At 63.7% G+C, this 41,274-nt stretch carries 37 protein-coding genes and 3 tRNA genes; 14 read left to right on the top strand and 26 right to left on the bottom strand.

Translation table 11 applies throughout. From position 1 onward, the window contains the following. On the top strand, positions 1-345 hold a 345-nt coding region (locus ABJ196_RS11140; RefSeq protein ID WP_347307117.1), incomplete at its 5' end, for an HNH endonuclease signature motif containing protein. Here the strand turns inward: ABJ196_RS11140 and ABJ196_RS11135 are convergent. From ABJ196_RS11135 to ABJ196_RS11100, 8 genes are read right to left on the bottom strand one after another with little or no spacing between them, the layout of a single operon-like run. Next, positions 342-1,082 carry a sulfite exporter TauE/SafE family protein gene (locus ABJ196_RS11135; protein WP_257036942.1) on the bottom strand — a complete coding sequence of 247 codons (741 nt, stop codon included), beginning with the start codon at positions 1,080-1,082 and terminating at the stop codon, positions 342-344. The genes ABJ196_RS11140 and ABJ196_RS11135 overlap by 4 nt on opposite strands. Beyond that, positions 1,082-1,555 (bottom strand): pantetheine-phosphate adenylyltransferase, encoded by a 474-nt coding sequence (coaD, locus tag ABJ196_RS11130; RefSeq protein ID WP_347307116.1) that lies wholly within the window; start codon positions 1,553-1,555, stop codon positions 1,082-1,084. The genes ABJ196_RS11135 and coaD overlap by 1 nt, the downstream gene beginning before the upstream one ends. Continuing rightward, positions 1,548-2,129 carry a 16S rRNA (guanine(966)-N(2))-methyltransferase RsmD gene (gene rsmD / locus ABJ196_RS11125; RefSeq protein ID WP_347307115.1) on the bottom strand — a complete coding sequence of 194 codons (582 nt, stop codon included), beginning with the start codon at positions 2,127-2,129 and terminating at the stop codon, positions 1,548-1,550. The genes coaD and rsmD overlap by 8 nt, the downstream gene beginning before the upstream one ends. After that, on the bottom strand, positions 2,126-2,353 hold the full coding sequence (locus ABJ196_RS11120) for an acetyl-CoA carboxylase biotin carboxyl carrier protein subunit (RefSeq protein WP_347307114.1): 228 nt from the start codon (positions 2,351-2,353) through the stop codon (positions 2,126-2,128). The genes rsmD and ABJ196_RS11120 overlap by 4 nt, the downstream gene beginning before the upstream one ends. Positions 2,354-2,380: 27 nt before the next feature. Continuing rightward, a complete protein-coding gene (locus tag ABJ196_RS11115; RefSeq protein ID WP_347307113.1) occupies positions 2,381-4,453 on the bottom strand; it encodes an ATP-dependent DNA helicase RecG in 2,073 nt (690 codons plus the stop codon). A 4-nt stretch (positions 4,454-4,457) separates the two neighbouring features. After that, a complete protein-coding gene (locus tag ABJ196_RS11110; RefSeq protein ID WP_347307112.1) occupies positions 4,458-5,795 on the bottom strand; it encodes a DAK2 domain-containing protein in 1,338 nt (445 codons plus the stop codon). 11 nt (positions 5,796-5,806) lie between these two features. Continuing rightward, the gene (locus ABJ196_RS11105) at positions 5,807-6,409 is read right to left on the bottom strand and encodes a uracil-DNA glycosylase (RefSeq protein WP_347307111.1); all 603 of its coding nucleotides are present in this window, start codon (positions 6,407-6,409) and stop codon (positions 5,807-5,809) included. Beyond that, a complete protein-coding gene (locus ABJ196_RS11100) occupies positions 6,409-7,392 on the bottom strand; it encodes a thiamine-phosphate kinase (protein ID WP_347307110.1) in 984 nt (327 codons plus the stop codon). Before ABJ196_RS11100 ends, ABJ196_RS11105 begins: the two co-directional genes overlap by 1 nt. A 5-nt stretch (positions 7,393-7,397) precedes the next feature. Here ABJ196_RS11100 and ABJ196_RS11095 point away from each other — a divergent pair, with 5 nt between their 5' ends. Further along, positions 7,398-8,303: a DUF3515 domain-containing protein gene (locus tag ABJ196_RS11095; protein ID WP_347307109.1), complete on the top strand. Its 906-nt coding sequence runs from the start codon at positions 7,398-7,400 to the stop codon at positions 8,301-8,303. On the opposite strand, the gene ABJ196_RS11090 is transcribed toward ABJ196_RS11095, so the two are convergent. The 6 genes from ABJ196_RS11090 to ABJ196_RS11065 form a co-directional block, all read right to left on the bottom strand. Next, on the bottom strand, positions 8,300-8,893 hold the full coding sequence (locus tag ABJ196_RS11090) for a response regulator transcription factor (protein WP_347307108.1): 594 nt from the start codon (positions 8,891-8,893) through the stop codon (positions 8,300-8,302). The two genes, ABJ196_RS11095 and ABJ196_RS11090, sit on opposite strands and share 4 nt — an antisense overlap. After that, positions 8,886-9,989 carry a histidine kinase gene (locus ABJ196_RS11085; RefSeq protein WP_347307106.1) on the bottom strand — a complete coding sequence of 368 codons (1,104 nt, stop codon included), beginning with the start codon at positions 9,987-9,989 and terminating at the stop codon, positions 8,886-8,888. Before ABJ196_RS11085 ends, ABJ196_RS11090 begins: the two co-directional genes overlap by 8 nt. 11 nt (positions 9,990-10,000) lie before the next feature. Continuing rightward, entirely contained in the window at positions 10,001-10,759 is a 759-nt protein-coding gene (locus ABJ196_RS11080; RefSeq protein WP_347307104.1) for an ABC transporter permease, read from the bottom strand. Further along, positions 10,760-11,641: an ABC transporter ATP-binding protein gene (locus ABJ196_RS11075; RefSeq protein ID WP_347307102.1), complete on the bottom strand. Its 882-nt coding sequence runs from the start codon at positions 11,639-11,641 to the stop codon at positions 10,760-10,762. Between the two features lie 72 nt (positions 11,642-11,713). After that, the gene (locus ABJ196_RS11070) at positions 11,714-12,793 is read right to left on the bottom strand and encodes a D-alanine--D-alanine ligase family protein (protein WP_257071118.1); all 1,080 of its coding nucleotides are present in this window, start codon (positions 12,791-12,793) and stop codon (positions 11,714-11,716) included. 11 nt (positions 12,794-12,804) lie between these two features. After that, the gene (locus tag ABJ196_RS11065) at positions 12,805-13,803 is read right to left on the bottom strand and encodes an NAD(P)H-dependent glycerol-3-phosphate dehydrogenase (RefSeq protein WP_347307099.1); all 999 of its coding nucleotides are present in this window, start codon (positions 13,801-13,803) and stop codon (positions 12,805-12,807) included. A 145-nt stretch (positions 13,804-13,948) separates the two neighbouring features. On the opposite strand from ABJ196_RS11065, the gene ABJ196_RS11060 reads away from it, so the two are divergent. Continuing rightward, positions 13,949-14,947, top strand: a complete 999-nt coding sequence (locus tag ABJ196_RS11060) for an NUDIX hydrolase (protein ID WP_347307097.1) — start codon at positions 13,949-13,951, stop codon at positions 14,945-14,947. Here ABJ196_RS11060 and ABJ196_RS11055 read toward each other — a convergent pair. The 3 genes from ABJ196_RS11055 to leuC form a co-directional block, all read right to left on the bottom strand. Beyond that, the gene (locus ABJ196_RS11055) at positions 14,904-15,782 is read right to left on the bottom strand and encodes a hypothetical protein (protein WP_347307095.1); all 879 of its coding nucleotides are present in this window, start codon (positions 15,780-15,782) and stop codon (positions 14,904-14,906) included. The genes ABJ196_RS11060 and ABJ196_RS11055 overlap by 44 nt on opposite strands. A 128-nt stretch (positions 15,783-15,910) precedes the next feature. Beyond that, on the bottom strand, positions 15,911-16,495 hold the full coding sequence (gene leuD, locus ABJ196_RS11050) for a 3-isopropylmalate dehydratase small subunit (RefSeq protein ID WP_347307093.1): 585 nt from the start codon (positions 16,493-16,495) through the stop codon (positions 15,911-15,913). Positions 16,496-16,509: 14 nt separating this feature from the next. Continuing rightward, a complete protein-coding gene (gene leuC / locus ABJ196_RS11045; protein WP_347307091.1) occupies positions 16,510-17,940 on the bottom strand; it encodes a 3-isopropylmalate dehydratase large subunit in 1,431 nt (476 codons plus the stop codon). 50 nt (positions 17,941-17,990) lie between these two features. On the opposite strand from leuC, the gene ABJ196_RS11040 reads away from it, so the two are divergent. Beyond that, a complete protein-coding gene (locus tag ABJ196_RS11040) occupies positions 17,991-18,674 on the top strand; it encodes an IclR family transcriptional regulator (protein ID WP_141629026.1) in 684 nt (227 codons plus the stop codon). A gap of 6 nt (positions 18,675-18,680) precedes the next feature. On the opposite strand, the gene ABJ196_RS11035 is transcribed toward ABJ196_RS11040, so the two are convergent. Together ABJ196_RS11035 and ABJ196_RS11030 are read right to left on the bottom strand one after the other, a co-directional pair. Further along, positions 18,681-19,253: an HD domain-containing protein gene (locus tag ABJ196_RS11035; RefSeq protein ID WP_347307089.1), complete on the bottom strand. Its 573-nt coding sequence runs from the start codon at positions 19,251-19,253 to the stop codon at positions 18,681-18,683. A gap of 10 nt (positions 19,254-19,263) precedes the next feature. After that, positions 19,264-20,088 (bottom strand): hypothetical protein, encoded by an 825-nt coding sequence (locus ABJ196_RS11030; protein ID WP_347307087.1) that lies wholly within the window; start codon positions 20,086-20,088, stop codon positions 19,264-19,266. 207 nt (positions 20,089-20,295) lie between these two features. Between ABJ196_RS11030 and ABJ196_RS11025 the strand changes: the two genes are divergently transcribed. From ABJ196_RS11025 to ABJ196_RS11015, 3 genes are all read left to right on the top strand, one after another. Beyond that, on the top strand, positions 20,296-20,589 hold the full coding sequence (locus ABJ196_RS11025; protein WP_347307085.1) for a hypothetical protein: 294 nt from the start codon (positions 20,296-20,298) through the stop codon (positions 20,587-20,589). 579 nt (positions 20,590-21,168) lie between these two features. Beyond that, the gene (locus tag ABJ196_RS11020; RefSeq protein WP_347307083.1) at positions 21,169-23,652 is read left to right on the top strand and encodes a YhgE/Pip domain-containing protein; all 2,484 of its coding nucleotides are present in this window, start codon (positions 21,169-21,171) and stop codon (positions 23,650-23,652) included. Then, positions 23,645-25,774: a YhgE/Pip domain-containing protein gene (locus ABJ196_RS11015; protein ID WP_347307081.1), complete on the top strand. Its 2,130-nt coding sequence runs from the start codon at positions 23,645-23,647 to the stop codon at positions 25,772-25,774. The genes ABJ196_RS11020 and ABJ196_RS11015 overlap by 8 nt, the downstream gene beginning before the upstream one ends. On the opposite strand, the gene ABJ196_RS11010 is transcribed toward ABJ196_RS11015, so the two are convergent. From ABJ196_RS11010 to ABJ196_RS11000, 3 genes are all read right to left on the bottom strand, one after another. Then, positions 25,771-26,367: a GNAT family N-acetyltransferase gene (locus tag ABJ196_RS11010; protein ID WP_347307079.1), complete on the bottom strand. Its 597-nt coding sequence runs from the start codon at positions 26,365-26,367 to the stop codon at positions 25,771-25,773. The two genes, ABJ196_RS11015 and ABJ196_RS11010, sit on opposite strands and share 4 nt — an antisense overlap. A gap of 82 nt (positions 26,368-26,449) precedes the next feature. Beyond that, positions 26,450-26,522: transfer RNA gene (locus tag ABJ196_RS11005), tRNA-Glu, on the bottom strand. 1,497 nt (positions 26,523-28,019) lie between these two features. Continuing rightward, positions 28,020-28,310 (bottom strand): hypothetical protein, encoded by a 291-nt coding sequence (locus ABJ196_RS11000; protein WP_347307077.1) that lies wholly within the window; start codon positions 28,308-28,310, stop codon positions 28,020-28,022. A 265-nt stretch (positions 28,311-28,575) separates the two neighbouring features. Here ABJ196_RS11000 and ABJ196_RS10995 point away from each other — a divergent pair, with 265 nt between their 5' ends. From ABJ196_RS10995 to ABJ196_RS10985, 3 genes are all read left to right on the top strand, one after another. Beyond that, the gene (locus ABJ196_RS10995) at positions 28,576-30,504 is read left to right on the top strand and encodes a beta-glucoside-specific PTS transporter subunit IIABC (RefSeq protein ID WP_347307075.1); all 1,929 of its coding nucleotides are present in this window, start codon (positions 28,576-28,578) and stop codon (positions 30,502-30,504) included. A gap of 68 nt (positions 30,505-30,572) precedes the next feature. Continuing rightward, on the top strand, positions 30,573-31,973 hold the full coding sequence (locus tag ABJ196_RS10990) for a family 1 glycosylhydrolase (RefSeq protein ID WP_347307073.1): 1,401 nt from the start codon (positions 30,573-30,575) through the stop codon (positions 31,971-31,973). A 39-nt stretch (positions 31,974-32,012) separates the two neighbouring features. Then, entirely contained in the window at positions 32,013-32,849 is an 837-nt protein-coding gene (locus tag ABJ196_RS10985; RefSeq protein WP_347307071.1) for a PRD domain-containing protein, read from the top strand. A gap of 55 nt (positions 32,850-32,904) precedes the next feature. Here the strand turns inward: ABJ196_RS10985 and ABJ196_RS10980 are convergent. After that, positions 32,905-32,977 (bottom strand) — tRNA-Glu (locus ABJ196_RS10980). Between the two features lie 40 nt (positions 32,978-33,017). Continuing rightward, positions 33,018-33,089: transfer RNA gene (locus ABJ196_RS10975), tRNA-Gln, on the bottom strand. A gap of 208 nt (positions 33,090-33,297) precedes the next feature. On the opposite strand from ABJ196_RS10975, the gene ABJ196_RS10970 reads away from it, so the two are divergent. Beyond that, positions 33,298-33,777 (top strand): TetR/AcrR family transcriptional regulator, encoded by a 480-nt coding sequence (locus ABJ196_RS10970; protein WP_347307069.1) that lies wholly within the window; start codon positions 33,298-33,300, stop codon positions 33,775-33,777. A gap of 51 nt (positions 33,778-33,828) precedes the next feature. Here the strand turns inward: ABJ196_RS10970 and gltX are convergent, their stop codons facing one another. After that, entirely contained in the window at positions 33,829-35,334 is a 1,506-nt protein-coding gene (gltX, locus tag ABJ196_RS10965) for a glutamate--tRNA ligase (protein WP_347307067.1), read from the bottom strand. Positions 35,335-35,505: 171 nt separating this feature from the next. Here gltX and ABJ196_RS10960 point away from each other — a divergent pair, with 171 nt between their 5' ends. Both ABJ196_RS10960 and ABJ196_RS10955 read left to right on the top strand, forming a co-directional pair. After that, positions 35,506-37,986: a choice-of-anchor M domain-containing protein gene (locus ABJ196_RS10960; RefSeq protein WP_347307065.1), complete on the top strand. Its 2,481-nt coding sequence runs from the start codon at positions 35,506-35,508 to the stop codon at positions 37,984-37,986. After that, positions 37,974-38,900, top strand: coding sequence for a hypothetical protein (locus ABJ196_RS10955; protein WP_347307063.1), 927 nt, complete (start codon positions 37,974-37,976; stop codon positions 38,898-38,900). The genes ABJ196_RS10960 and ABJ196_RS10955 overlap by 13 nt, the downstream gene beginning before the upstream one ends. A gap of 10 nt (positions 38,901-38,910) precedes the next feature. Here the strand turns inward: ABJ196_RS10955 and ABJ196_RS10950 are convergent, their stop codons facing one another. Continuing rightward, complete coding sequence (locus ABJ196_RS10950) at positions 38,911-39,360, bottom strand: hypothetical protein (protein ID WP_347307061.1); 450 nt, start codon at positions 39,358-39,360, stop codon at positions 38,911-38,913. 724 nt (positions 39,361-40,084) lie between these two features. Here ABJ196_RS10950 and ABJ196_RS10945 point away from each other — a divergent pair. Continuing rightward, on the top strand, positions 40,085-41,188 hold the full coding sequence (locus ABJ196_RS10945; protein ID WP_347307059.1) for an isochorismate synthase: 1,104 nt from the start codon (positions 40,085-40,087) through the stop codon (positions 41,186-41,188). The last annotated feature ends 86 nt before the right edge of the window (positions 41,189-41,274 follow it).

Here is a 41,274-nt window from a genome sequence, read left to right as displayed (position 1 = left end):
GCCTCCACGAAGCAGCGGCTGATGGCCATGGGCGAAAATCCCGTCTGCCCGTGGCCGGGCTGTTCGAAGGGCGCGCATGATTGCCAGGTGCACCACCTTCAGGCTTGGCGCAACGGCGGGGAGACGAGTCCGGAGAATCTTACGATTGCGTGCCAGTATCACAATTCGGTCAACGAGGTGGATGGTCGCGGGTTCTTAAGAAGGCGTGGGACGATTTACTGGGTGCCGCCGAAAGGCTGGTATCACCCGCCGGGCACGCCGGTCGCGCCGGAGCTGGAAGGCCCGTTGCCTGCGTGGGTGGAAGAAGAAAAGCAACTGCTCGAGGAGGAATTCGCGAACAGCTAGAGCTGACCCACACCACGGAGCATCGCCACCGCGGCGCCCGCTGCGGCCACGGCGAGCGAGAGCTTGTGCGCCTTGTCGCGCGGAATTCGCCCAGCCAGGCGCGCTCCGATGACGATGCCCAGAATCATGCCCAGGATGCCCGCCGGCCATACGAGCCACGAGGCGTGCGAGAGCGATCCCGCACCCGTGACGAGCTTTGCCGTCACGGAGATGGCGCCGCCGACCATGAAGATGGGCTGGAGCGTCGCCGTGTACATGGAGTGCTCCCAGCGCGCCGCCTGCGCGTAGACCGTGATGACGGGGCCCGCGATACCCGCGAGAGTATTCGTGAAGCCACCCAGCACCCCGGCCGAAAGCATGGGTCCTAGGCCGTGAAGGTGCGGCACGTACTTCTTGCCAAGGGTCACCACGCCGAGCGCGATGAGTAGCGCGCCGCCCGCAATGACGAGCAACGGCGCGGTATCGATGGAGCGAATGAGGAACGCCGCCGGGATGGAGCCAAAGACCATGACGGAGGCAATGGCACCGAACTTGCGCCAGTCCACGCGGTCGCGCGCGGTGTAGGTGAGCATCGCCGCGTTGATACACGCCAACACGTTAATGACCATGATGCCTTGCACCGGACCGAGCAAGAGCATGAGCAGAGGCCCGCCCACGAGTCCCATGCCCATGCCAGACACGCGCTGGAGACAGGAACCGAGAAAGATAGAGACGAACACTCCGAGAGCAACGAGCATCATGCGAATTTCTCCACGACTGCGCTGTGGACCGGCTCCGGGAAAAGTCCGGTGACGTCGCCGCCGAACTGTGCGACCTGTTTGGCCAGCGAGGACGAGATGTAGCCGTACTTCTCATCCGTGAGCAAGAAGGTGGTCTCCACGCCTGTGAGACGCCGGTTCATCTGAGCCATGGGCAGCTCATATTCGTAGTCGAGCGAGGAACGCAGCCCCTTCACGATCGTGTCGATGTGGTGCTCCGAGGTGTAGTCCACGAGCAAGCCCGACCAGAAATCGACCTTGATATTCTCCGGCACGACCTCACGGATAAGCGCCACGCGCTCCTCCACCGTGAACAGGCCCGACGGCTTATCCGGGTTACCCGTCACGAGCACTGTCACCTCATCGAAGAGGCGGCTCGCGCGGGTGAAAATATCCAGGTGCCCCATCGTCATCGGGTCAAAGGACCCTGGGCACACGGCCTTCTTAGTCATGAGATTGCTCCATATCCGTCCGGTCGAAAATCGCCATATCCATGCGCGCGATACCAAAGGTGCGCTTCTTCAGCTTCTGGCCCGTCTCCGTAAACCCGGCAGGCCAGACCGTCGGCGCCGAGTCGACGGGCCGCTCGATGACCACGATGGCGCGGTCCTCGAGGACTGGCTCAATCGCGGCCACGAGCCCATCCACGTCATCAAACGCATACGGCGGATCCGCGAGCACCATGTCGAAGTACCCGCGCGGCGCCGTCGCCAAATACGTGCCCACCTTCATTTCCTTGAGCGTCACGCCTGGATGCTTGACCACGCCGATGTTATGGCGGATGACGCGGGCGGCAGCGGAAGACTGCTCGACGAGCACGACCTCGTCGGCGCCGCGGCTGGCGGCCTCGAGTCCCAACGCGCCGGAGCCCGCAAAGAGGTCGAGCACGCGCGATCCCTCAAAGCCCCAGCGCATGGTGAGCGAAGAAAACAGCCCTTCGCGCGCACGGTCCGAGGTCGGCCGCGTGCCTTCCTCGGGCACCTTGAGCCGGCGTCCGCGCGCTTCGCCCGCGATAATGCGCGTCATGCTGCCCCGCTTTCCGATGCCCCCACGACGGCCAGGACGTCTCCCCCATGGACGTCATCAAAGTCCGCATGTGCCAAGGACGTAACAACGCCGGGCCAGGGCGTGGCGACGGGAGACTCAAGCTTCGTGGCCTCGACCGTGGCGATGACCTGCCCGGCCTCGACGACTTGGCCCGCGGCGACGTGGTAGCGCACGATACCAGCAAAAGGCGCGCAAATATTCATGCGTAACACCTTAGCGCACGGCTCCCGCTAGGACTTGTCGAGATACGCTTGTTCGTCGTCCGTGAGCTCCGCAACGAGTTCGCGCGCAAGCGGCTCGTTGCGCGCCACGAGCCCGGTGGCGTCGAAGCTGGCTCGCGAAATGGTCTCGCCGTCGGTGAGCAGGTTGAGCAACCGCAGCGTGCGGTGCTCGCCGGACTGCAGCGTGCCCAGGATGTCGCCCTCCTTGCGGTTGGCGAGGTCGAGCTCGGCCAAGTCAAAGCCGGAGCTCGTCTGAGCAATGGCGTTCACGCGCTGGAACGACGCCGACCCGGGCGCGGCGAGCGTGTGGAAGAGACACAGCGAGGCGTTGCCGCCACGGCCCACACGGCCGCGTAGCTGGTGGAGCTGGGAGACGCCGAAATTCTCGGACTCTCGGATGAGCATGATGGTCGCATTCGGCACGTCGACGCCGACCTCGATGACGGTCGTGGCCACGAGCACGTCGTACTCGCCGCGCGCGAAGGCGGCCATGACCTCGTCCTTATCGGACATCTTGCCGTGGAGCATCGCCAAGCGCAGCCCCTGCAGCGGCCCGAATTCAAGTTCCTCCATGAGCTCTTTGACGCCGCCGGTGTCCTCGATGCGCGGCGCCACGATATACGCCTGGTGGCCCTTGGCGACTTCCTCGCGGATGCGCGCCCAACCGCGCGCGACCCACGCCTCGTTGGACTCCGGCACGACGAAGGACTGGATGGGCTTGCGCCCGCCGGGCAGCTCGCGCAGTGTCGAGACGGACAGGTCGCCGAAGACCGTCATGGCGATCGTGCGCGGAATGGGCGTCGCCGTCATCACCAGCATGTGCGGATACTGCTGTGCCTTGCCGCGCAGCGTGTCGCGCTGTTCGACGCCGAAACGGTGTTGCTCGTCGACGACCACGAGGCCCAGGTCGTAAAACTCTACGGTGTCCTGGATAATCGCGTGGGTGCCGATCACGATGTCGGCCTCGCCGCTGACGATATCGAGCAACACCTGGCGCTTGGCCGCCGTCTTCATCGAACCGGTGAGCAGCACGACGTTGACACCCGCCGGGGCCTGCGCGGAAATCGACGCGAAATGCTGCGAGGCCAGGACCTCCGTGGGCGCAAGCAGCGCGGACTGGTAACCGCAATCCGCGGCCTGGAGCATCGCGAGCAGCGCGACCATCGTCTTACCGGAGCCGACCTCGCCCTGGAGCAGGCGCTGCATGGGGAAGACTTGCGAGATATCGTGCGAGATATCGCCGAGCACGTCGCGCTGGCCCTGCGTGAGCTCGAACGGCAACGAGGACAGCAGCGCCGCGCGCAGGCCGTCCTCGCGCGGCGGCAAGGCCGGGGCGACGTGGCCCAGCGCATCGCGGCGGCGCAGCGCCATGACTAACCCGACGGTGAGTGCCTCGTTGTACTTGAGGCGATGGATCGCCATATACGGGCCCTCGAAGGGCGGCTCGTGAACCTGGCGCAGCGCCTGGTCATAGCTGAGCGGCACCTCGTAGTCGAGCGGCTCCGGAATCTCCGGCAGCGACTCGAGGACCTGGTGAATGGCACCGAGCAGGAACCACGAGCTTACCTTCTCCGTCGCCGGGTAGATGGGAATCCACGGCCGGTCCGCGAGCAGCTCGGCGAGCGAACCGAACATCGCCAGCTCCCGAAACTCCTTCGTCCCCTGGGCCTTCTTCGCATCTTTGCCCAGCAGCATGAACTTGGGGTTCTGCAGCTGCGGCGTATGCCGGAAAAATTTCAGCTTGCCGGCGATGATCACGCGCGCGCCCGGCCGCAGCACGCGGAAGACCCACATTTGGCCGAAGAACGCAGCCTGGAAGCCGTTGTCGAGCGCTACGTTGATAACCCGCTTGCCCGTGCGCGTCTCGGACTGGGTGACGTTGACAACGGACGCGGTGACGGTGACGTACTCGCCCTCGATGGCCCCGCCGGCCCCGACATCCGTCGAGCCGCGCAGGTATGTGCGCGGATAGTGTGCGAGCAGGTCGCCACACGTGGAAAACTTGAAGGACTTCCGCAGGGTTTTTACGGCCTCCGTAGGCAAGACGTCTGCCAACGGCCGGTCGTCACGCCACCCCAACATGTGCCTACTCCACTCCGATTTCCGTTTCGATCCCCGGGGCCGTGAGCGCCATGACCTCCACCCCGAGCTTCGATGTTAGCGCCGTCGCGTCCACCGCGCGCGCGGAGAGAATCGTCACCTGCTCCCCGCCCTCGGCGAGCAGACGGCGCGCCGCCACGACGAGCGCATCAAAGGTCTCCGCCGCCGGGCGCACGACCCGCATGGACCGCGCCGCATCGCGCATGGTCGACACCACGGCATCTATGTCCGCGTTCGTGGGGTCGTAGACCGACAGCGCCGCGATGCCCGCGACGTAGGAATCGGTGGGCACGACGCGCGCTTCCCCGGGGTTGCCCTTCGAGCCGTTGACCAGGAAGATATCGCCGGGGTTCGCCTCGACGGCGCGGCCGGGTTCAACTACCTCTGCGCCTGCGCCCGCGAAGAGCTCGGCCAAGGGACCAGCCGGAGCCGCAGCCCACACCGTGCGCCCCACGCTTTCCGATGCCCCCTCCGGCACGCCCGGCAGCGCCTCCAGGCGCAGGTTCGACACGGCGCCGCGCGCAAACGCGAGTTCGACGAGCGGTCCGGCCTCGGTCGTATGAATGTGCACGCGGGCGGCGCGCTCGCCATCACGAGCGACGACGAGCGAATTGCCCCGCGGCGCGATTTCGGCCGCCAGCGCGTCGACGTCGCCTTCGAAGTAGAAGATGACTTCGAGCTCGCCGGTGGACTCGACGGGTGCAACGGCCTCGGTAAGCTGCGCGCCGTCGAGCTCCGCGCGCAGCGAATCGAGCAGCACGAGCAGGCCCGCGCCGCCGGCGTCGACGACGCCCGCCTCGCGCAGGGCAGGCAGCTGGGACGGCGTCGCATCGAGGGCTTCCTGGGCCGCGGCGAGCACGCGCTCGAGCAGCGGGTAGAGGGCTAAGCCCTCGGCGAGGGCGGCATCGGCAGCAGCGGCGGCCGCGCGCAGGACGGTGACGATGGTGCCTTCGACAGGGTCGGCGATGGCGCGGTCGACGAGCTCGACGGCGAGCGAGAGGGCATCGGCAAGCGCGGCGGCGTCCACGCGGGAGTCCGTGGTGGAATCTGCGAGCGCGCGCAGGACCTGGGACAAGACCATGCCGGAGTTGCCGCGGGCGCCGCGCACGGAGCCGACGGCGAGGGCCTCAGCGACGTCGCCGCCGCGGTCGGCCTGCGCGAGCGCGGCCTCCATGGTGTGCGCCATATTGGAGCCGGTGTCAGCGTCCGGGACCGGAAACACGTTGAGCGCGTTGATATCAGCGCGGTGCCGGGCGAGCTCCGCCACGGCGCGCTGCGCCCAGTGGTAGAGACCGTCCGCGTCTAAGGTTTCCGGTTGAGACATAGTCACGTATCTTACAAGCGCCAGTCCACGGGGGCGGCACCCTGGTCCGCCAGAAGTTGATTCGCGCGGGAAAACGGCCGCGAGCCGAAGAATCCCCGGCGCGCGGACAGCGGCGACGGATGCGGCGACTCGATGCGCGGGACATCCGGGATAAACCGCGCGCAGGCTTGGGCATCTCGGCCCCAGAGGATGGCGACCATGGGCTTCCGGTTGAGCGAGCGGATGGCGGCCTCGGTCACGGCCTCCCAGCCCTGGCGACGGTGGGCGCCGGCCTGGCCTGGCGCGGTGGTGAGCACGCGGTTGAGCAGCAGGACGCCTTGCTCGGTCCACTTCGTCAGATCCCCGTCGTGCGGCGCGTCGATGCCGAGGTCGTCGTGGAGTTCCTTATAGATGTTGACGAGCGAGCGCGGGGGTTTCACGCCTGCTGCTGTGGAGAATGCCAGGCCCATGGCGTGGCCGGGCGTGGGATACGGGTCCTGGCCGACGATGAGCACCTTGACGTCGGGCTGCGGCATGTCGAAGGCGCGGTAGACGTCCGCTGCAGGCGGCAGGAACTCGCCGTCGATGTGGGGGCGCGGGACGTCGTGAAGGATTTTTTCCCAGGTGGCGTGCATTAGAAGGAGGCCCAGCCTTTCGTATAGGGGGACGGTCTGCCGTCGACGGTCACGCCCTCGCCGCGAATGACCTCACCGATGACGCGGAAGCCGCTGGGGGCCGGCTTGGCTGTCGTGGCGAGCAGCGTGTGGTCCTCGCCGCCGGCGTGGACCCACTCGAGCGGGTCGCGGCCCAGCAGCGCTCCGGCCTGCACGAGCAGCGGATCCGGCTTGATGGCGTCGGCGCAGAGGTCGATGCTTACCCCGGAGCGCGCCGCAATCGTGGTGAGATCCGGGATGAGGCCATCGGAGTTATCGGTCATCGCCGTCACCCCGGTGGCGCGAGCGACTTGGCCGCGGCCGGGGGTAATCCACGGCGCGCAGTGGGCGTCGATGAGCGGCCAGAGCTCGCAGTGGCCTTCGGGCAGCGCACGGCCGAAGCGCTCGAGCAGCGCGAGGCCGGCAGCAGACCAGCCGATCTTGCCGTGCGCGACGACTTGTTGGCCGGGACGCGCGCGGTCGAGCGTGAGCGCCTGGCGGTCGCCGCCCAGCGCGCCGATGGCGGTAATGGACACGACGAGCTCGCGGGCCTGGGTGACATCGCCGCCCACGAGCTCCGTGTTGTAGTGCGAGGACGCCTCCGCGATGCCGCGGGCGATGCCTTGGACGATGGAAATGGGGGTATCGGCAGGCGCGGCGAGGCCGAGGAGGGCTGCGGACGGACGCGCGCCCATAGCCTCGATGTCTGCGAAGTTCTGGACAATAGCCTTGTGGCCCACTTCTTCCGGCGTGGACCAGTCGAGCCGGAAGTGGCGTCCCTCGACGAGGAGGTCCGTGGTCGCCACCGTGCGACGGTTGGGAACGGGCGTGTGGAGAACTGCCGCGTCATCGCCATTGATGGAGCTTGGTGCTACCGAGGTGATCGCCTCGATGACCCGCTTTTCACCAATATCCGCCAGCGTCGGGGTGAGTTTCACGCGTTCTTCTTTCGTCTCTAGACTCATGAGGTATGACCCCACTATTTAACCGCACCGCCATCTACGTTTCTCTTGCACTCGCGCTGGCGCTGATCTTTGGAGTCATCTTCGGCTCGAAGTACGTCTTCGAGAATATCGAACGCGCCCCCGTCGCCATGTCGCCGGTCGACTCACCCGACGCAGCCTCCGCGGAATGCGCCGCCCTTATCGACGCGCTGCCCGAGAAGTTCATGGGGCACCCGCGCGCGACCGTCGCCGACCCCGTGCCCGAGGGCGTGGCCGCATGGTCCACGAACTCCGGCGAGGCCGTGACGCTGCGCTGCGGCGTGCCCATGCCTTATCAGTACACCTCGTACGCGCACACCACCGACGTGGATGGCACGACGTGGTTCAAGGTCCGCGACATGACGCCGGGGTCGAATCTGACCACCTGGTATACCGCGGACCGCTCCCCTGTCGTCGCGGTGACGACCTTCGACGACCAGGAGCCTACGGGGCTTGACCTCGACGCGCTCACCGGCGATGCCCCGGAACGCTTCCCCGCGGCCCTCGCCTCTCTGAAGACTGGCCCCGGCGAATGCGCCGCGTTCCTCGACGCTGCCCCGCGCGAACTCGGCGACTACACGCGCCTCGACCAGCTGCCGGAGGGCACCGTACAGAACACGCTCGTATGGACCGCGGACGGCCGCGAGCCCATCGAGCTGCGCTGCGGCGTCGAGGACGCCCCCGGCTACAAGGCTGGCGCGCAGCTCCAGCAGGTCAACGACGTGCCGTGGTTCGAAGACACCACCCTCGCCGGCGGCACGACCGCCTCGACGTGGTTCGCGCTGGGTCGCGACGTCAACGTGGCCTTGTCCGTGCCGCAGGACGTCGCCACAGATGCCTTGGTGGACATGAGCGACGCGTTGGCAAAGACCACGAAGCAGGTCGCGAACTAAATCCAGCCGCGCTCCCGGGCGACGGTATAGGCCTCGAAGCGGTTTTGCGCGCCCGTCTTCGCCATCGCCGAGGACAGGTAGTTGCGCGTCGTACCCGCCGCCAAGCACACCTGCGCGGCGATATCCGCGACGGAGGCACCCGTTCCCGCGGCCTCGAGGACACGCGCCTCGCTGTCGGTGAGCGGCGACTCGCCCACCGAAATCGCGAGTGCCGCGACTTCGGGGTCGAGGAAGCGCTTGCCCTGTGCCACCGCGCGAATGGCCTGGGCGAATTGCTCGGCAGACGAGGTCTTGGGCACGAAACCCAGCACGTTGGCCGCGAGCGCCCGCTTGAGCGCCTGCGGGCGTGGGTGGGACGTGACGATGAGGACGGCGGCATCGGCAAGCTGGGAAGCCGTGTCGATGCCGTCAAGCCCCGGCATCTGCAGATCGAGGACCGCCACATCGATGGGGTGCACCGCGCACCAATCGATGAGCTCGCGCCCCGAGCCGGCGGTGCGAACGACCTCGATGTCGTCTTCGAGCCCGAGCAACGTGGCCAGGGATTGTGCGACGAGCGCTTCGTCGTCCGCAATGGCGACCTTAATCATGGAACCTCATTTCGACCGTGAAGGTCTCGTTAGCGTGATGGGTGTGGATATCCGTGCCGCGGCGGCGCAGGGCGGCCAGCCCGGCTTCTTCGCCGGCCTCCCCGGGGGCACCATCATTGCGCAGGCTGATGGCGTTGGCCTGTACTTCGATGTCAACATAAGTGGCTCGAGCGTGCTTGAGCACGTTTGTCGCGGCCTCGCGCACGAACCACCCGGCGCGCTCTCGGAATTCTGCGGGCACCTCTTCAACGGCGCCGGTGAATGTAACACGGATGCCCGCAGACTCGAGCAGCTGGCGGGCACCTGCGAGCTCCGTGTCGAGCGAGGCACGGCGGTAGCCGTCGACGACGGCGCGCATATCCGTCATGGAGACTTTGGTGAGGCGCTGGATTTCTTCCAGCTCCTCGTCGAGACGTGGGTCGCCGCGGCGGACGAGTGCGCGGGCTAGCTCTGCTTTGATAGACAGCGCGGCGAGGTTCTGCCCGAGCGTGTCATGCAGCTCCTGGGCAAACCGCAAGCGCTCGTCGCTGACCTTGAGCGCGGCTTCGAGGTGCCGGGCGCGCTCGGCGGTCTTCAGGCTGCCCACGTACCACAGGGTAAGCACGGCGGAGGCGTAACACAGCGCCGGCAGAATCAACAAAGGCGCCGCGAGGCCAGGGCCCAGGAACAGCCACATCATGGCGGTGAGCACCACGGCTTGGAGCCACGCCGCAGGAAAGCGCGGCAGCGAAGAACCGGCAATAATCGAGGCAACAATCACGGCCGTGCCCGCGGCGGCCTGCGCCCACTCCGCCGGGCCGACCGTGACCACGGCAAGGCAACCTGCGACGATCCCTAGGCCGCCGTAGTAATTAAGATGCAGCCACGCGTCGACCGGGCAGCGTGGAGCAAGGTTGTATTCGGGCAGGCGCTCGATGACGACGGTGCTCGTGACCACAGAGAACGCCAACGCGGCGACTGCTCCCGCACCGGGGAGCGTGGTGAGGCTTCCCCAGTTCCTGACACCGACTACCACGAGCACGGCATTGATCATGTGCAGCCCCAAACGGGACCACCACACAAAGCGCGGCGCTCCCGGGGCTGGTAAGAAGTTCACGTCTGGATACTTTAGCGATGAGAGTCCCAGCGCATGCTGGAATAGGCCCCGTACCCTAGGGCGAGGGTCCACACCAGCAGAATGAGCACGCCCTGAACTGCCCCCGTGCCGACCGGTTCCGTAGTCCAGGAGGACAGCGAGAAGTCCGAGATAACGGCGAACGGCGTGCGGTCGACGAGCTCGCGGACGCGCTCGGGCATCATCTCGCGAATGCCGGACTGGGAGAGCATCGCCATGCCCATAACCGGCAGCGAGGTCACCTGTGCGGACTCAACGCTGCGGGTGTAGATGGAGGTAACGAAAGCGAATGCGGTCGAGAGCGCAAGTCCAAAGCCAACGGCAAGCACCAGCCGCAAGACATCGGTAGGCGTGCCACCAGCGAATCCACTGAGCACTACTGTTACGACCAGGGTGCTCACGATGGTAATCAGCGCGCCGGGCACGGCGACAGCGGAGAGAATCTCGGCATCGGTGGCCTCGCCGGTGCGCAGGCGCTTGAGCACGCCTTCGTCGCGTCGCGCAGTGATGGCAGAGAGAACCGAGTAAAACTGCACGAACATCAGCGCGGCGAGGACAAAAAGCTCGGAGGCGAACCCGGCCGCCAACCGCGGCTCAGTTCCGGCTTGGCTGTCATAAATGCCGTACATGATAAGCGCCATGGATGCGGGCATGAACAGGGCCATGACCATGATCGTGGGATTGCGCAGGAACAGGGTGGACTCGGCGCGAGACAGGGCACCGGCGCGGCGGGGCGAGATGAGGGTGGTCATTTACTTCACTCCTTCGGCGATAGAGAGGAAGACGTCTTCCAAGGTGGCGGGGCGGGCAGCAAAATGCGTGTAGGTCACGCCATTGTCCTGTGCCCAGGCAAGGATCCCGTGGGTATCGGTCACCAGGTCGTTCGTGTGGACGATGGCGCGGTCCCCCTCGTAGATCGCCTGGCTGGCGTGGGTCTCCGGCACGAGGGCCGGCTCGAGGACGATTTCAGACGCACGCGTCTCGACGAGCTCCGCGAGCGTGCCCTCGAGCTCGATGCGGCCCCGGTGCAAGATGCACAGACGGTCGCAGAGGTACTCGGCCTCTTCGAGGTAGTGCGTGGTGAGAACCATCGTCACGCCAGATTCCTTGAGCTCACGCAGCAGGCGCCAGACGTTGCGGCGCGACTCTGGGTCAAGACCTGTGGTCGGCTCGTCGAGGAAGATGAGCTCCGGGCCGCCGAGCAGGGCGCACGCGAGGTCCAGGCGGCGCTGCTCGCCGCCGGAGAGTGCGCCGACTTTGATGTCGGCCTTGTGGAGGAGGTCAACCTGGTCCAAGAGGGCATCGGCAGGCTGGGGGTTGGAGCAGGTGCCCGCCCATAGCTTCATGGTCTCGCGGACCGTGAGCCCGCTGGGCAGGCCGCCGTGCTGAAGCATGATGCCCATGCGCGGGCGTAGTGTGGCGCGGTCGCGACGCGGGTCGCCGCCGAGGACCTCGACGGTGCCGGAAGTAGGGGCAGCTAGCCCTTCGAGAACCTCGAGCGCCGAGGTCTTCCCCGCGCCGTTCGTGCCGAGCAATCCGTAGCACTCCCCCGGTGCGACGGTAAAGCTCAAGCCGTCTACTGCCGTGAATTTCTTATAAGTACGCGAAAGCCCGCGGACGTCGATGATGTTCATGCTGGCTATCATCGCCGCGCGCGGGCAAGCTCAACAGAGCGTTACGTCATCACTTCGAGATGACAAATGTCATCACGCGTGCGCAAGCGCCGTTTGCACGAGGGTGTGCAGCAGCGTCGGGTAATCCACGCCCACCGCGGCAAAGACCTGCGGGTACATGGAAATCGGGGTAAAGCCCGGCATGGTGTTGATCTCGTTGAGCACCGGGCCGTCCTCCGTAACGAAGAAGTCGACGCGGGACAGGCCCTTGCAGTCGCAGGCGCGGAAGGTGGCGACGGCGAGCTCCTGGAGCTGCTGGATGATCGCGGGCTCAAAGTCGGCGGGAATCTGGGCGGAGACCACGTCATCGAGGTACTTTGTCTCAAAACCGTAGAAGCCCTCCTCCGAATCCTCGATGCCGTTGAGCTTCGCCGGCACGGACGCGCGCAGGGAGCCGTCCGGGTATTCGAGGACACCCACCTCGACCTCGGAGCCGACGATTTCGGCCTCGACGATCACCTTGGGGTCGCCCTGCGTGTCGTTGTCGTAGGCGTGTTGCACGGCGGCGGGCAGCTCGGACCAGTCCGAGACCTTGGAGATGCCGATGGACGAGCCGCCGCGCGCGGGCTTGACGAAGACCGGCAGGCCGAGGGTGGCTTTCTCGGCCTCGGTGAGCTCGGAGCGGCCGCGGCGCAAGATGACCTCGGGGGTGACGGGCAGGCCCTCGGCAACGGCGAGCTTCTTCGTAAACTCCTTGTCCATGCCGGCCGCGGAGGCGAGCACGCCCGGGCCGACGTAAGGCAGGCCAGTGAGCTCAAGCAGGCCCTGGACGGTGCCGTCCTCGCCGTAGGGGCCGTGGAGAACCGGGAAGACGACGTCGACGGTGGCGTAGAGCTCGCCGGTCGTCACGTTGTGAATCTGGCCGCGCGTCGCCGGGTTGAGCGAGAGCGTAAGCTCATCGCCCATGACGACCTCGGGCAGCGTCTCGCCCTCAATCTTCAGGCCCTCGCGCGAACCCGGGGTCCACGCGCCGGAACGGGTGATGCCCACCGGCACGACGTCGTAGAGCTCCGGATCCAGGTTCGCCATGATGGCACCGGCAGAGACGCAGGAGATGGAGTGTTCGGTGCTGCGGCCGCCGTAGACAACGGCGACGCGGGTCTTATTCGTCATGGGGTGGAATCTTACTCCGGCTTCGTGGTGCGCCCCATGAGGGCCACGACCATGTCGGATACGGGCACGCCGCGGTGGCACACGCCATAGACCGCCTGCGTGATGGGCATCTCCACGCCGACGGCCTGCGCCAGCCGGAAAATGGACTCGGACGAGGTCACGCCCTCCGCGACCTGGCCGTTGGTCGCGGCCTTGGCTTCCTCCAGCGTGCCGCCCTGGCCCAGGCGGAAACCGAAGGTGCGGTTACGCGACAGCTCCGAGGAGCACGTCGCGACCAGGTCGCCCAAGCCCGCAAGTCCCGCGAAGGTGCGCGGGTCCGCGCCGAGTTTGACGCCCAGGCGCGTGATTTCCGCCAGGCCTCGCGTAATGAGCGTCGCCAGCGTATTGTTGCCCAGCCCCCGGCCGGTGGCCATACCGCACGCCAGCGCGATAACGTTCTTACACGCGCCGCCTACCTCCGCACCCACGACGTCCGTATTCGTATACGGGCGCAGGTACCACGTCGCGATGGCCTCCTGCACGGCTTTCGCGCGCTCCTCGTCCGCGCACGCGATGACGGTCGCGGCGGGCTGCTCCTGCGCGATTTCCTTCGCCAGGTTCGGCCCGGACAAGACGGCCACCCGGCTTGTCCGTGCCCCCGTCGCGTCCACGATGACTTCGCTCATCCTTTTCAGCGTCGCGGTTTCCACGCCCTTGGAGATGGACACGAGCGTCGCATCCTCGGGCAGGAGCGGGGCCCACGCCTCAAGGTTGGGACGCAGGGACTGAGAGGGAATGCCAAAGACCACGACGTCGGCGGCGCTGAGCGCCGAGGCGGCATCGGTAAGCGGGGTCACGCCGGCCGGAAGCTCGACGTCCGGCAGGTAGTCCGCGTTGCGGCGGGTGGTCGCGATGGTCTCCGCGAGCTCGGGGCGGCGAACCCACAGGCGCACCTCATTGCCGGCGTCAGCGAAGACCTTCGCCAGCGTGGTGCCCCAGGAACCGGCGCCCATGACAGCGACGTTGACCATTGTTTCCCCTCTCATTGTCTGTGCGTTGCCCTCATATCCTAGGACACGTGGGCGGGGCAGTTCTGCGTGCGCGCCGGGCGTGAGTAAAAATAGAAGACGTTAGACGCTAAAAGATGTACCCAACCCTAGTGGAGGAGCAACGGGCATGGTCTCTGAAAAGAAGATGCACGAAGACGACAAGGACCTGGCCTCGGAGATGCTCATCACTGGCCGCTACCAGGCCGTTCCCCGCGACCCCGCCGCAGAGTTCAAGCGCACGACGCTCGCCGCCGGCGCGGTGCTCTGGCGCGGCGAGCGCAACAACGCGGAAGTCGCCGTCATTCACCGCCCGCACTACGACGACTGGTCCCTGGCCAAGGGCAAGGTCGACCCGGGCGAGTCCCTCAGCGCCACCGCCGCGCGCGAAATCTGGGAAGAGACCGGCTACGACGTCAAGCTGGGCAAGCTCATCGGCAAGGTGACCTACCCGGTGCAGGGCCGCACGAAGGTCGTCTACTACTGGATGGGCCAGGTGCTCGGCGGCGAATTCGAAAAGAACGCCGAGGTCGACGAGATCCGCTGGCTCTCCTTCGAGGAAGCCCGCGAACTGCTCACCTACGAGGTGGACACGCAGGTGCTCGACAAGGCGGAGAAGCGGTTGAAGCACGCGCCGACCACGCGCATCCTCTACGTGCGCCACGCTCGCGCCCACGAGCGCAGCAAGTGGCACGGCGACGATAACCTGCGCCCGTTGGATAAGAAAGGTCGCCGTCAGGCCGAGATGCTCGTGCCCATGCTTCTGCCCTACCACCCCACCGCCATCTACTCCGCGAAGCCTGACCGTTGCGAGCAGACCGCCGCACCTCTCGCGGCCGAGCTCAACCTGCCTATCCACCGCGACGTGCTCCTCGGCGACGAGGCCTGGCTCGACGATAAGAAGGCCGCGTTCAAGGCCTTCGAGAAGATCATCGACCGCGGCGGTGTCTCCGTGGTTGTAAGCCAGGGCGAGACCATCCCCGCGGTCATCCGCAAGCTCAACCCTAAGTTCATGCAGGACGCCCTCGACGACATCAAGGTGAAGAAGTCCTCCGTGTGGGTGCTCTCCTTCAACGGCGGCGAGCTCACGGGCGCTGACTACCTGCCGAGTCCGCTGCCGGTGCGCTAGCGCGCGCCACCGCCGAGTTAAAGAGGAAGGTCGTCGCGAAGCCTAGGACCGCGAGGCCCGCGCAGGCCCAGAAGCCGGCGAGGAAGGACCACGCGCTCGTGATGTAGCCGAGAGGGGTGTTCCACACACCGCTGAGCGTGGTCACCGTCGTCGACTGGATGGTGGTCACGCGGCCGAAGGCGTGTTCGTCGATGAGCTCGACGAGCTTGGCGTAGATGACTGCGCCCGCCGCCGGCGCGAAGAGCACCGCGATACCCAGCGGGACGACGACGGCGAGCGAATCGTGCACGAGCGCCGCACACGCCAACGCCGCGGCGAGGAAGCCCGTGTTGACGAGCATGAGAGTGCGGAAGGCCAAGGTCCGCTGAATAAAGCGCGTCGCGAGCGCCCCGCCGAGAATAAGACCGATAGGACCCGCACACTGCATGCGTGCCTGAATGAAGCCTTGTGCCGCAGCGATATCCTCCTCGGCAACGAGCTGTGGCAGCGACGGGTCCGCGCAGGCTTGGCCTATGGAATAGCAGAACATGAAAGCGCACAGCGGCGCGCCGTAGAGTCCGACGCTAAAATTCCCCGGCAGCGCCGACCACGCAAGCCCGAATGCGAGGAGCCCTGCGAGAAAACACGATCCGATGATGACCGGCTTGCGGGGGTACCTATCCGCGACGGCGCCCGCCATCGACACGATGCCGGAGACCGTGCTTACGATGCCCGTGGCGCCCCTGTCCAGCGTTTGGCGGAACACGACGAGCGGGACGGCGAGTCCGGCCGCAACGCCCGTGATTTGGGCGAGAACATCGGAGAACCGATAGGGGCGGACATCGAGAGTTTTCATGAACGGCCTTGAGAGTCGAGGCGCAAGGCTTTGGCCATACACTGCCGAGACTCCCCGACGCACAAAGCGGCGCTTTTCGCGGCAAAACAGCAAAAAGGGATCCCAGGGGATCCCTTCCCGCATGCGCCTTAGCAGACGGCTGGCTTGAAGGCCGGGCGCGTGGCCTCGTAATCGGTGATGGCCTGCTCGTCGCGCAGGGTCAATCCGATGTCGTCAAGGCCCTCCATAAGACGCCAGCGGACGTAATCATCCACTTCGAAGGTGTAGACGTTGCCGCCCACGGTGACGGTGCGGGCTTCGAGGTCGACGGTGACCTCGGTGTCGCCGGCCTCCAGCTGCTTCCAGATGAGCTCGATATCTTCCTGGCTCATGATGCCGGTGAGCAAGCCGGCCTTGCCGGAGTTGCCGCGGAAGATGTCCGCGAAGCGCGGCGAGAACACGGCCTTGAAGCCGTAGTCGTTGAGAGCCCAGACGGCGTGCTCACGCGAGGACCCGGTACCAAAGTCTGGGCCAGCGAAGAGCACGGAGCCGTGCTTGAAGGGTTCCTGGTTGAGGATGAAGTTCTCGTCCTTTCGCCAGTTGGCGAAGAGGCCATCGTCGAAGCCGCTGCGCGTGACGCGCTTGAGGTAGACAGCCGGGATGATCTGGTCCGTGTCGACGTTGGAGTAGCGCAGCGGGACACCGGTGCCGGTGTGGGTAACGAACTTTTCCATGATGCTTTCTCCTTTTAGTTGGCGGCGGGCAAATCAGCGGGCGAGGACAGGTGGCCGGTCACGGCAGTCGCGGCAGCAACGAGCGGCGAGACGAGGTGCGTGCGGCCGCCCGGGCCCTGGCGGCCTTCAAAGTTACGGTTCGACGTGGACGCGGAGCGCTCGCCTGGCTTGAGCTGGTCCGGGTTCATGCCCAGGCACATCGAGCAGCCAGCGGTGCGCCACTCGGCGCCGAAGTCGAGGAAGATCTGATCGAGACCTTCCTCCTCCGCCTGCTTCATGACCAGCGCGGAGGACGGGACGACCATCATGCGGGTTCCCGGAGCGATGTGACGGCCCTTGAGCACGCCAGCGGCCGCGCGGAGGTCCTCGATACGGGCGTTGGTGCACGAGCCCAGGAAGACCGTGTCGATCTTGATGTCACGCAGCGGCGTGCCCGGCTCCAGATCCATGTACTTGAGCGCCTTCTCGATGGCGGCCTTGGCGTTGTCGTCGGGTGCGGACGCAGGGTCCGGGACGGCATCGGCAAGCGGGGCACCCTGGCCGGGGTTCGTACCCCAGGTGACGAACGGCGTCAAAGAGGAACCGTCGATGTGGACGACGGTGTCAAACTCCGCGCCCTCGTCCGTGGGCAGGGTTTTCCAGTACTCGACGGCGGCGTCCCAGTCGGCGCCCTGCGGGGCGAACTCGCGGCCCTTGACATAATCGAAGGTCGTCTCGTCTGGAGCGACCATGCCGGCACGGGCGCCAGCCTCGATCGACATATTGCAGATGGTCATGCGGGCTTCCATAGACAGCTTGCGAATGGCCTCGCCGCGGTACTCGATGATGTGCCCCTGGCCACCGCCGGTACCGATCTTCGCGATGATCGCCAGGATGAGGTCCTTGGCGGAAACGCCCTCGGCCAACTCGCCGGAAACCTCGATGGCCATCGTCTTAAACGGCTTGAGCGAGAGTGTTTGCGTAGCCATGACGTGCTCGACCTCGGAGGTGCCGATACCCATGGCGATGGAGCCGAAGGCGCCGTGCGTCGAAGTGTGTGAGTCGCCGCACACGATGGTCATGCCCGGCTGGGTAATGCCCAGCTGCGGCCCCACTGTGTGGACGATGCCCTGCTGCTCGTCACCCATCGAGTGGAGGCGCACGCCGAACTCTTCACAGTTCTTGCGCAGCGTGGAGACCTGCGTCCGGGAGGTCTCATCCTTGATTTCGAGCAAGTTGCCCGTCTTGATCCCAATGGTCGGGACGTTGTGGTCCTCGGTGGCCAGGTGCAGCTCGGGGTGGCGCATCTTTCGACCGGCCATACGCAGGCCGTCGAAGGCCTGAGGGCTGGTGACCTCGTGCAGGAGCTGGAAGTCGATATAGATGAGATCCGGTGCGCCGTTCTCACCCTTCGTCACGATATGATCGCGCCATACCTTCTCTGCCAGCGTCAGCTTTTCCGACATTTCAATCACTCCACTTGAAATCTCATTAATTGGGACGTAAATTTCACTATATGGGAGAGTATAGCGCAGTTTCTGGAATCAAGGTATTGGATCGAGCAGTTGCCATCATGATGGCCGCCACCAATCGCCCCTCATCACTCAGCGACCTGTGTGAAGAGACGGGCCTGCCCCGCGCCACCGCACACCGTTTGGCCACCGCACTGGAGGCGCACCGTATTTTGACGCGCACCGCAGACGGGCGCTGGACCGCCGGCCCCGCCCTGCCCGGCAACCGCGACCACCTCATCGAGGCAGCTACCCCCATCATGGAGCAGCTGCTCGAAACCACCGGTGAATCCATTCAGCTGTATCAGCACACCGGTGATACGCGTACGTGCATTGCGTCCAAGGAACCCTCACACGGCCTCCACAACGTCGTGCCAGCCGGCCGCCAGCTGCCACTTAACTCCGGTTCCGCGGCGCGCATTATCGCGGCGTTTGAAGACATTGAGATTCCCGATGCCCTCTATAGCCAAGCCGACGTCGATAAGGCCCGCGAGCTCGGCTACTCCGAGTCCATCGAGGAACGCGAGGCTGGCCTCGCCTCCATCTCCGCGCCCGTCCTCAACGCGGCGGGCACGCTCATGGCCGTGCTCTCCATCTCCGGCTCGGCCGAGCGCTTCCGCCCCTCCCCTGCGGATAAATACGCCACCTTGCTTTCCGATGCCGCCCAGCGGCTCGGCGCGCTGCTCTAACGGCGTTTAGAGCGCGGCGAGCCGCTCCACCTTCGCGCGATACTCCACAAGCAAGGGCAGCTCCGGTGCGCGCTGCTCGACAATCTCGAGGACCGCGCGGTACCACCACTGCTGGCGCTGCTTACCCGAGTTGAAGCGCGGCCACAGCTCGTCCCCAAGGACCTCATGGTCAGCAAGGATGGAGCTCAAGTTATGTAGCTTGTCGCACGCCGACACGACAACCGACTCGTACGAGGCCTCACGCAGGTGCGCAAGGTACGCATCCGAGCGCTCCTGCCAGTCCCCCAGCGTGCCATCCTTCGTCACGCCCAGCACAATGTCGAGCACCCGCGGGCCGAAATCGGCTTCCATCTGCTCGGCCGTGTATTTCTCTGGGACATCCTCCAGCGTGTCGTGGAGCAAACATGCGATGAGCACGTCTTCCTCCACGTCTGCCGAAAGCCCCTGTTTGCTCGCCAGGTACATGACGCCAAAGAGATGCGAGGTGTACGGAATATCCGTCGCCTTGCGGTAGTGCCCATCGTGGGCACGCGTGGCAACGTTGAGCGCCTGCGTAAGACGCGGAGTGAGAATCTCCATGCAGCCCGCCTTAAATCGTCACGCCAGTAATGCCGAGCGTTGCCATGAGGCCACGGAAGTCCGCCGGGCTGAAACCGCCCATGATGAGCGCGAGGATGGCCTCCGCCGGCTCGAGGTACGCGCGGAAGTAGAGCGCCGGAACGTCGAAGATTGTGTTGGCCCGGCGCACGAGGTCGGGCTTGCGCGGCACGTAGCCCTGCGGCAGCCCGGCGCGCTCCTGCGGCGACGGGAAGTACGCAATGTCTTCGTACGCACGACGCTTGCCGCCCTGGATAAACGTCGCGGTACCCGAGTAGATACCCACCACACCCGGCTGGCCCTTCACGTACGCGCCCGCGCCCGAGTCACCGTGCTGTTTAAAGAGCTCCGTCGACGAGTAAATTCCCGCCGTCTGCATGGGGCGCCGCACGACCGTGCCGCAGTTCTCCGGCGAGTTACGGCCGGTGATGCAAATGCCGTTGCCATCCGCAGGCTTGAATCCGATACCGTCCCCCGAGACCGGGTTGCCGCCAGAGACCGTGCCCGCCGCGAACTGAATATAGGCGATATCCTGGCCGGTCGCACCCTCCTCACGGAAGTAACGCAGCGTACCGATGTGCGAACCATACTCGTTGTAGACAGCCTGGCCGTTGACACCACAGTGGGCGGCCGTCCACGCACGATTGCCTTCGACGTAGCCGATGGTGCACGTCGTCCCGTCGGAGGTTTGAACGATGTGGCCCTGCGTGGCAATAGCGGGCGCCGCAGCGTTCGCGAGCGGCGCGGTCCCTAGCGTGCCGGCGAGAACAGCAGCAGCGGAGACGGACAGGGGCTTGAGGCGACGAGAAATCTTCACCCCTGTGACCCTAGTGCATGGCCTACGCATGTTCTCGCCGTCGCCCCCACCTGGACTGTGACAAACGCCATACTTACGACACTCTCCCGCAATTGAAAACGAAATGAAAATGGGGTTTACTGAAAATGTAATGAAAACACGCAGGCAGGGCGTCCACCCCACCTGCACTTGCACTTCTTCGGTGCACCAAGGATAAGGAGTCACATCATGACACACGCAGTTCACGAAGCCCACACCCACACCCACGGCACTGGCTGCGGCCACGTTGCTTTCCAGCACGGCGACCACACCGACTACGTCCACGAGGGCCACATCCACCGCCTGCACGAAGGCCACTGGGACGAGTGCGAAACCTCCGAGCACGTCGCCGCTGAGGACCATGCTGGCCACGTCCACGGCGAGGGCTGCGGCCACGTCGCCATCCCCCACGGCGACCACGTCGACTACATCCACGATGGTCACCGCCACGCCGCCCACGGCGACCACTACGACGAGCACTAAAACTACGTCGCCGCCTTCGAGGCCCTCACCGGTTCATTCCGGCGAAGGCCTCGTTCCTATTCTTGGTTCCTATTCTTGGACGGCCGTGGATTCCTCTCTGGGCTCAGCGCAGCTGAGACGTCTGCTTCGTACCCATTCGACACACAGTTTGTGCAGCCCTAAGAACCAACTGGCCGCGACGAGGCCTGCAGCCACAACGACAACACCGCACCAGAATTTCGTCCGAAATGTCGGAATAATGTTCGCGCGCCCCTGTGGCATCCTGCAACGCAGCGAGAATCGAGGTATCGATATCCGAACTAGGGACGGTTTCGTACGGTCGTCATGCAGCACACATTGGTCCCCATGCTCGCGCTACGCGCGCGTAATTGAAAAACTCTACTACTCGATTGCCCTCGTTGAGTCGGTAGGGAGTAAAGCAACGCCAGCGCGCGAGAGGCACGGCCACGCCCTGCGAGATACCGCCCCTAATCTGTGCGAATATGAGACTGCCCAGGACTTTACGGGGTCTGCAACACTCGCCGTCATTGTCCATATCCAAGACAGGCCTTAAGCGGAGGAAGTGTTACCATTTACGCCGTGTCAACAATCTGGTCAATCGTCCGCAGAGATCTCGCGCGCGTGTGGCGCACGCCTGCGGTATGGATCATCGCCATCGGCGTCCTTGTCACGCCGGCGCTCTACTCGTGGTTCAACGTGCGCGCCTTTTGGGATCCCTATGAAAATACGGAGCACCTCCCGGTCGCCGTGGTCAACGAGGACCGCGGCGCGGACTCGGAGCTCACGGGCCACCTCGACGTGGGTGGACAGCTCGTGGACAAGCTGCACGCCAACCACAAGCTGGGCTGGCAATTCATGGACGCGGACCAGGCGGCCGAGGCCGTGCGCCGCGGCGACGTCTTCGCTTCTGTCACGGTCCCGGCCGAATTCAGCCAGGACTTCGTGAGCCTCTTCGAGGGCGAGTATCACCAGCCCACGCTACGCTACGAGGTCAACGAGAAGCTCAATGCGGTGGCCCCCAAAATCACGGACACGGGCGCCTCGACGCTCGAGGAGACCATCGGCGAGACGTTTAAAGACTCCGTCGCGCAGGCCGTCACTTCGGAGCTGCGCGACTCAGGTGGCGAGCTAAGCACGAAGCTCACGAATGCGGGAAACAGCGCGGCGGGCAACTTCGGCGAGACTGCGGACTCGCTGGAGAATGCGCATGGCACCCTCGCCGGCGTGCGCGACGAGCTTGCCGCGGCCCAGCCCAAGGTCGCGCAAACTCAGCAGACCCTGCGCGACGTCAGCGCCACGCTTGCCGATGCCCGTTCCTCCCTCACCCGCGTCAACTCCCTTTCCGCAGGCATCCGGGAGACCGCAGACGAGACCGGCCGCAGCCTCACCGACGCGCGGGTCGAAGGCACGAAGGCGCTCGCGGACGGCACGGCCGCTGCGAATGCTACGGTGGGCACGCTTACGGGCGAGCTGCGCGGGGCGCTGGGCGGCCTTGATGCTGCGAGCCGCGCGGCCACGACGCTGCGCGACCAGACCGGCGTACTGCTCGATATCGTGCCCGAGCACTTCACTGGCGATCTGCGGGCGACGCATGACCAAGCGGCGGTGACCGTGGACAGCATCGACCGGCTGCGCGGCGACACGCAACGCGGCCTTGACGAGCTCGACACCGCGACAGGCGCCCTCGACGACGCGGTCGCGCAGGCGAAAGACGCCCAAGTCGGGTTGGATGGCACGGCGCGCATCGACGCGGCGCTCGCCGGAGTTGAGTCCACCACCGCGCGCTTGAGCGCGCGGCTTGACGCACAGGAGGAGCTGGTGGGGCAGGCTGGCGAGTTGATTGGGGGCATCGGAAAGCAGCTGCAGGGCGCGGACCAGGTGCTCGCCTCCTTTGATGCAGACCTGGGCGACATCGAGTCGACCCTGCGTACAGCGCGGACGGATATCCTGGCGCTCACGCAGGATGCGAACAACGATAAAGCGCTCACCACCGTGCGCGGTCTCGATACCGTCGCTGTGTCGAGCTTCCTGGCCGCGCCGGCACAGGTCGATAGCCACTCGGTCTTTCCCGTCGACCACTATGGCTCGGGCATGAGCTCGCTATTTACCAACCTCGCGCTGTGGATTGGCGCGTTCATGCTGCTCATCATCTACCGCTCAGAGGTCGACGGGGCACGCACGGTGCGCCAGGCGTATGCGGCGCGGTACCTCTTCCTCGGCATCATGGCCGTAGCCCAGGCGCTCATCGTCTCCGTGGGCAACCTCGCGTTCGGCGTCGAGACCGTCTCCCCCGCCGCCTACGTGGCGACCGCCGCGCTCATCGCGCTGGCGTACCTGTCCATCATTTTCTTCCTCGTCTCGACGTTCGGGCACATCGGGCGCGTCATCGCCGTCGTGCTCGCCTTCCTCCAGATCCCCGGCGCGTCCGGGCTCTATCCCATCGAAATGACGCCCAGCTTCTTCCGCGAGCTCTACCCCTGGCTGCCGTTAAGCTACGGTATTTCCATGATGCGCGAGACCGTGGGCGGTTTTTACGGCCTGCATTATTGGCGCGACTTCGCAGCGCTCGCTGGCATGGCCCTTGTCGCCTTTATCGCGGGCGTCATCCTGTCTCGCCGCCTTGCCCACGTCAACACGATGGTCAACGAGGAACTCGCCGCGGGCGGCCTCATCACGCACGAGGAAATCCACGCGCAAGGCTCGCGCTACAAGCTGGCGGACCTCCTCGTGGTTCTCCAGGACCGCACGGCGTTTACCGCGAGCTTGGGAGGGCGCTGGCGCGGCGTGCGCGGGCACTACGCGCAGGTCGTCACTATCACCATCGCGGCGGGGTTCCTTCTCATCGTCGCCCTCGGCGTCATCGCGCACTTCGATGCTGGCAACAAGGCGCTTTACTTCGGACTCTCGCTCCTCGTCACGCTCATAGCCCTCGGCGTCATCCTCACGCTCGAATATGTCAAGCAATCCCTAGCCCGCGCCGAAGACCTCGCGCGCCTGCCAGAGGACGAACTGCGCCGCCATCTGCGCGCCGAATCCCTGCCGGAGGGCGATACCCATGCATAACGCATTGACCATCCTGCGCGACGACCTGCGCGCCATCCGCACGAACACCATCACGGCGCTCATCGTCTTTGGCGTGCTCATCATCCCGCTCATCTTCACCACGTTCAACGTGCTCGCCTCGTGGGATCCCTTTGGCAACACGAGCAACCTGCGCATCGCGGTGGCCAGCAACGACAAGGGCCACACCACGGATGTGGGAAAGCTCAACGTCAACTTGGGCGACCAAGTCCTCTCCCAGCTCGCGCGCAACGACTCCGTGGACTGGGTCATCACCGACAGCGCTGACGCCGTGGAGGGCACGAGGTCCGGCGACTATTACGCCTCCATCGTGTTACCCGAGTCCTTCAGCGACGACATGCTCACCTTCTACCTCGACGGCGCCGAGCCCACCCGCCTCGACCTCTATACCAACCAAAAGAAGAACGCGCTGAGCTCCTCGATTACCTCGAAGGTCGCGACCGGCGTGACTACTAATATCGACGAAAGCTTCGCCGAGGTGCTCTCAAGCGTGGGCCTGGGCTTGTTGTCCTCGCTCGATGACTATCTCAACGAAGAGGACACGCAATCGGCGCTCAATACCATCCAGTCGCGCGTGCAGACCACGGGCGGGCGCCTCAACTCGGCCTCCGCCACCGTCCGCTCGCTCACCGGGCTTATCGATGGCGCGATTCCCCTGGCCACGAGCGCGGACTCGCTGCTCGCGCGCGCCAATACGAGTGATTCCACTGCACCCACCACGCAGTCATCCTCCCCCGTCAATCTCGACGCGACGCTGCGCGAGTCTGCCGATGCCCTCTCTTCCGCACTCACCGCTGCTTCCTCCAGCCTCGGCACGGTAAGCGCCCGCCTCGACGACGCGACGGGCACCAACGCGCTCAATCCGGATGAGCTCCACGACCTTGCCACACAGGTCCGATCCCAGGCGAAAGGCCTCGACACCGCGCGCGGCGCGCTTGCCGGCCTGGCCCTGCCCACCACGCAGTTCGATTCCGCCGCCGCCCAGGCTCGCGCGCTGGCCGACTCTTTGGACACGACCGCCACCGCCCTTGAGACCGGTGCACGGGACACCTCGGCCGCGGCACAACGCGCCCGCGACGCCGTGGATCGCGCCTCGCGTGCGGTCGAGGACGCCCGCACGAGCTACACCACGGATCTCAAGCCACAGGTCGCTGAGCTGTCTCAGTCCATCGCGGCCGTCGCCGACGACGTCGCCACGGTGCGTGCCGATCTCGATGCCGCCCGCGCGAATGCCGCGGGTGCCGACTCACTGGCCTCACGCCTGGAATCCTCGCGTGACGAAGTAGGCGCGCTCGCGGACAAACTCGCCGCACAGTCGGCCGAGTTCGACCGCATCAATTCCGCGCTCGATGACGCCCGCCAGACGGGCGACTTGGATAAGCTCGCGCGCGTCGTCGGCGACGATCCGGGGCTTACCGCCTCGCGCCTAGCCTCGCCGCTGGGGCTGGATCGTGAGCCCGTCTTCGCCGTCAAGTCCTTTGGCGCGGCGATGACGCCCTTCTACACCACGCTCGCTTTGTGGGTGGGCGCGCTCATTGCATGTGTGTTCATCTACACCAACGCGGAGCGCATCTACCGCCGCGGCGAGACTACGATGAGCCGCAACGCCATCTTCTTCGGACGCTTTCTCACCTTCGCGCTTATCGCACTTGTCCAGTCCACGCTCGTGACGACGGGTCTTATCTTCTTCGTCGAAATCGCCCCACAGCACCCCATACAACTCATCGTCGTGGGCTGGGTGATCGCACTCGTATTTATGCTGCTTGTCTACGCTCTCGTCGTCACCTTCGACAACGCGGGCAAGGCCATCGCCGTCGTCCTCCTCGTCATCCAAGTCTCCGGCGCCGGCGGCTCGTATCCGCTGCCGCTACTGCCGGAGTTCTTCCAGAAAGTCAGCCCCTGGCTGCCCGCGACGCACGCAATTAGTGCGCTGCGCGCCGCCATTGCTGGCTCCTACGAGGGCGATTTGTGGCGCGAACTCTGTCTGCTGGTCCTCTTCACCATCCCCGCGCTCGTCCTCGGCCTCTGGCTGCGCCGGCTCATGGACGGCTACCACGCCCGCCTCTCCGCGGCGATTGAGAGCACCAAGGTCATGGCGAGCTAGACCACCGGCGGCTTCCACATGGCCAGTTCGTTGGGGCCTGCGTCCTTGCTGGGGATCTCCCCGAGCGGGACAAACCCCAACCGCGTATACAGCCGCGCCGACCCCTGCGTCGTAGCTTCCAGATACACTGCATCGTCTCCTGCGCGCGTCAATCCATGCTCCAGCAGCTGAGAACCAATGCCTTGGCCTTGCGCTCCTGGCTCCACCACGAGCGTATAGAGGTACCAGTGCGGGAATTCCGGATGGTACTTCGCCGCTTGTGCTTCGCCCACCGCGAGCTTGACCAAACCGGTGCCAAAGACGCGCGCCAATTCGCTCGCCAGCCGCACATACGATCCCGCCCCAAACGACATTCCCGGGCGCTCCCAGAGCGCTACCCCGAGCACCTCCCCGTCCTCGTCTTCACAGATATCCGCCACGCCGCGCGGAACATACTGCGTGCGCAGCTGCGCCTGGAACAACGCGTCGAGTGCCTCCCGCGGAGCGTCGAAGTCCCCCACCACCCGCGCGAAAGACGGGTCGTTCGCAAAGGCCGCCGCCAACACGGCAGCGGAGGCAGGAATATCAGACTCAGTGACAGGGCGGATGTTCATAGCACCCGACAATAGTCGAGGGAGCTTCATTCTCGCATCGCATGACAAAAGCCCCCAACCGAAGTTGGAGGCTTCTACTTTGTACCCCGTACGGGATTTGAACCCGTGTTACCGGCGTGAGAGGCCAGCGTCCTAGGCCGCTAGACGAACGGGGCGCGGTCTATGCAACAAGCGGTGCTCGCTGCGGACTTCATAAGAGTAAACGACGCGCCCTCAATCCAACAAATCCGCAGTTCACAGCACAAAAATCGAGTGTTTTATGCAAAGGTGTATCACCAATCTCTCCACGCCGATAGGCTCCAGCTTGTGAAATCTCTCTTCTCCATCTCTATCTCTCCGTGTGCGGCCGCCGCCGCCCTTGCTGGATGCTCGTCCAGCGACTCGGACCCCGTCACCGTCACGGCCGCCTAGATCACCACGGTCAAAGAGTCCCCTACAGCAACGAGCTCGACACCGTCGAAAACTACCAAGCGCACGACAACGCGCCATACGACCACGGATCGCGCGACCGAGCGCGATTACCCGACCCCACAGGAGCGCACGACGTGCCAACAGGAGCCGAGCTACCTGGATCCGACCATCCCCTACCAAGCTGACTACGGTTTCGAGTGGTTCCTGCGTGGACCGTATAACCCCAGGACGAATGTGAGCCGGCCGCGCCCCATTGGCCGGTCGATGCTGGCTCGTGTGCCTTCCAACCGCGAGGATGGGTGCACTGCACCATCCGCCAGGACCCAGAGGTCGTCTCCGAGCGCTAAGCCCAGCGCCAGCGAGAAGAAACGGCACGCACCGAGCAGGAACGCCAGCAAGAGCTCCAGCGACAACAACAGCAGCAAGCACCTGCGCTAGAACAAGCAACGATGGGACCCTACGCATCCGATTGGACGTGCGAAAGGGCGGAGCCAATGGCCGACGCAATCATCTGCCTGTTGCTACGGCGGCAACAGCTGGCACTTCAACGGTACGCGTCAGGCAGCACGGTATCCATCCACGGTCCGGCAACCAAAGGCCTAGAAAAACCAATAAAAATCCCGGACCGTGTGTGCGCTACTTCGTTTAAGCTTCGCGGAGCCGAGGTGCGGATCGAATCAGTGGTTATTCCGCTGCAAACCTGTAGGTAAGTGGGCTAGAAGCTAGATTGTGTGGCGCTGGTCCGGGACGACGTTTCGTCCTCTATGCATTGTGCTTTTAAGCTCCTGTACTTCGTACAATCGTTGTTAAAAAAGAAGTTGTGGATTATGGCTATGCCGCTATTATTGCACTACATCGAGGAGAAATCGTCTAGGTAATAATGCGCTTGACTTTCGTCCATTCGCATCCTTTCTGTCCGCTTTCTGCTTACAACTCGTAGCCTAAACCCCTGCCAGCCCCCTGGGGAAGACCTTCGCAAAACTAATAGCTGGTATTCACCCACAGTCCCCCTTTTGTGCAGGAAACTATCGTGCGAACCCCGCCTGGTATGGGGTAACCCCATACCAGTTCGGGCGAAAGGTCTGCCATTACCCCTAGGTGGTCCAGAATTCCACGCCAGCAGTTCGCCAAAGATTTCGTCAAGGCGGTTCTTTAGGTGCGAGTACTCGTCATCGCTGATGCTCACGAAGATGACGCCGTCTTGGCTAAACAGGTTGCGTGCAACTTCAGGCGCGGATACATCATCTTGCCGTGGAGTGCTTCTGCAAGACCTTGAGGACTTCTAAGTTATCACCCTCAATAAAGATGTTCTCCGTTGTCTCCCAGTCCTTGGAGTTGGCCTTATCGGTACGCAGCGTGGCGGTGGTGGGCAGCTGTGCCGCGCGCATGGCACGCGCCTTCCTGGTCCAGGACAAGCCGAAGCGCGCGGCGGCATCGGAAGCATTCGCGCCAAGGAGCTCGCCGAGCTTCGCGATGTCGATCCTGCCGTCACTGAACGCTTCGGGAACGAGCTCAGCTAGCTGCTGCGCCAACTGGGTACGCAGCTCGGGGCCGCATTCATCGGCTCACGTTCTTCGTTCATCGTCGTCTCCCTGGGATAGTGAAGTACCACACTTTTCTTGACTTTTATGAGCGCTCCGCAGCATCCTAAAGACAGGTTCCCAGTAACGCTGGGACACGGATTGTAACCCGGTTCAGTTCGGGGCAAGACCTGAGCAACACGCTCGCCTTCAAGGGCGCGCGTGGGGCTCAGGTCTTTTTGCATTTTCACTCAGCTCTTCCACCAAGGAGTACACGATGACCACGAAGGCCGACTTCGAGCCGCTGTCCAAGGCAGTGCTCGAAGGACTCGGCGGAGCCGACAATGTCAGCTCCGTGACCCACTGCGCCACGCGTCTGCGCTTCAAGATCAAAGACGCGTCCAAAGTCAACGAATCCAAGATTGAGAACACCGAAAGCGTCATTACCCTCATGAAGGCCGGCGGCCAGCACCAGGTCGTCATCGGCAACGATGTGCCGTTTGCGTACGACGCCGTGGTGTCGCTGCCTGGTATGGCGGCCAAGGGTACCAAGGGCGCAGCGGTCGAAGATACCGATGAAGACAATGGCGAAAAGCCCAACGCATTTAACGCCTTCATCCAGCTCATTTCTTCGCTGTTTACTCCAATCCTGTGGCCCCTCGCCGGCATTGCCCTCGTCAAAGCATTCCTCTCTGCCGGGACAAACCTGGGCTGGTTCGACACCGAATCCACGAATTACATCGTCTTTGCTGCAATCGCAGACGGCCTGTTCTTCTTCCTGCCCATGTTCCTCGCAGTGACCGCCGCACGTCGGTTCAAGATGAACGAGTTTATCGCCATGGCGACCGTTGCTCCGCTCGTCTACCCGAGCATCATCGGGCTCGCTTCGGTTGACACTGACCTCAAGCTTCTCGGCATTCCGCTCACCGCAATGGACTACAGCTCGTCCGTCATTCCGGCTATCGTCACCGTGTGGCTGGCCAGCTACGTACAGCATTACTGCGAGAAGATTCTGCCTTCCGCGGTGCGCAACTTCATGACTCCAGTCCTCGTCTTACTCATCATGGTCCCCATCGTGCTGCTCACGGTTGGCCCACTGACTATGAAGCTGGCCGCGTGGATTTCTGCTGGCGTCACCTGGCTGTTCCAGGTCGCTCCGTGGCTAGCCGGCGGTTTGCTCGGTGCTTTCTGGCAGGTCCTCGTCATCTTCGGTCTGCACTGGGGCTTCGTCCCAATCTTCCTCAATGACATCGCCAACCTGGGCCATTCCGCGATGATGGCACCTCTCCAGGCGGCCGTGATGGCCCAAGCCGCAGCAGTTACCGCTGTCGCACTCCGGTCGCACCTTCCGGCACGCCGCAAGCTCGCTGGCCCTTCCGCAGTCTCCGGCATCTTAGCGGGCGTTACTGAACCGGCCATTTACGGCATCAATCTCCCACTCAAGGTCCCGTTCTACGCTGGCGTCGCAGGCGGTGCTGTCGGCGGCATCATCATCGGCCTGGCCGGTGTGTCCTTCAACTCCTTCACGTTCCCGTCCTTGCTCGCATTCCCTGCGGCACTGGGCGAAGGCAACTTCCTCATGTTCGTCATCGGCACGATTATCGCCATGGTCATCGCATTTGTCGGTACCTGGATCCTGCTCCCCCGCGCTGAGCGCAGTGAAGAAGAAGCCAAGGCTGCGAAGGCCGCAGCCGAACTCGAGGCCGCTGAAGCCGACGACAACACGGCTGCCGCAACAGAGGACGTGTCGTCTGACACAGTGCTCATCCCCGTCAACGGCACGATCATCCCGCTCGACAAGGTCGAAGACAAGGTTTTCGCCTCGGGCGCCATGGGCGAATCCATCGCGGTCGAGCCCTCCAACGGCCAGGTCCTTGCGCCCGTTTCCGGAAAGGTCATCGCCGCACCTAAATCAGGTCACGCCTTCGGCATCAAGTCTGCACGTGGCGTCGAGACACTCGTCCACGTCGGTATCGACACCGTCCAGATGAACGGCGAGGGTTTTACTCCGCACGTCAAGGTGGGCGACCGCGTCCAAGCCGGCCAGCTCATCGTCGACGTCGACCTCGACGCGGTAGCTAAGGCTGGGTACAAGGCCACGACCATTCTCATTCTCACCAATTCGAAGAAGCTCAGCACGGTCGAGCACCTGGCGCAGCCCGGCCTCGTCGTCGCGGGCGAACCTGCCCTCCGCGCGGCAAAGTAGCGCGCACTTACTTAGGCTGGACACCAACGTCCTGCCTTCCAGCAATCAACATAAGGAGAAAACCGTACATGTTCCCGCAGAATTTCCTTTGGGGCGGCGCCACCGCCGCAAACCAAATCGAAGGCGCATACAGCGAGGATGGCAAGGGCCTGAGCATCCAAGACGTCATGCCCGATGGCTTGCAAACTCCGCCCACGAAAAGCCCCACGGATGACAACCTCAAGCTTGAGGCCATCGATTTCTACCATCGCTATGCCGAGGACATCGCACTGTTCGGTGAGATGGGCTTTAAGACCTTCCGCTTCTCCATCGCCTGGAGCCGCATCTTCCCACGCGGCGATGAAGATGAGCCGAACGAGGAGGGCCTGCGCTTCTATGACCGTGTGCTCGACGAGCTCGAGAAGTACGGCATCGAGCCCCTCGTCACGCTGAGCCACTACGAAACACCTCTCGCCATCGCACGCGAGTACGGCGGGTGGTCCAACCGTGAAGTCATCAACTTCTTTGAGAAGTACTGCCGCACGGTGTTCGAGCGTTACAAGGGTCGCGTGCACTACTGGCTCACCTTCAACGAGATTAATTCGGTACTCCACTTCCCATTCTTCGGCGGACTGGAAGGCACGCCAGAGGAGATTGGCCCGCAGAAGCTTTACCAGGCTGTCCACCACGAGCTCGTGGGCTCTGCACGTGTCACTAAGATTGCACATGAGATTGATGCGGCAAACAAGGTGGGCTGCATGATCCTGGCAGTCCCGCGCTACCCGCTAACGCCGAATCCGCAGGATGCCCTCAAGGCGCTGGATAAGAGCCGCGATGACCTTGCCTTTGGTGATATCCACTGCCGTGGGTACTACCCGGGTTACTACCTGCGCAAGCTCAAGAACCTCGGTGTCGAGCTGGATATCACTGAGCAGGATCGTGACGACCTTACCAACACGGTCGACTTCGTCTCCTTCTCCTACTACATGTCCGTGTGCGAAACCGCTGATCCGGCCAAGGACAAGGCAGGTCAAGGAAATATCGTGGGTGGCGTTCCCAACCCGACCCTCGAGGCCTCCGAGTGGGGCTGGCAAATCGACCCGGTCGGCCTGCGCATCATCATGAACGAATACTGGGACCGTTGGCAAAAACCGCTGTTCATCGTCGAAAACGGCTTGGGTGCCAAGGACAAGCTCGTCGATGGCCCCGACGCTCCCACCGTCGAGGATGACTATCGCATCGATTACCTGAACCAGCACCTGGTCCAGGTCGGCGAGGCTGTCGAGGACGGCGTCGAGGTCCTCGGCTACACCACGTGGGGCTGCATCGACTTGGTCTCCGCGTCGACGGCGCAGATGTCCAAGCGCTACGGCTTCATCTACGTCGACCGCAACGATGACGGTTCCGGCACGCTCGATCGCTACAAGAAGAAGTCTTTCGACTGGTACAAAGAGGTCATCGCCACCAACGGCGAGTCCCTCACCAAGTAGTCCCGCCCATTCCCATCCAAAGAGAGGCAATCTGCAGCGATGAAGGTCGTGCGTGTGCTCAATAACAACGTCGTCCTCGCGGTGGACGAGACCGGCGCGGAAGCCATTCTCACTGGGTGGGGAGTGGGCTTCCAAGCGAAGCCCGGCCAGCCGGTCAAGGCTGATAAAGTCACGCGCACGTTCCGACCCGAAAATGAGCGCGACAGCGATAACCTCGCGCAGCAGCTCGCGGCGCTGGACCCCAGGTTCCTCGCCGCGGCCGATGATGCACTCCGTGCCGAATTCGAGGAACGAGGCTCAGCCACCGTCGTAGCGCTCGCTGACCACCTCAGCGTCGCTGCGGTGCGCGTTGCCGCCACAGCCGCCCAGCCGCACCCGCTCACCGCCGAGGTCAAGCACCTCTACCCCGCTGAGTACGCAGCCGGCGAGCGGATTCTCACCCGCGTCAACAAGCAGCTCGAGCTCGACCTGCCGCAGGTCGAAGCCGTCGCCATCGCCATGCACCTCGTCAACGCTAGTTTCCACACAGACGGCCTTGCGGAAACCTACCGCATGACGGGCGTGTTCGGGCAGCTCTTCGACATCATCGATACAAGCTTTGACATCGAACTCGACCGTCAGTCCATTTCCGCCGCGCGTTTTATCACGCACATGCGCTACTTCTTCGTGCGGGTGAACGAAGGTCGGCAGCTCAACGAGGGCATGAGCGTTCTCAAAGACAGCCTGCAGCTGTCCCATCCGCAGGCGGTAACCTGCGCCAGCCGCCTCGCCTCCGTCCTCGAGCTGCGCCTTGGCGCGCCGCTCACTGACGACGAGGTGAGCTACCTTGCGCTGCACGTCGCGCGTCTCGTCGGCGAGCACCACGCCGCGCAGTAGGCAGACCACGCACGACGAAAGCCTCCAACCGAAGTTGGAGGCTTTTGCTATTTTGTACCCCGTACGGGATTTGAACCCGTGTTACCGGCGTGAGAGGCCAGCGTCCTAGGCCGCTAGACGAACGGGGCATAGAACTAGTGTTACTGCTTGTTCCAGCAGTGAACACTGCTGGCCTACCAGGACTCGAACCTAGAATGACGGTACCAGAAACCGTTGTGTTGCCAATTACACCATAGGCCATTGTCATCAAGTGCTTGTCTCTTTCACCTTGTCGGTGTAAGTGACTCGCTCTGTGCGACGAGATATAACTATAGGCAGGAACGGCACGTGTGACAAATCGGCAGGTCAGGCCAAGTTCTCAAGGTGACATCGTGTGGCTAATTGTGTTAGCTTCATCGTTACGCGGGCACGCGTAGAATCTATCGCCCGCCGGGAGAAAGATACGCTCATGAGCCGCACGGACGAGATCGTCACCGCCGCCCGCCTGCTCCTACAGGACTACGGGTGGCCAGAGATTTCTATTCGCGACATCGCCAATGAAATCGGTATCAAGGCGCCGAGTCTCTACAAGCACGTCTCCGGCATGGAGGAAATCGCGGCCCTCGTCGCCACAGAGGCACTGAGCGAATACGGCCAGCATTTGCGCGAGGGATGGGAAGAAAACGGCGCCACAGGGGTCCTCGCCGCCCACCGCGACTATTTCCGTGAGAACCCCTATCTCTACGAGCTCATGACGAGCCGACTCTTCCCACGCGAATACTTGCCCGGGGACTTGCCGGGCTGGGCGCGCGAGCCCTTCCACTGGATGGCCGACAACGATACACAGTTGGGGCTGAGCTACACCGCCATGGCGCATGGCCTGGCACTGCTCGAGCTGCGCGACGGACGTATCCCCGACCCCCAGTGGGAATACGTCGTCGCCAATTAAAACACGCGAAACCCCCGCCAACCGGAAGGTTGCGGGGGCATCGGCAAGCTCTTAGGCCTCGGGCGCCTGGTACGGCGTCACGGCCAAGGCAGCCTTGAGACGCGCGATGGTCGACTCCTTGCCCAAGAGTTCCATGGACTCGAAGAGCGGCGGGGAGACCTGCTGGCCAGACATGCCAACACGCAGGGCGCCGTAGGCCTTGCGCGGCTTAAGTTCCAAGTCCTCGATGAGAGCCTTGGACAGCGCAGCCTCGATGTTGGCGGTGGTCCAGTCCTCGATGCCCTCGAGGGCGGCGATGCCCACCTCGAGCGGCTGGACGGCGTCCTCCTTGAGGATCTTCTTCGCAGACTTCGGGTCTAGCTCGAGCTTGTCATCCGGGATGATGAGGAACTTGAGCAGGTCGTAGGCGTCCGAGAGCACCTTGATGCGCGTCTGGACGAGATCCGCGGCGATGGTGAACTTCGCGTCGTCATAGTCGGCCGGGAAGTCGGTGTACTCGGTGAAGTACGCGCGCAGGCGGTCCTTGAAGACCTCCGGAGCGAGCAGGCGAATGTGGTCCGCGTTGATGGCCTCGAGCTTCTTCTGGTCGAAGCGGGCCGGGTTGCCGAGAACGTCCTTGACGTCGAAGTTGGCGATGAGCTCCTCGACGGAGAAGATGTCCTGCTCCGCAGACAGGGACCAGCCCAAAAGGGACAGGTAGTTGAGCATGCCCTCGGGGATGATGCCGTTGTCGCGGTGGTTGAACAGGTTGGACTGCGGGTCACGCTTGGACAGCTTCTTGTTGCCCTCACCCATAACGAACGGCAGGTGACCGAACTGCGGAGTCTGCTTGGCAATGCCAAGTTCGACCAGCGCCTCATACAGGGCCAGCTGACGCGGGGTCGAGGACAGCAGGTCCTCACCACGGAGGACGTGCGTGATGTTCATCAATGCGTCATCGACCGGGTTGACCAGCGTGTACAGCGGCGCGCCGTTGGAGCGGGCTACCACATAGTCGGGTTGAGTCTCAGACTTAAAGGTCATCTCGCCGCGGACGAGATCGTTCCAGGTCCAGTCCTTGTCCGGCATGCGCAGGCGCCACACGGGCTTGCGACCTTCGGCCTTGAAAGCCTCGATCTGCCCCTCGGTGAGGTTGCGGTCGTAGTTATCGTAGCCCAGCTTCGGATCGCGGCCAGCCGCCTTGTGGCGCTCCTCGACCTCTTCCGCGGTGGAGTACGCCGGGTAAACATAGCCGCCATCAATGAGCTTCTGCAGGACGTCCGCGTAGATGTCCATGCGCTGAGACTGGCGGTACGGGCCGTCGGGACCGCCGACGTTGACGCCTTCGTCCCAGCCCAAGCCAAGCCACTCGAGCGAGTCGATGATGGCCTGGTAGGACTCTTCCGAGTCACGGGCGGCGTCAGTATCTTCGATACGGAAGATGAGCTTGCCGCCGGTGTGGCGGGCATAAGCCCAGTTGAACAGGGCGGTGCGGACCATGCCCACGTGGGGCGTGCCGGTCGGGGACGGGCAGAATCGAACCCGAATGTCACTAGCGTTCTCAGTCATGCCCACCATGGTAGACCAGCGCGGACGAACACTCAGAACGAGGCGGGGGTAAGTGTAATGGAAACAACTATCAATAAATGCTGGCCACAAAAATTTCACGGGGGTAGCCACTAACGGTAATGAAAGTCATCACCTATAGTGTGCTCCGTTCCAAAATAACTGAAGGAAGAAAGGACCCTCGTGCCTCGCATTCACTCTCGCTCTCTCGCTCTGCTCACCGCAGTAGCTCTGGTCTCCCCCGCCGTCGCGCACGCCGGCCCGGACGACGGCCGCACCGTCGCCACCGCCGCGCACGTCGACTCGCCGAAGACCTTTTGGGAAAACGACACGTTCGTCCTCAAATCCGAGTTCTCAGGCACAACGTCCCCCCTGGACGGTACTGTTGCGTGGGTTGGAAAAGGTTACGGGAGCGACGGCCGGAATCAATACCAGTTCACGCTGCTCGACAATGGCCTCTTCGACTTTTTTGGCTCACCAGGCGAGACTTACTACACCGCTCCGGCTGTTACCTGGGGATCCCATCAGCCAATTTGGATGGGATTTGGGGCCGACGCTGGACTTCCCACGGAAGCTTTCCGCGATCACACCGCGTCACTCGACCTCCTCTCTGTAAATGGTCCCGGCAACGTCGAACTGTTTACCTATTTTGATTCCGAATCTGGCCTACGCCGTATGCTCGGCACTTCTAAGGACTCCCCGAAGTCCTTTCCGCTCTCCGCAGGAAATCACACCCACAACTACACGGCATTTTCTAAGCCAGGCCGTTATGAGTTGACGTACCGCACCACCGCGCGCGGCAAGGACGGAAAGCTCATCGCCTCGCAACCGACCGTCGCCGTAGTGCAAGTAGGCGGCCAGTCCCCCAAGGCAGAAAAGACTCAGAGCACGCGCGAGCGCTTCGACGCAGCTAAGGCCGGCACCCCCACCGAGCTTGCCGATGCCTCCTACTCTTTGCACATCGCTCCCAAGGCGGAGCGGTCCCAGGAAGGTGATGAGCACCTGTCGACAATCAGGTTCGAAGCCGGTAACAAGGCTAATGGCACGCTCACGCTTTTTATCGACGGCTACTTCCTCACAGATCTGGACGTCAAGGACGGTACTGCGCAGTGGGACGAATTCTTGGGCCCCAAGGACTCCCAGATTCAGGCTGTATTTACCCCGGACGATGGCCCGCGCTGGGTCTCGACACCGCTGCAGTACACCCATGGCACTGAGTCCACTGTTACCTCGAAAGATTCAGCAGAGACGTGGACCGACCACACCGGTGACGCGTCAACGGTGCGCCAGCTACAAGACACGGAAGAGCCGACCGTCACGAATTCGAAGTTCACCGCTCACATTGAGCCGTACGGCGAATCCTCCTCCAAGCTCGTCGTTGAGACCGAAGATAAGAACTTCAACGGATTCATCAGCGGCGGTTTCTACGATGGTGGTGACGCCACATTCGCGGGGCTCGACTTCGAAGGCTATATCCACAATGGTCACGGCGAGATCCTGATCGGTGACGAGAACCTCTACAACGGCCAGGAAGCCCGCGTTGTCGTCATCCCCCACCCGACCGTCAAGGCTCAGTCCGGCACGGTCGTCCTCGCGAAGAGCTACCAGCGGGGCGAAACCTTCGACGCGAAGGGGACTTTGGGCAGTGCTCCCGAATCCGAGTCCACTGCGTCTTCAGCAGCCCCAACACCGAAGACTAAGCCACATCAGCAGCCTTCCGAACCGGCTGTGCCCGAAAAGAAGTGCTCGAGCAAGCACTTCCTCGACCACGGCCACGTGGACATCAAGGCGATGCGCGAGGGCGACAAGCTCACCACGGTGTTGAAGGACGAAACGTCCATCGTGGACAAGGGCGTCGTCGATCGTCCGCTCGATGACGTCGTGCTCGCTGTCCACGACAACGCTCTCGTCAAGCGCAACAAGCGCATGGGCGATAAGAAGCTCGACTTCATGGGCAAGGTTGGCGAGAAGTTCTATATGCTTCCGGAAACCCAAAACCACGACATCATCTGGCCGGGCTACAACACGCAGTCCCTCGACTATGGGCAGACCAACGGAACCGTCAACCTGAACTTCGAACCGAAGTCCGTCCCGGAGGGTGCGACGTGGGAGCTGTTCATCAGTCGCAATCTTGGCCAAGAGCAGGAAGTGCTCATGGATTCGACCAAGGGTGACCACACGATCGAGACCACTTTCGCTGCTCACACCCATACGAGCTGGGCGTTCTCCCACCCGGGCGTCTACACCTTCGATGTCACTTACGACACCACCACCAAGGACGGCAAGAAGATCACCCCGGCTCCGCAGACACTCACCCTCGCCGTTGGCGACCAGGCGATCAAGGACTGCAAGGCGGATCTCGACAACTCCCACCCCTCGGACGAGGTCAAGCCGACAACCGCGAAGCCTGCACCGAAGCTAGCCCCGAAGGAGAACGGCCCCAGCAACTCGAAGCCCAGGGGCTGGGTCATTCCGGTCGTCCTCGCCGGTGTCTTCGGCGCGCTCGGCTCCTTCGTGGGCATCTATCTCGCGTGGGCCATTGACCTTCCTGCCGGCGCCACCATCGTTCTCGTGCTCACCGCCTGCTTCCTTCTCGTCTGGGCGCTGAGCCCTCTGCTTCCCGCTTTCCGTACTGCAAAGGAGACTTCGTCATGCGCCGCCTAGCGCTCGTCACCGCCGCCGTTTTGTCCACCAGCGCACTCGTCCCCTTCGCCGCTACCGCACCCCGCTACGGCGACGAAGCCACGCTCACCATTTCCAATTCCAACTCGCTGCGCACCACCGACGGCGCCGACAAGACGCTCCACGTCACCAACGACTCCTCCGATGCCGTCACTCTCACGCTCGATGACTCCAAGGGCACCGGAACCGCCCGCTTCGACGAGACCACAGTCCCTCCGAATTCCGAGGAGGACATCGACATCGATTTCTCCGCGGACGGCGATTACACGCTCACGCTCCGCGTAGCGACTGCGGACGCGGAGGAATCCACCAACCCGCGCAACCTCGCCAAGGACATCAAGGGCATCGACAAAGAAATAGGCAAGCTCGATCGCGAGCTCGACAAAGCCTACAAAGAGGCCGAGTCCTTCCTCAAAGTGTCCTCAGCCCCCAGCACTCACCCCTCCACACCAACTGAAACGACTTCTTCCCGCGCTACACCGCCCCACGTCGCTCCGAATGCTGAGCCGACCGAACGCGCCAACTCCGTACCGGCTATACCAGCCCCCGCACCCGTAAAGTCAAGCCCACAGGCCGGAAATAGTGGCGGTGCGTCGAAGCTCCAGGCTCCTACGCCTGCGGCTGCCAAGCCCCAGAAAGCCACAGCCCCAGCTCCGCGCAAGGAAGCCGAGACTCCAGCGGAACCCGCCGAGAGCAACCCCATTCGCCCCGCCCAGATCGCTCCAACAAGCGCTTCGAGCGACACCACCAACTTCTGGGCAGGCGTGCTCGCAGGCTTTGGCGGCGCTTTCCTCATCTTCGGAGTCGGCCTGCTCCTCTTTGTCGCACGCCGTCCGAAGCAGCCAGAAAAGGAAGAAACGCCCGCGAACACAACAGTGATTCCACGGGTGGACTAGGCAGTAAGAGCTACGCCGTCGGCGCAGGAGCCTCAGCAGGCGCCGGAACGGCGGCATCGGCAGGCGGCGCGACGTACTTGTACTTATCGGAGAGGAAGTTCCAGACCTCGTTGGCGGCATCGGGAGCCCAGAACCAGGTGTGGTCCGCAGGGACCTTGAGGAGCTTGACCGGCTGCTGGCAGCCGTTAAAGTTGAGGCGCTCGGAACCGCTGGCGGCAGGCTCCGACATAAAGGTCATGTCGCAGCGGTTGCGGTTGAGATAGCCACCGAGGACCGTGCGAACGGGCAGGTAACCGGCCTCGTGGCGGATCCCGCCGTCGTAGGTCATCATCTTGTCCGCGGTGCCGTGCATAATGAGGGTGTCCATGGGGGCATCGACGCAGTTCATCTCAACCGGGTTGTAGAAGGCGCCGGAAACCATCGCAACGGAGGTAAAGCCGCCGCCGTTGGACATGCCCATGGCGTAGACGCGGGACCTATCGACGCGGTAGTCGAGGTCGATATCGTCGAGGATGCGCTTGATGAAGCGGATCTCCTCGCCGTCGCGAGTCTTGGCGTAAGGCGCGGCCTCCCAGGCGCGCTCGTAGCCTTCGGGATAGACGATGATGGCTTCACCGTGGGCACCCGTGCTCCAATGCGGGCGTAACTGGAGAAATCCTCCGGACTGTCTTCCCAGCCGCCGAAACCAAAGAAGACGGGCGCGGCGACATCGGGATTGTAATTGTCGGGGATGCGCAGCAGGTAGCGGCGGGGCTTACCCTCGTGTTCGACGTCGACGGAGACAGTCTGGCCGTTGGCGACGGGCTGGACAGGATTAACCGTGGGGTCTTCCTGGACGGGCGCGGGCGGAAGCACGGGAGCGGGGTCCGGCGGAGTCGCTTCCTGCACTCCTTCGGGAACCAGTTGCTCACCGGCGGGCCCGCTATCGGCTGGGGTTTCAATGGGCGCGGGGGCGGTAGGAACCTCGGCAGGCCGCTCCTGTACGGGAGCCGGAGCGGGGGCTTCCTGCGCGTAAGCGGGCACAACGCCGATAGACACAGCGGCGGTCGCTGCAAGCGCAACGAGGTGACGTTTGACGAGATTCACATTAAACACTTTCGTCACTTTAGTTTCAGTTCTTTCTCGTTTATCAGCTGACATGCTCGATTCTTTAAGAATTCCCCCACGAAGTAAGCTGTAAGTCTATGTTTTCTTCACGCCCTTCTACCGCGCCAGACTTCCTACTTTCTCGCGTGACTGGCTCCGTGCGCACCCAGGGTGCCCAGCAGACCTTTGACGATCTCGATGCCGCCGTCGCAGCACTCAGGTCCGGAGACGTCGAGATGATCGTGGGCGCACTCCCCTTTGAGCGCGGCGCACGGGCTGCCTTGACGGTGCCGGAGAACATCATCCGCGAGGACGGCCCGCTGGAACCGCACGCGTATTACCGCAACGGAACGCTCAATGCGCGCGTCACCGGATTCGACCCAGAACCGGAAGAACATCTGCGTCGCGTCGAGGCTGCCATCGCCACGATTCAGGAGTCCAAGCTTGACAAAGTGGTTCTCGCGCGCGCCGTCGACATTGAATTCGACGAGCCCACCGACCCCCGACTGGTCGCCGCGCGACTCATTGACATGTCGTACCACCGCGACGGCTTCATCGCTGACCTCACCCCGGCAGGCCGCGAAGGCGCCATGCTCGTCGGCTCCTCGCCCGAGGTCCTCATCAAGCGCCAGGGTTCGACGGTAAGCGCCGTCCCACTGGCCGGTTCGGCGGCGCGCCAGAAGGACAAGGCACGCGACATTGTGGCCGGGCAGGACTTGGCCCGCTCCCCCAAGGATCTCCAGGAGCACGCCTTTGTGGTCGACCACCTGCGCCGAACCCTTTCACCACTGTGCGAAACTTTGGACGCGCCACACACCCCGCAACTCATGAAGACCAATGAGATGTGGCACCTGGGCACACCGATTGCAGGAAAGCTCAAGGACCCTCACTTGACCGCGCTCGAGCTCGCCGCTCTCGTCCACCCCACCCCCGCCATTTGCGGTACGCCTACCGATGCCGCCGAATCCGTCATCCAGACAGCCGAATCCGACCGCGGTTTCTACGCCGGTACCGTCGGCTGGTGCGATAACTCGGGCGATGGCGAGTACATGGTCGCCATCCGCTGCGCGGAGGTCTCGGGCGACGGGCTTTCGGCACGCGCCTGGGCCGGCGGCGGAATCGTCGCCGACTCGGACGCCCAAGCCGAGCTCGAAGAAACGTCCGCGAAGTTGCGCACGATTTTGCGAGCACTCGGACTCTAAGGCCTACCCGCCCACCCCTTGGGTGGGCTTTTATTTTGCCTATTTGAGTATTCGAAACTATTGACGAACACATTTGGGGGTGGGTA

The organism is Corynebacterium sp. SA-MJD20WY100, assembly GCF_039822565.1.
Lineage (GTDB): Bacteria > Actinomycetota > Actinomycetes > Mycobacteriales > Mycobacteriaceae > Corynebacterium > Corynebacterium phoceense_A.
This window is presented reverse-complemented; position numbering and strand designations above follow the sequence as displayed.

Bases quoted from the DNA above. Each gene is read 5' to 3' on its own strand.
- ABJ196_RS11135 (WP_257036942.1), bottom strand. From the start codon at position 1,082: ATGCTCGTTGCTCTCGGAGTGTTCGTCTCTATCTTTCTCGGTTCCTGT.
- coaD (WP_347307116.1), bottom strand. From the start codon at position 1,555: ATGACTAAGAAGGCCGTGTGCCCAGGGTCCTTTGACCCGATGACGATG.
- rsmD (WP_347307115.1), bottom strand. From the start codon at position 2,129: ATGACGCGCATTATCGCGGGCGAAGCGCGCGGACGCCGGCTCAAGGTG.
- ABJ196_RS11120 (WP_347307114.1), bottom strand. From the start codon at position 2,353: ATGAATATTTGCGCGCCTTTTGCTGGTATCGTGCGCTACCACGTCGCC.
- ABJ196_RS11115 (WP_347307113.1), bottom strand. From the start codon at position 4,453: ATGTTGGGGTGGCGTGACGACCGGCCGTTGGCAGACGTCTTGCCTACG.
- ABJ196_RS11110 (WP_347307112.1), bottom strand. From the start codon at position 5,795: ATGTCTCAACCGGAAACCTTAGACGCGGACGGTCTCTACCACTGGGCG.
- ABJ196_RS11105 (WP_347307111.1), bottom strand. From the start codon at position 6,409: ATGCACGCCACCTGGGAAAAAATCCTTCACGACGTCCCGCGCCCCCAC.
- ABJ196_RS11100 (WP_347307110.1), bottom strand. From the start codon at position 7,392: ATGAGTCTAGAGACGAAAGAAGAACGCGTGAAACTCACCCCGACGCTG.
- ABJ196_RS11095 (WP_347307109.1), top strand. From the start codon at position 7,398: ATGACCCCACTATTTAACCGCACCGCCATCTACGTTTCTCTTGCACTC.
- ABJ196_RS11090 (WP_347307108.1), bottom strand. From the start codon at position 8,893: ATGATTAAGGTCGCCATTGCGGACGACGAAGCGCTCGTCGCACAATCC.
- ABJ196_RS11080 (WP_347307104.1), bottom strand. From the start codon at position 10,759: ATGACCACCCTCATCTCGCCCCGCCGCGCCGGTGCCCTGTCTCGCGCC.
- ABJ196_RS11075 (WP_347307102.1), bottom strand. From the start codon at position 11,641: ATGAACATCATCGACGTCCGCGGGCTTTCGCGTACTTATAAGAAATTC.
- ABJ196_RS11070 (WP_257071118.1), bottom strand. From the start codon at position 12,793: ATGACGAATAAGACCCGCGTCGCCGTTGTCTACGGCGGCCGCAGCACC.
- ABJ196_RS11065 (WP_347307099.1), bottom strand. From the start codon at position 13,803: ATGGTCAACGTCGCTGTCATGGGCGCCGGTTCCTGGGGCACCACGCTG.
- ABJ196_RS11060 (WP_347307097.1), top strand. From the start codon at position 13,949: ATGGTCTCTGAAAAGAAGATGCACGAAGACGACAAGGACCTGGCCTCG.
- ABJ196_RS11055 (WP_347307095.1), bottom strand. From the start codon at position 15,782: ATGAAAACTCTCGATGTCCGCCCCTATCGGTTCTCCGATGTTCTCGCC.
- leuD (WP_347307093.1), bottom strand. From the start codon at position 16,495: ATGGAAAAGTTCGTTACCCACACCGGCACCGGTGTCCCGCTGCGCTAC.
- leuC (WP_347307091.1), bottom strand. From the start codon at position 17,940: ATGTCGGAAAAGCTGACGCTGGCAGAGAAGGTATGGCGCGATCATATC.
- ABJ196_RS11040 (WP_141629026.1), top strand. From the start codon at position 17,991: ATGGGAGAGTATAGCGCAGTTTCTGGAATCAAGGTATTGGATCGAGCA.
- ABJ196_RS11035 (WP_347307089.1), bottom strand. From the start codon at position 19,253: ATGGAGATTCTCACTCCGCGTCTTACGCAGGCGCTCAACGTTGCCACG.
- ABJ196_RS11025 (WP_347307085.1), top strand. From the start codon at position 20,296: ATGACACACGCAGTTCACGAAGCCCACACCCACACCCACGGCACTGGC.
- ABJ196_RS11015 (WP_347307081.1), top strand. From the start codon at position 23,645: ATGCATAACGCATTGACCATCCTGCGCGACGACCTGCGCGCCATCCGC.
- ABJ196_RS11010 (WP_347307079.1), bottom strand. From the start codon at position 26,367: ATGAACATCCGCCCTGTCACTGAGTCTGATATTCCTGCCTCCGCTGCC.
- ABJ196_RS10995 (WP_347307075.1), top strand. From the start codon at position 28,576: ATGACCACGAAGGCCGACTTCGAGCCGCTGTCCAAGGCAGTGCTCGAA.
- ABJ196_RS10990 (WP_347307073.1), top strand. From the start codon at position 30,573: ATGTTCCCGCAGAATTTCCTTTGGGGCGGCGCCACCGCCGCAAACCAA.
- ABJ196_RS10985 (WP_347307071.1), top strand. From the start codon at position 32,013: ATGAAGGTCGTGCGTGTGCTCAATAACAACGTCGTCCTCGCGGTGGAC.
- ABJ196_RS10970 (WP_347307069.1), top strand. From the start codon at position 33,298: ATGAGCCGCACGGACGAGATCGTCACCGCCGCCCGCCTGCTCCTACAG.
- gltX (WP_347307067.1), bottom strand. From the start codon at position 35,334: ATGGTGGGCATGACTGAGAACGCTAGTGACATTCGGGTTCGATTCTGC.
- ABJ196_RS10955 (WP_347307063.1), top strand. From the start codon at position 37,974: ATGCGCCGCCTAGCGCTCGTCACCGCCGCCGTTTTGTCCACCAGCGCA.
- ABJ196_RS10950 (WP_347307061.1), bottom strand. From the start codon at position 39,360: ATGGGCATGTCCAACGGCGGCGGCTTTACCTCCGTTGCGATGGTTTCC.
- ABJ196_RS10945 (WP_347307059.1), top strand. From the start codon at position 40,085: ATGTTTTCTTCACGCCCTTCTACCGCGCCAGACTTCCTACTTTCTCGC.